General features: G+C 46.6%; 55 protein-coding genes and 3 tRNA genes (2 of these 58 cut by a window edge). 37 read left to right on the plus strand and 21 right to left on the minus strand.

Features of this window, described 5'->3' with window-relative positions; translation table 11 throughout:
• Positions 1–119, plus strand: the 3' portion of a protein-coding gene (locus KO501_RS10525) for a MacB family efflux pump subunit (RefSeq protein WP_354667823.1). Its footprint begins 1,837 nt before the window's first position; only the last 119 of its 1,956 coding nucleotides appear in the window; its start codon lies beyond the left edge, outside the window; its stop codon occupies positions 117–119.
• Positions 120–122: 3 nt separating this feature from the next.
• Positions 123–1,499 carry a TolC family protein gene (locus tag KO501_RS10530; RefSeq protein WP_216029631.1) on the plus strand — a complete coding sequence of 459 codons (1,377 nt, stop codon included), beginning with the start codon at positions 123–125 and terminating at the stop codon, positions 1,497–1,499.
• Between the two features lie 9 nt (positions 1,500–1,508).
• On the opposite strand, the gene gpsA is transcribed toward KO501_RS10530, so the two are convergent.
• Genes gpsA through KO501_RS10550 form a run of 4 tightly spaced genes read right to left on the minus strand, consistent with a single transcriptional unit; the run spans position 1,509 to position 3,764 of the window.
• Positions 1,509–2,510, minus strand: coding sequence for an NAD(P)H-dependent glycerol-3-phosphate dehydrogenase (gpsA, locus tag KO501_RS10535; RefSeq protein ID WP_216029632.1), 1,002 nt, complete (start codon positions 2,508–2,510; stop codon positions 1,509–1,511).
• A gap of 8 nt (positions 2,511–2,518) precedes the next feature.
• A complete protein-coding gene (secB, locus tag KO501_RS10540; protein WP_216029633.1) occupies positions 2,519–3,019 on the minus strand; it encodes a protein-export chaperone SecB in 501 nt (166 codons plus the stop codon).
• A gap of 51 nt (positions 3,020–3,070) precedes the next feature.
• Positions 3,071–3,328: a glutaredoxin 3 gene (grxC, locus tag KO501_RS10545; RefSeq protein ID WP_216029634.1), complete on the minus strand. Its 258-nt coding sequence runs from the start codon at positions 3,326–3,328 to the stop codon at positions 3,071–3,073.
• A gap of 10 nt (positions 3,329–3,338) precedes the next feature.
• Positions 3,339–3,764, minus strand: a complete 426-nt coding sequence (locus KO501_RS10550) for a rhodanese-like domain-containing protein (protein WP_216029635.1) — start codon at positions 3,762–3,764, stop codon at positions 3,339–3,341.
• Positions 3,765–4,000: 236 nt separating this feature from the next.
• Between KO501_RS10550 and KO501_RS10555 the strand changes: the two genes are divergently transcribed.
• The 4 genes from KO501_RS10555 to KO501_RS10570 all read left to right on the plus strand — a co-directional run bounded on the left by KO501_RS10555 (position 4,001) and on the right by KO501_RS10570 (position 7,635).
• Positions 4,001–5,116 carry a peptidoglycan DD-metalloendopeptidase family protein gene (locus tag KO501_RS10555; RefSeq protein WP_252728362.1) on the plus strand — a complete coding sequence of 372 codons (1,116 nt, stop codon included), beginning with the start codon at positions 4,001–4,003 and terminating at the stop codon, positions 5,114–5,116.
• A gap of 4 nt (positions 5,117–5,120) precedes the next feature.
• Positions 5,121–6,125, plus strand: a complete 1,005-nt coding sequence (locus KO501_RS10560; RefSeq protein WP_216029636.1) for a D-cysteine desulfhydrase family protein — start codon at positions 5,121–5,123, stop codon at positions 6,123–6,125.
• Between the two features lie 173 nt (positions 6,126–6,298).
• Complete coding sequence (locus KO501_RS10565; RefSeq protein WP_216029637.1) at positions 6,299–7,126, plus strand: divergent polysaccharide deacetylase family protein; 828 nt, start codon at positions 6,299–6,301, stop codon at positions 7,124–7,126.
• Positions 7,127–7,206: 80 nt separating this feature from the next.
• Positions 7,207–7,635, plus strand: coding sequence for a MerC domain-containing protein (locus KO501_RS10570; protein WP_216029638.1), 429 nt, complete (start codon positions 7,207–7,209; stop codon positions 7,633–7,635).
• A 9-nt stretch (positions 7,636–7,644) separates the two neighbouring features.
• Here KO501_RS10570 and KO501_RS10575 read toward each other — a convergent pair whose 3' ends face one another.
• The 4 genes from KO501_RS10575 to rsgA all read right to left on the minus strand — a co-directional run bounded on the left by KO501_RS10575 (position 7,645) and on the right by rsgA (position 11,235).
• Entirely contained in the window at positions 7,645–8,334 is a 690-nt protein-coding gene (locus tag KO501_RS10575; RefSeq protein ID WP_216029639.1) for a glycerophosphodiester phosphodiesterase family protein, read from the minus strand.
• Positions 8,335–9,207 (minus strand): DMT family transporter, encoded by an 873-nt coding sequence (locus KO501_RS10580; protein ID WP_216029640.1) that lies wholly within the window; start codon positions 9,205–9,207, stop codon positions 8,335–8,337. It abuts the gene before it with no gap.
• 3 nt (positions 9,208–9,210) lie between these two features.
• Positions 9,211–10,083 carry an archaetidylserine decarboxylase gene (gene asd, locus KO501_RS10585; RefSeq protein WP_216029641.1) on the minus strand — a complete coding sequence of 291 codons (873 nt, stop codon included), beginning with the start codon at positions 10,081–10,083 and terminating at the stop codon, positions 9,211–9,213.
• A gap of 123 nt (positions 10,084–10,206) precedes the next feature.
• The gene (gene rsgA, locus KO501_RS10590) at positions 10,207–11,235 is read right to left on the minus strand and encodes a small ribosomal subunit biogenesis GTPase RsgA (RefSeq protein ID WP_216029642.1); all 1,029 of its coding nucleotides are present in this window, start codon (positions 11,233–11,235) and stop codon (positions 10,207–10,209) included.
• A gap of 84 nt (positions 11,236–11,319) precedes the next feature.
• Between rsgA and orn the strand changes: the two genes are divergently transcribed.
• The 6 genes from orn (at position 11,320) to ilvN (ending at position 15,736) form a co-directional block, all read left to right on the plus strand.
• On the plus strand, positions 11,320–11,865 hold the full coding sequence (gene orn, locus KO501_RS10595; RefSeq protein WP_216029643.1) for an oligoribonuclease: 546 nt from the start codon (positions 11,320–11,322) through the stop codon (positions 11,863–11,865).
• 161 nt (positions 11,866–12,026) lie between these two features.
• Positions 12,027–12,102, plus strand: a tRNA-Gly gene (locus KO501_RS10600).
• Positions 12,103–12,178: 76 nt separating this feature from the next.
• Positions 12,179–12,254, plus strand: a tRNA-Gly gene (locus KO501_RS10605).
• 221 nt (positions 12,255–12,475) lie between these two features.
• Positions 12,476–12,943, plus strand: coding sequence for a hotdog fold domain-containing protein (locus KO501_RS10610; protein WP_216029644.1), 468 nt, complete (start codon positions 12,476–12,478; stop codon positions 12,941–12,943).
• 577 nt (positions 12,944–13,520) lie between these two features.
• The gene (locus tag KO501_RS10615; protein ID WP_216029645.1) at positions 13,521–15,239 is read left to right on the plus strand and encodes an acetolactate synthase 3 large subunit; all 1,719 of its coding nucleotides are present in this window, start codon (positions 13,521–13,523) and stop codon (positions 15,237–15,239) included.
• Positions 15,239–15,736, plus strand: coding sequence for an acetolactate synthase small subunit (ilvN, locus tag KO501_RS10620; RefSeq protein ID WP_216029646.1), 498 nt, complete (start codon positions 15,239–15,241; stop codon positions 15,734–15,736). Before KO501_RS10615 ends, ilvN begins: the two co-directional genes overlap by 1 nt.
• Before the next feature lie 71 nt (positions 15,737–15,807).
• On the opposite strand, the gene KO501_RS10625 is transcribed toward ilvN, so the two are convergent.
• Positions 15,808–16,764: a hypothetical protein gene (locus KO501_RS10625; protein ID WP_216029647.1), complete on the minus strand. Its 957-nt coding sequence runs from the start codon at positions 16,762–16,764 to the stop codon at positions 15,808–15,810.
• 187 nt (positions 16,765–16,951) lie between these two features.
• On the opposite strand from KO501_RS10625, the gene tatA reads away from it, so the two are divergent.
• Genes tatA through hemB form a run of 7 tightly spaced genes read left to right on the plus strand, consistent with a single transcriptional unit; the run spans position 16,952 to position 22,546 of the window.
• Complete coding sequence (tatA, locus tag KO501_RS10630; RefSeq protein ID WP_216029648.1) at positions 16,952–17,191, plus strand: Sec-independent protein translocase subunit TatA; 240 nt, start codon at positions 16,952–16,954, stop codon at positions 17,189–17,191.
• Positions 17,191–17,490: a Sec-independent protein translocase protein TatB gene (gene tatB / locus KO501_RS10635; protein WP_216029649.1), complete on the plus strand. Its 300-nt coding sequence runs from the start codon at positions 17,191–17,193 to the stop codon at positions 17,488–17,490. The genes tatA and tatB overlap by 1 nt, the downstream gene beginning before the upstream one ends.
• A complete protein-coding gene (gene tatC, locus KO501_RS10640; protein WP_216029650.1) occupies positions 17,491–18,291 on the plus strand; it encodes a twin-arginine translocase subunit TatC in 801 nt (266 codons plus the stop codon).
• 9 nt (positions 18,292–18,300) lie between these two features.
• Positions 18,301–18,864 carry a hypothetical protein gene (locus KO501_RS10645; RefSeq protein ID WP_216029651.1) on the plus strand — a complete coding sequence of 188 codons (564 nt, stop codon included), beginning with the start codon at positions 18,301–18,303 and terminating at the stop codon, positions 18,862–18,864.
• Complete coding sequence (locus KO501_RS10650) at positions 18,865–19,644, plus strand: TatD family hydrolase (protein ID WP_216029652.1); 780 nt, start codon at positions 18,865–18,867, stop codon at positions 19,642–19,644.
• A gap of 8 nt (positions 19,645–19,652) precedes the next feature.
• Positions 19,653–21,551 (plus strand): diguanylate cyclase, encoded by a 1,899-nt coding sequence (locus KO501_RS10655; RefSeq protein WP_216029653.1) that lies wholly within the window; start codon positions 19,653–19,655, stop codon positions 21,549–21,551.
• Complete coding sequence (gene hemB, locus KO501_RS10660) at positions 21,548–22,546, plus strand: porphobilinogen synthase (RefSeq protein ID WP_216029654.1); 999 nt, start codon at positions 21,548–21,550, stop codon at positions 22,544–22,546. Before KO501_RS10655 ends, hemB begins: the two co-directional genes overlap by 4 nt.
• Here hemB and KO501_RS10665 read toward each other — a convergent pair.
• Both KO501_RS10665 and rhlB read right to left on the minus strand, forming a co-directional pair.
• Positions 22,532–24,043, minus strand: a complete 1,512-nt coding sequence (locus tag KO501_RS10665; RefSeq protein WP_216029655.1) for a guanosine-5'-triphosphate,3'-diphosphate pyrophosphatase — start codon at positions 24,041–24,043, stop codon at positions 22,532–22,534. The genes hemB and KO501_RS10665 overlap by 15 nt on opposite strands.
• 8 nt (positions 24,044–24,051) lie before the next feature.
• The gene (gene rhlB, locus KO501_RS10670; protein WP_216029656.1) at positions 24,052–25,335 is read right to left on the minus strand and encodes an ATP-dependent RNA helicase RhlB; all 1,284 of its coding nucleotides are present in this window, start codon (positions 25,333–25,335) and stop codon (positions 24,052–24,054) included.
• 100 nt (positions 25,336–25,435) lie between these two features.
• Between rhlB and trxA (KO501_RS10675) the strand changes: the two genes are divergently transcribed.
• The 5 genes from trxA (KO501_RS10675) (at position 25,436) to KO501_RS10695 (ending at position 32,994) form a co-directional block, all read left to right on the plus strand.
• Positions 25,436–25,762, plus strand: coding sequence for a thioredoxin TrxA (trxA, locus tag KO501_RS10675; protein WP_216029657.1), 327 nt, complete (start codon positions 25,436–25,438; stop codon positions 25,760–25,762).
• Positions 25,763–25,891: 129 nt separating this feature from the next.
• Entirely contained in the window at positions 25,892–27,193 is a 1,302-nt protein-coding gene (gene yegQ, locus KO501_RS10680) for a tRNA 5-hydroxyuridine modification protein YegQ (RefSeq protein WP_216029658.1), read from the plus strand.
• A gap of 222 nt (positions 27,194–27,415) precedes the next feature.
• Complete coding sequence (rho, locus tag KO501_RS10685; RefSeq protein ID WP_216029659.1) at positions 27,416–28,681, plus strand: transcription termination factor Rho; 1,266 nt, start codon at positions 27,416–27,418, stop codon at positions 28,679–28,681.
• Positions 28,682–28,859: 178 nt separating this feature from the next.
• A complete protein-coding gene (locus tag KO501_RS10690) occupies positions 28,860–30,155 on the plus strand; it encodes an amidohydrolase (RefSeq protein WP_216029660.1) in 1,296 nt (431 codons plus the stop codon).
• 34 nt (positions 30,156–30,189) lie between these two features.
• A complete protein-coding gene (locus KO501_RS10695; protein WP_216029661.1) occupies positions 30,190–32,994 on the plus strand; it encodes a hybrid sensor histidine kinase/response regulator in 2,805 nt (934 codons plus the stop codon).
• On the opposite strand, the gene nhaA is transcribed toward KO501_RS10695, so the two are convergent.
• Both nhaA and KO501_RS10705 read right to left on the minus strand, forming a co-directional pair.
• On the minus strand, positions 32,973–34,220 hold the full coding sequence (gene nhaA, locus KO501_RS10700; RefSeq protein WP_216029662.1) for a Na+/H+ antiporter NhaA: 1,248 nt from the start codon (positions 34,218–34,220) through the stop codon (positions 32,973–32,975). The two genes, KO501_RS10695 and nhaA, sit on opposite strands and share 22 nt — an antisense overlap.
• 4 nt (positions 34,221–34,224) lie before the next feature.
• On the minus strand, positions 34,225–35,103 hold the full coding sequence (locus tag KO501_RS10705) for a LysR family transcriptional regulator (protein ID WP_216029663.1): 879 nt from the start codon (positions 35,101–35,103) through the stop codon (positions 34,225–34,227).
• A 211-nt stretch (positions 35,104–35,314) separates the two neighbouring features.
• On the opposite strand from KO501_RS10705, the gene purE reads away from it, so the two are divergent.
• The 7 genes from purE (at position 35,315) to trxA (KO501_RS10740) (ending at position 40,296) form a co-directional block, all read left to right on the plus strand.
• Positions 35,315–35,806 (plus strand): 5-(carboxyamino)imidazole ribonucleotide mutase, encoded by a 492-nt coding sequence (purE, locus tag KO501_RS10710; RefSeq protein ID WP_216029664.1) that lies wholly within the window; start codon positions 35,315–35,317, stop codon positions 35,804–35,806.
• Positions 35,803–36,948 carry a 5-(carboxyamino)imidazole ribonucleotide synthase gene (locus KO501_RS10715; RefSeq protein WP_216029665.1) on the plus strand — a complete coding sequence of 382 codons (1,146 nt, stop codon included), beginning with the start codon at positions 35,803–35,805 and terminating at the stop codon, positions 36,946–36,948. Before purE ends, KO501_RS10715 begins: the two co-directional genes overlap by 4 nt.
• Before the next feature lie 61 nt (positions 36,949–37,009).
• Positions 37,010–37,085, plus strand: a tRNA-Thr gene (locus KO501_RS10720).
• 125 nt (positions 37,086–37,210) lie between these two features.
• Positions 37,211–37,678 carry a copper chaperone PCu(A)C gene (locus KO501_RS10725; RefSeq protein ID WP_354667824.1) on the plus strand — a complete coding sequence of 156 codons (468 nt, stop codon included), beginning with the start codon at positions 37,211–37,213 and terminating at the stop codon, positions 37,676–37,678.
• A gap of 98 nt (positions 37,679–37,776) precedes the next feature.
• Positions 37,777–38,250, plus strand: coding sequence for a Dps family protein (locus tag KO501_RS10730; protein WP_216029666.1), 474 nt, complete (start codon positions 37,777–37,779; stop codon positions 38,248–38,250).
• Between the two features lie 10 nt (positions 38,251–38,260).
• Positions 38,261–39,364 carry a PQQ-dependent sugar dehydrogenase gene (locus KO501_RS10735; RefSeq protein ID WP_252728331.1) on the plus strand — a complete coding sequence of 368 codons (1,104 nt, stop codon included), beginning with the start codon at positions 38,261–38,263 and terminating at the stop codon, positions 39,362–39,364.
• A 71-nt stretch (positions 39,365–39,435) separates the two neighbouring features.
• A complete protein-coding gene (trxA, locus tag KO501_RS10740; RefSeq protein ID WP_216029668.1) occupies positions 39,436–40,296 on the plus strand; it encodes a thioredoxin in 861 nt (286 codons plus the stop codon).
• 3 nt (positions 40,297–40,299) lie between these two features.
• Here the strand turns inward: trxA (KO501_RS10740) and KO501_RS10745 are convergent, their stop codons facing one another.
• The gene (locus tag KO501_RS10745; protein ID WP_216029669.1) at positions 40,300–40,725 is read right to left on the minus strand and encodes a hypothetical protein; all 426 of its coding nucleotides are present in this window, start codon (positions 40,723–40,725) and stop codon (positions 40,300–40,302) included.
• Positions 40,726–40,918: 193 nt separating this feature from the next.
• Between KO501_RS10745 and KO501_RS10750 the strand changes: the two genes are divergently transcribed.
• Positions 40,919–41,101, plus strand: a complete 183-nt coding sequence (locus KO501_RS10750) for a DUF2065 domain-containing protein (RefSeq protein ID WP_216029670.1) — start codon at positions 40,919–40,921, stop codon at positions 41,099–41,101.
• 123 nt (positions 41,102–41,224) lie between these two features.
• The gene (locus KO501_RS10755; RefSeq protein ID WP_216029671.1) at positions 41,225–42,523 is read left to right on the plus strand and encodes an adenylosuccinate synthase; all 1,299 of its coding nucleotides are present in this window, start codon (positions 41,225–41,227) and stop codon (positions 42,521–42,523) included.
• Positions 42,524–42,605: 82 nt separating this feature from the next.
• Here the strand turns inward: KO501_RS10755 and ggt are convergent, their stop codons facing one another.
• The 3 genes from ggt to pbp4b all read right to left on the minus strand — a co-directional run bounded on the left by ggt (position 42,606) and on the right by pbp4b (position 48,276).
• The gene (ggt, locus tag KO501_RS10760; protein ID WP_216029672.1) at positions 42,606–44,303 is read right to left on the minus strand and encodes a gamma-glutamyltransferase; all 1,698 of its coding nucleotides are present in this window, start codon (positions 44,301–44,303) and stop codon (positions 42,606–42,608) included.
• 4 nt (positions 44,304–44,307) lie between these two features.
• On the minus strand, positions 44,308–45,684 hold the full coding sequence (locus KO501_RS10765) for a Na+/H+ antiporter NhaC family protein (RefSeq protein WP_216029673.1): 1,377 nt from the start codon (positions 45,682–45,684) through the stop codon (positions 44,308–44,310).
• A gap of 135 nt (positions 45,685–45,819) precedes the next feature.
• Entirely contained in the window at positions 45,820–48,276 is a 2,457-nt protein-coding gene (gene pbp4b, locus KO501_RS10770; RefSeq protein WP_216029674.1) for a penicillin binding protein PBP4B, read from the minus strand.
• Positions 48,277–48,429: 153 nt separating this feature from the next.
• On the opposite strand from pbp4b, the gene KO501_RS10775 reads away from it, so the two are divergent.
• Positions 48,430–49,575, plus strand: coding sequence for a DUF5009 domain-containing protein (locus KO501_RS10775; RefSeq protein WP_216029675.1), 1,146 nt, complete (start codon positions 48,430–48,432; stop codon positions 49,573–49,575).
• On the opposite strand, the gene KO501_RS10780 is transcribed toward KO501_RS10775, so the two are convergent.
• A complete protein-coding gene (locus tag KO501_RS10780) occupies positions 49,564–50,907 on the minus strand; it encodes a M14 family zinc carboxypeptidase (protein WP_216029676.1) in 1,344 nt (447 codons plus the stop codon). The genes KO501_RS10775 and KO501_RS10780 overlap by 12 nt on opposite strands.
• Positions 50,908–51,121: 214 nt before the next feature.
• Between KO501_RS10780 and KO501_RS10785 the strand changes: the two genes are divergently transcribed.
• Positions 51,122–51,973 carry an SIS domain-containing protein gene (locus tag KO501_RS10785; protein ID WP_216029677.1) on the plus strand — a complete coding sequence of 284 codons (852 nt, stop codon included), beginning with the start codon at positions 51,122–51,124 and terminating at the stop codon, positions 51,971–51,973.
• Between the two features lie 32 nt (positions 51,974–52,005).
• On the opposite strand, the gene KO501_RS10790 is transcribed toward KO501_RS10785, so the two are convergent.
• From KO501_RS10790 to KO501_RS10800, 3 genes are all read right to left on the minus strand, one after another.
• Positions 52,006–53,163: a DUF1343 domain-containing protein gene (locus KO501_RS10790; RefSeq protein WP_216029678.1), complete on the minus strand. Its 1,158-nt coding sequence runs from the start codon at positions 53,161–53,163 to the stop codon at positions 52,006–52,008.
• Positions 53,160–54,095 (minus strand): N-acetylmuramic acid 6-phosphate etherase, encoded by a 936-nt coding sequence (gene murQ / locus KO501_RS10795; RefSeq protein ID WP_216029679.1) that lies wholly within the window; start codon positions 54,093–54,095, stop codon positions 53,160–53,162. Before murQ ends, KO501_RS10790 begins: the two co-directional genes overlap by 4 nt.
• A gap of 77 nt (positions 54,096–54,172) precedes the next feature.
• Positions 54,173–55,738, minus strand: coding sequence for a sodium:solute symporter (locus KO501_RS10800; RefSeq protein WP_216029680.1), 1,566 nt, complete (start codon positions 55,736–55,738; stop codon positions 54,173–54,175).
• A 135-nt stretch (positions 55,739–55,873) separates the two neighbouring features.
• On the opposite strand from KO501_RS10800, the gene alr reads away from it, so the two are divergent.
• Both alr and KO501_RS10810 read left to right on the plus strand, forming a co-directional pair.
• Complete coding sequence (alr, locus tag KO501_RS10805) at positions 55,874–56,947, plus strand: alanine racemase (protein ID WP_216029681.1); 1,074 nt, start codon at positions 55,874–55,876, stop codon at positions 56,945–56,947.
• A 93-nt stretch (positions 56,948–57,040) separates the two neighbouring features.
• Positions 57,041–57,671, plus strand: partial view of a ZIP family metal transporter gene (locus KO501_RS10810; RefSeq protein WP_216029682.1) — the 5' portion only. The gene runs 152 nt beyond the window's last position; 631 of the gene's 783 nt are visible here — the first part of the coding sequence; it begins with the start codon at positions 57,041–57,043; its stop codon lies beyond the right edge, outside the window.

The following is a 57,671-nucleotide window of genomic DNA, read 5'->3' on the forward strand; positions in this document are numbered from 1 at the left end:
CGCTGACACCGCCGGTACTGGCCTTTGTTACATCGTTATGTGTGGGCGTTATTTTTGGCTATGCCCCAGCATTGAAAGCATCTCGTCTAAGCCCTATTGACGCACTGAGTGAGGACTAGTCTGTGAAATCTTGTATTGGTTTATTCGCAACGGTTTTATTAACCAGTTGTGCCTATTCGCCCACGGATTTTTCCGCGCAAAAGTCTCGCCAGCTTCCTGCCGATTTGGAAGGCTATACCCAACCGAACGATAACGTTATTGTTTCTGAGAAATGGTGGACAGTATTTGCATCAAATCAACTAAGCCAATTAATGGATTCCATGGCAGAAGGCAACCTGTCGTTGCAGGAAGCCCGCCTGAGGGTAGAGCGGGCCCGCTTGTTGCTGGAACAAAGCCGCGCGGATAATTATATTGGTGTTACCGGCGGGTTGAGCGGGGCCAGTAACGAAGATCTGGACAACGGAGGTACATCGAACAGTTCCTCTGCGCGCCTGGGCGTCAGTTACACCTTTGATGTCTGGGGAAGTCGGGCTGCTACTCAGTTAGCCGCTTCACTTGATATCGATAGTCAAAACTTCGCACAACGTAATGCGGCATTACAGGTGCAGGTGTTGTTGGCCACCGAGTATTTTAATTGGTTGTCCCTGACTCAGCGTTTTGGTATCGCAGAACAAAACTTAGATGCCGCCCAACGGCTGTTAGATCTCGTCAATATTCGATTTGAAGCCGGTGATGCCTCGGGGATCGAGGTGAGCCAGCAACAAAATACCTTACTTGGGGCGCAAGCAGAACGCTTGCGGTTGGCCAATCAAATCACCATTAGTCAGCGCGCTATTTCAGCTTTATTAGGGCGAGAGGCTTTAGATGTGTCGCTTACACCCGTACCGTTAGCGCAGTTAGCCCTGCCGGATATTCCTTTATATCAACCGGCTAAGGTTATTGGGGCTAGACCCGATGTGCAATTAGCTGATGTGGCACTTCGCCAAGCCGATATTAGTGTGTATCAGGCCGGTATTCAGGGGTTACCAGGGTTGGCGCTAAGTGGTGATTTAACGGTCACCGATATTCTAGATTTAGCAAGCGGATGGCGCTTAGGCGCGGCTATCAGCAGTGCGATTACTTTGTTCGATGGGGGCAGAATTGATGCCGGTGAAAAAATAGCCGATGTGGATCTGCAACTGGCTTGGAATAATTACCGTGCAACAACCTTAAGCGCAGCGCAAAACTTGTTAGATGCATTGGCCAACTATGCCTATTATAAACGTGTATATCAGTTAGATGAGGCTTCGGTGGTCAACAACGAACAACTCTACCGTTTAGCGGAGATACGCTACAAAGCCGGGGATACGGATTTTCTGAACTTGTTAGGGGCGCAGCGCAGTTGGTTTCAGTCTCAGTTGACGCTAATTAGCAGTTATCAACTAAGTTTAGCCGCCGCCGCTGCGGTATATCAGCAAGCTGGCGGCCGTCCTCTTGTGGTAGAAGACACTAGTAATTAGCGTCCGACACTATTCGCTCTTAAGGTCGCGGGCGAGAAGGGCTAAGGCCGCTTCTTTTGGTGGTTTGCCATGGTAAAGTACAGCGTAAATTTGCTCGCATATGGGCATTTCTACCCCATTTTTTTGCGCTAACACATGCACTTCTTCTGTATTTCGGTACCCTTCTACCACCTGACCGATGTCTTTGATGGCGGTTTCAACGTCTTTTCCTTGCCCAAGAGCAAGGCCAAATCGTCGATTTCGGGACTGATTATCAGTACAAGTTAACACCAGATCGCCTAACCCAGCCATGCCCATAAAGGTTTCAGGTTGGGCGCCTATTTTCACACCAAGGCGGGTGAGTTCGGCAAGGCCACGGGTGATAAGCGCGGTTCTAGCATTAGCGCCAAAACCTAGCCCATCGGCAAGACCTGCACCAATTGCAATCACATTTTTAACGGCCCCACCAAGTTGCACACCTATGAAATCAGGGTTTTTGTATACCCTAAACGACCGACTGCAATGCAGTTTAGTGGCAAATTCGTTAATGAATGTTTCATCGGTGGAAGAGAGGGAAATTGCAGTGGGAAGCCCTGCGGCCATTTCTTTGGCGAAGGTAGGGCCCGACAAAACCGCTAGGGGATGGCTATCTCCTAACACTTCTAGCGCCACATCTCGTAATAAACGGCCGGTACCTGGCTCGAGGCCTTTCGTGGCCCAAATAATACGGTGCTGAGGGTTCAACAACGGCTTAAGCGTTTCCAACAGGGTTCTGAATCCGTGGCTAGGCACCACAATAAGAATGTCCTGACTGGCCTCAACGGCTTTTATTAGGTCGGGTTCGATGCATAACTTTTCTGGAAAGCGAGCACCAGGTAAATACCGTTTGTTTTCCCTATCTTGAGCCAGCGAGGCCATATGTTGGCTGTCTCTGCCCCATAACAGGGTTGAATGCTGGTTTCGGGCCAAACAAAAAGCAAGGGCGGTGCCGTAAGACCCCGCCCCTAGTACAGTAATAGACTCTGTATTCATAATCGCCTTTAAGCGTCTAGCTTCTGACTACCATCCTGCGCTTGTTGAGCACGTTTTTGCATGTAAGCTGCGAAGATAGCGTCAAAGTTTACTGGCGCAAGGTTAAGGGGCGGGAAGGTACCGCGGTTAACCAGGTTCGAAATCGTTTCACGGGCGTAAGGGAAAAGCAGGTTAGGACAGTAAGAACCTAATAGATGGGCTTTTCCTTGATCAGGCATTTCTGGCGATACCACAAAGATACCCGCTTGTTCTACTTCACAAAGAAAGGCGGTTTCGTCTGCAACCGTGGCCGTTACCGTTACTGACAGTACTACTTCAAAGGCATCTTCAGCGAGTTTGTCGGTAGAGGTGTCGATATCGAGCTTAATTTCTGGTTTCCATTCTTTTTGGAAAACCGCTGGTGCATTAGGAGACTCAAAAGAGATATCTTTTGTATAAATGCGTTGAATATTAAATTGAGGTGCTTGACCAGCTTCTGCGCCGTTTGTGTTCTGATTTTCTTCAGCCATGATGATTCCTGATTTTACTAATTTATGTCACTTGCATTCCGGGCAAGTGTCTTATTGCGCTAACAGCGCATCGAGTTTTTGTTGTGATTCGAGTGAGAACAAATCGTCGCATCCGCCCACAAGGGTATCGTTGATGAAAATTTGGGGAACAGTGTAGCCACCCTTCGCCCTGTCTATCATCACTTGGCGCAGTTCAGGATCTCCATCTATGGATATTTCCTCAAACGCAACGCCTTTATGTGCCAACAGTGCTTTTGCACGGTGGCAGTAAGGGCAGTGCCCTTTGGTGTAAATTTCTACTTTGCTCACAACGTGCTCCTTATTTTGAGACCGGAAGGCTCGCCGCTGACCAGGCGTTCATACCCCCTTTGAGAACCTTTACATTCTCAAAGCCGTCTTTAAGTAATGATGCGGCTACACCGCGGGATGTACTTCCCATTGCGCATACAACAATAATGGGTTTATCTTTCACCTTTTCAAGCTTTTTAAAATCTTTTGCCCGCAGTTCTTCTGGCTTTATTTGGCGTGCGCCTAGAATATGGCCAGCTTTAAACTCTTTTTGTGAGCGTGTGTCGAAAATGACCGCATCTTCTTTATTTATTAATAACGTGGTTTCGTGGGTGTTAACCTCTTTGACACCAGACGTGAATCCGGCAACATAGCTGTATATCAGCATAAAAAATAACGCGACCCAGGCGCCGGCTAACAACATATTATTACCGGCAAATTCTATGAGCTGTTCCATTCCAGAAATACCCTTATGTATATGGAAGACGATAAAACGACTGCAAAGTATATAGAAAATATTGTCAGAAACCAGCCTACGAGGGGGATGTTATCAAGGTGAATGCAGGTGAATCCTGTATTTTGTTGATATAGTATGGACTTATGAAAGCAACGAAATGGCGATAGGCCTCTAATTAGACCTAATTTATGAGTAGTCCCGAACAATATAGCGCCACCCGTATGCCCCACATCTTTATGAAACTATGTGCCTTTGTGTTGTGTGTATTGGTGTCGTCGTGGGCCGGTGCGCAAACACAAGAACAACAGAAGTTAGCCCAACTTCAAGCCGAACTGAAAGCCAGGCAAGCGACGTTAGCGGCGAATAAAGCCAATGCTGAGGAATTGCAAGACGCCCTTAAAACGTCAGAGGTGGAAATTGGTAAGGTAGCCAAATTACTGAATAACACCACGTCGTCATTGGCTGACAACCGCACCGAACAGGCGGCGCTTAAAAAAGAGCAAGGGTCGCTTAAAGAAGCTATTTTACAGCAACAATCCTTGTTAGCCGGACAGCTGCGCAGTGCGTTTATGGCGGGAAACTACGACTATGCAAAGATGCTGTTTTATCAAGATGAGGCAAGTTCATTTGAGCGGGTTATCACCTATTACCAATATTTAAGCAAGGCACGGGTAAAGGCGATTAATGAGTTTAAAGATAACGTAGCGCGATTAGAAGAGGTGACAGCCCAGTTAGCCGAAAAAGCCCAGGCCCTGTCTGAGCTGGTGGCAGAACAAAAGCAACAACGCAATATCTTGCTTACACGGCAAAAAGATAGAGAACAGACGCTGAAAAAGCTCAATCAGAAAATTGCCTCTGATGCAGCAAAGGTGTCAACACTTAAACAAAATGAAGAAGCCCTAGTTCGAGCTATTGAAGAAGCGAAAAAGCGGGCGGCCGCGGCGAAAACGGTATTGGCTGGGTTGGCGGGATACAAAGGGAAATTGCTTAAACCAGCTAACGGGCGGGTGAGAAAGTTATTTGGTTCCCGCCGCCAAGGACAGGTAAAATGGAAAGGGATCATCATTGAAGGTGCCGAAGGCAGCGCGGTGCGGGCAGTATCCCACGGTAGAGTGTTGTATTCTGATTGGTTACGGGGCTTTGGTTTAGTCACCATTATTGATCATGGTAAAGGTTACATGAGCGTGTATGGGCATAATCAAGCTTTGCTCAAGCAGGCTGGCGATACCGTTGCCGATGGTGAAACTATTGCCTTAGTGGGGCAAAGTGGTGGCCAGAGCAATCCTAACCTTTATTTTGAGATTCGACACAAAGGCAAAGCCTTGAACCCCTCACAATGGCTGGATATATAAGTTGATGGATTTAATTCGTTTTCCCCGTATTCCGTTGGCATTTTTGCCGACGCCTTTAATGCCTATGCCTCGTTTGCAAGCCCATCTTGGGCCTAAATGTCCGGCACTTTTTATTAAACGGGACGATTGTACCGGGCTCGCCCAAGGGGGCAACAAAACCCGCAAGCTTGAATTCTTGCTTGGGGATGCGCTTGCCAAAAACGCTGATGTCATCATTACCAGCGGTGCTTTGCAATCAAATCATGTGCGACAAACTGCTGCTGCATGTGCCGCCAAAGGGCTTAAATGTGTGGTGGTATTAAGTCAATCGGTGCCCCGTACATTGCCGGTTTACATCGAAAACGGCAATCTCCTGCTGGATGACATACTTGGAGCACAGGTTCATCGTGTTGATAGTGCCGACGACGTGGCGCCAACTATAAATGTGTTAGTTAACCAGTTAACCGCAGCAGGGCAGTACCCTTATGTTATTCCCACCGGAGGCTCAAATTGTGTCGGTGCGTTAGGGTATGTGAATGCAGTGCAAGAATGTATTGCCCAATGTTCGCCGCAAACAAATGGGCAGACGTATGTTGTACATGCCAGTGCCAGTGGCGGAACCCAAGCCGGTTTAGTGGCGGGCAATGCCATGTTAGGTAATCCGTTACGGGTGGTTGGGGTCAATGTGTATAAGCAAGATAATCAAGCCGTATTGGCGAATATCCAATCCTTGGTGACGCAGATTCAACAAGATTGCCAACTTTCTTTTAGCGCCAAGCCTGAATTTACCCTTTGGCATGGCTATCAAGGGGAAGCGTACGGTATCCCTACTGAGGCTGGCAACCATGCGGTACTTACCTTGGCGCAACAAGAAGGAATTCTTGCTGATCCGGTTTATTCTGGGAAAGCCCTTGCTGGGTTAATGGATAAGTGTGCATCCGGGCATTTTAGTGCTGAAGATCGTGTCATATTTTTGCATACCGGCGGTGCCACTGCACTGCACGCCTATCCTGATATCCTTCATAGTTAACAACCGTTGTGCTTCAAAGGTAACGAGCCCTAAGTGGCAGAAAAGTTAAATAAAAATGCGGTTGTAAATTTAAATGTCAATGAAGGGCTGTTATGCTCGCTATGAATGCAGTTAACCACTGAAACAGCCTAAATAGCATTAAGGCAATAACCACAATTATAATAGGCGTGCGCTTGCTAAAAATTTGTTTGCTCAAAAAAACTCAACGTCAGTGGACTGACCGGTTAGCGTTGTTTTTGAGTGTGTTGCTTACACTCTTCTGTCTTCCTGTTGTGGCCGCTGCTACGGAGCCCAAAATTGTCTTGATTATTGATGATATCGGGCATCGCGACTCAGACCATAGGGCGCTGGAACTCCCTAAAGAAGTGACCTTCTCAATCCTTCCCGATGCTCCATTAACCAAGGAATTATCTGAATTGGCCCATGCCCAAGGCCGAGACATCATGTTGCACATGCCCATGGAGTCTTTTGATGGTCAGGCCATGGGGCCTGACGGATTGAAAGTGGGGATGTACGAAGCGCAAATGGAAGCTTTATTCGAACGGGCATTAAACAGCGTACCTTATGCCATCGGTGTGAATAATCATATGGGCAGTCGATTAACTAGCTTAGCCGCCCCCATGCACATCTTGATGGCAATGATAAAAACCCATAACTTGTTTTTTATCGACAGCCGTACCTCACCCCAAACAGTGGCTGAAGAAGCCGCTTTAAGTGCGGGGATCCCGGCGGCAAGACGGCATGTTTTCTTAGATCATGAGCGTACCCAAGCTGCAATGGAACGGGAATATAAGCGCTTGTTAGTGATGGCTAGGCAGCAAGGGGTTGCGGTGGCCATTGCCCATCCTCATCCTGCTACGTTGCGGTTTTTACAAAGTAAATTACCGAATTTACAAGCTCAAGGTATACGTCTGGCCACTGTCAGCGACCTATTCAGCCCCCGGCCGAGTATGATGGCTGAACGCAAAAAGCGAGATTTACCGCTGGCGGCGCCTAAATAATATGTAAAATTTGCCATTGATGTTTTAACTTTGGCTCGTATTGATATATTATAACGTCCCTTTCACTGGCGAGTGGTAGAATGTCGCAAATTCAGGACAATACTAATCCGAATAAACTAGACCGTGCAGGTATCTGGATATCTGGGCTGTGTGCTGTGCATTGTTTGGCTTTGCCTGTTTTATTGCCGCTTTTGCCGCTACTTGGCGCAACCTTTTTTGCACAAGTTTGGTTTGAGCGTACCATTTTAAGCATTTCAATGCTTATTGGTGGGGTAGCACTTACCAGCGGCGCAATGCGTTACCATGGTCAATACTATCCGCTAGTCCTGCTATTTACCGGTGGGACCATCTATTGGTTCAAGGATATCTTTGGCCACCATTACGAACCCTTCACCATTGCCATCGGGGCTCTATTGATTGTCACCGGGCATTGGATCAACATGCGTCTTTGCCGGCAATGTCGGTGCTGTAATAGCAGCGTGTTCTCTGCCCAAGCGGCTAATAAATAGCGCCATCAATTAACCTAATGTTGCTAGGGCTAGCGCCGGTCGATTGGTAAAAATACCATCTGCGCCCCACTTTTTTAGTAATTGCATATCTAGCGGGTGATCCACCGTGTAAACATAGGCCTTATATCCCTTTGCTTTAATCTCTTCTATGTAGGTCTGTTCGGCTACGTCTAGGGCAATATTAATCGACCATGGAGTAAATGGCTCGGCGAAGCTTAAGGCATTGACATCAAAACTTGCGGTTAACAAAGCAATATTGAGTGTGGGACGCAGCTGTTTAATGGCCCAAAGCCAGTGATGATTGAATGACGAAATAATGATTTCGTCAACGGCTTTGCCACTTTCAATACAGGCGGTGTCGAAAGCCGCTAGCCAACGCTCAACGCTATCGAGGTGTTTGATTTCAATGTTACACAGCATACCGGGTGGGGCAACGCTTAGTACTTCTTGTAGCAGAGGAATGGGTTGCTGATTACCCGCATCAAGGGTGCGTATGTAGGCAAGTGTCTTATCCTGAACCAAACCTACCCCGTTTGTGGTTCTATCCAGTCGACGGTCATGAATGATAACAATGTCATTGTCGACTTGGCGGGCATCAAACTCAATACCATGAACACCCGCTTTAACCGCCAGCTCAAATGCCTGTAAGGTATTTTCCGGCGCCTCTTTACTGGCACCTCTATGGGCAAAGACGCGCATTTATGCTTTCCGATTATGCAATTTTTGCGCGTTCATGGTTTCGTACAATGACGCTGACGTTACTAAAATACCACCGATAAGGGCTTTAATGCCGGGTGATTCATTTAATAAAATAATTGCAAGAATTACCCCATACATGGGCTGCATACAGGCAATAAGCGAAAAGGTTTTCGCGCGCAGATAAATCAATGCGCTAGCGACCATGGCATGGGGAAGGGCAGTAAAGGCAGTGCCTAATAGCACCAGCAACAACCAAGTGTGTTGGTCCGCAACGTAAAAGTCATGGCTAGCAAATGGCAACAAACATAACGCCGCCACCAAAATTTGCCAGGTCATGGCCTTAGCGCCGGAATAATGCGAAAAGTACTGTCGATGAAGTAAATTTCTAAATGCATACAAAAATGCTGAAACCACGCCGGTTAAAACACCTAAGGTCACTTCGTTTTCAAGGGAAATTTCCGGCACCAGTAACCCGACGCCAATAAACACCGCCATTGCGCTGAAAATATCCTGCCATACCAGTTTTATTTTTTCGAACATAGGTTCGATAAGTACGGTGATCACCGGAAAGGTAAAGAGGGCGATCATGCCTACGGCAACGCCTGCAAATTGCATTGCCGCGAAATATGTGACCCAGTGGACGGCCATGAGAACACCTAACAGCGTGGCCAAAGCGTAATCTTTTGGTTTGTTTAGAAACAGAGATTCGCCGGTAAATCGTAGAAAAATGGCCAAGGCAATACAGGCAAATACCGAGCGGCCCAAGGTAATGTCAGTGGCATTCAATGGAATGATACTGGCAAAAAGTCCGGTGCCGCCGAGCAGGATAACGGTGATATGAAGCGTTATCAGACTTCGTTTAACAGGATCCATCCGCTATACGTGTTCAGAAGTAGCAACACGGGCGAAAGGCTCTCCTAATCGGGTCACCATGCCCGCAGTCATCGCTTCAAACTCAATACTGTCTTTTTCAAAACAGACAACAATGGTGGAACCTAACTTGAAACGCCCCATTTCGTCGCCTTTTTCAAGCATAACGCTGGCTTCACTGTCATTATCATATTGCCAATGTTGTACGTTCTTACCGGCAGGGGGCGTTACGGTGCCAGACCAAACTGTCTCGATACTCGCCACAATAGTTGCACCGACTAATACCATGGCCATTTTACCCACCGGGGTATCGAAAAACGCAATAACGCGTTCGTTGCGGGCAAAGAGCCCGGGAATATTTTGTGCGGTAAGGGGGTTTACCGAAAACAAATCCCCAGGTACATACACCATATCGGTAAGTGTGCCCGCCACAGGCATATGTATACGATGATAATCTTTCGGAGAAAGATAAACCGTAGCAAACTTACCGTCTTTAAAGCTTTTGGCCAGGTCCGGCTTGCCACCCAGTAATGTGGTTAGGCTGTAATCATGACCTTTAGCTTGGAAAATACTATCGTGCTGAATATCACCAAACTGACTCACCGCGCCATCGACAGCATGAACTAACACATCATCGCCCTCAGTGATATGACGTGCTTCTGGCGCTAGGGCCCGAGTGAAAAAGGCATTGAAGGTTTTATAGTGCGAGGGATCTTGGTGTAAGGCTTCACTCATATCCACATTGAAACGCTTGATAAACAGTTTAATCGCCGCTGTGGTAATACCGCCAGCTTCAGCAGCCGCGAACTTACCCACTAAGCGGGATAAAAAATGTTTTGGTAAAATGTATTGTAAGTTAACTTTCAACCAGTCGAGCACACAAACTCCAAATCAGTATAAATCGATGTTAGGGCGGATTGTACCTTAGTCAGACCCAAAGGTGTTCCAATTTCCGGTTATTGACCATCAGCTATCGGTATAAGCATGGATGTAAATCGCGGTTTAGTACGACTTGGTGTAGCTGGGCCTTTGCTCATCCATATTGGATAAAATTTTGTGATAACTGGCATAGCGGGCTTCATTGATTTCACCCTCTTCTACGGCTTGTCTAAGCAAACAGCCTGGATCATTTAAATGTTTGCAGTCGCGAAATTTACAACCACCGAGGTACTCTCTAAATTCGATAAATCCCCAAGTGATGCGCTCTACAGGCATGTGCCACAAACTAAACTCCCTTACGCCGGGGGAGTCGATGAGATCGCCGCCAGCAGGAAAATGCAGCAGTTTGGCAGCGGTGGTGGTGTGTTGACCTAGCCCTGATGAATCAGAGATATCACCGACAATTTCTTCTGCATCCGGTAGGATTTGATTAATGAGACTGGATTTACCTACGCCTGACTGGCCCACAAAAACACTGACCTTGTCATCTAGGCAGGCGTTTAAGTTCTCGATTCCTTCTCGGGTTTTGCAACTGGTATAAAGCACTGGGTAACCGAGGGACTCGTAGGTCTTCAACGCAGCCTTCACCGTTTCGAGGGCCTCTGATGACAGTAATTCGGTTTTATTGAGCACGATAATGGGAGAAATCCCAATGTCTTCACAGGCCACCAAGTAGCGATCGATAATATTCAACGATAAGTCAGGTTTGACGGCACTGACGACAATAATTTGGTCAATGTTAGCGGCAATGGGTTTTACGCCGTCGTAAAAGTCTGGGCGGGTAAGTACCGAGCGCCTGTCTTTGACGATTTCAATGACCCCATTGCTGCCTTTTTCGTCGCCCTTGTCAAATAATACATCGTCGCCACACACCACCGACTCAATGGTACGGCGAATATGACAACGATAAACACCACCGGATTCATCTTCCACATCGGCATGTTTGCCAAATCGGCCAACCACCCGGCCTGGTAGCAGTTGTGTTTTGTCTATCTGTTGTTTATTGTCACCGTCTTTATTACCTAAACGACGGACGCGATTTGCTGCCACCTGACGTTTTTGTTTATGGGTGAGTTTTGGTTTTTTGGCCACGATTTCCTGCGCAGTTAACGTATACTTGGTCAATAATACCGTTTGTCAGGCCGTGGTGCTACGGTAAACACGAGGAATAATAGAATGTGTAAGAACGACGCGAATTTAGTGTGGATCGATATGGAAATGACCGGGCTCGATCCTGAAACCTGTAAAGTATTAGAAATTGCCACCATTGTGACTGACGCCCAGTTAAATGTGTTGGCCGAAGGGCCAGTGATTGCCGTTCATCAAAGCGACGCGATTTTAGATGGAATGGACGAATGGTGTACCCGGGTGCATGGTGAAAGTGGATTAACCGCTCGGTGCCGCCAAAGCACCATTAATGAAGCGCAAGCCTCGGCCCAAACGATTGAATTTTTATCTAACTATGTGGATGCGGGTAAATCCCCTCTGTGCGGTAATACCATCGGCCAAGACAGACGTTTCATGGTGAAATACATGCCGGAACTGGAAGCTTACTTCCACTACCGTAGTGTGGATGTCAGCACCATTAAGGAACTCGTAAAACGTTGGCAACCTGCCATTCTTGACGGTTTCGAAAAAAAGGGCGTTCATCTAGCGTTAGACGATATTCGTGAATCTATCGCGGAAATGAAATATTACCGTGAAAAAGTGTTTACAATTTAAACGAAATGCCGTCAGTTAAGAAAAAAAACAAATAAAGTGTTGCGCATCCCGCTAATTTTTGTAAAATGCGCACCACTTTTGCGAAGACCTCATTATGTTGCCAAGCAGATAGGTCAAAAAGTAGCGCTACCTTGCAACTATGCACTGATAGCTCAAATTATGCGGGAATAGCTCAGTTGGTAGAGCACAACCTTGCCAAGGTTGGGGTCGCGAGTTCGAATCTCGTTTCCCGCTCCAATTTGCTACTTAAATTCGTACTAGGCTAACATTTCTTACCATCTTCACGGTTTAGATAGCCAGCGCAAAAGATAATGCGGGAATAGCTCAGTTGGTAGAGCACAACCTTGCCAAGGTTGGGGTCGCGAGTTCGAATCTCGTTTCCCGCTCCAATTTTTCATACCTCTTTACCGTTTAATTCCATTTCTACGCTTTCATTGTCTTTGCTGACTTGTGTTGATTGCTTACGCCTTTTTTTCGGGTTTGGGTGTCATTGCTTTTCTGTATTTGTAAGGGTAATCTAACTGGTCAAACCAGAGGGTCGTGTTAGCCGCCCTTGAAACCCTACCCCATGATGTGACGCACATTGATGGGAACAATAATAAGACACCATATGACTGATAATTACCTACTGAAGATATACCAGAAATTTTTAAAATTGCCTTTTGGGAGGAAACTATTTAGCTGGTACTCAGCACGCAGAGCCCCCTATTTTTCAACAATTTCGCCATTAATTACAACACTGAAACCCAATCAGTGTGAAGTCACCTTAAGAAAACGCAAAATTGTGCAAAATCACATTGGTACGGTACATGTGATCGCCATTTGTAACGGCCTGGAAATGGCGATGGGCTTTATGTGTGAAGCATCTATACCCAAACACTTACGCTGGATCCCCAAAGGCATGACGGTGAAATATCCGGCAAAAGCAGCGACTGATATTCGCTGTGTGGCTACGGTGCCCAGTGACGCTTGGAAACCGGGAGATCTGAACGTTGACGTTAAGGCCTACGATTTGAAAGGCAACGTAGTTGTCGAAGGGGCGATTACCATCTGGGTAAGTCAAAAGCCTAGCAAATAGGTTTTTTTGTTCCTTTATGTGATGAACAACCAAGTATCGCCGCAATTATCTTGATGCTATGGGTGTTCATGGCTTTTTTGCTAAAAAATAGCGAAAAAAACAGCAAAAAGTGGTACTGTTCAAAGGTAGTGGAAGTAGCATAGACGGCCCCAATAATCAGTCTTAAATGGACGTTATATGGCCGCAGTACTCATACCAGTAAGGTAATATCGAAAGTAAAGATAGCAGGGGCGTCAAGCAGTATAGATATTAAGGCTAGGCTGTCATCGACGTTGATTGGGCATACACTGCTTTACAACATCTCATAACGAAATCGTAGTCGTGACGGCGATCATGGGTATGTTATCATGCAGGATGTAAAAATACTGTAAACGGCTGTCCTAATCATATCGTGAAATCCTCTCAGGTCGAAACATTCATCCTAATTATTCCGTATATAGGGATATATATCTCACTTTTGTGCTTTTTGTTGTTTAAAATTTCTAATGCCTTCGTTATAGTCCGCGCTACGGTAAGTTCCGCAAATTATCTAAACTAAGGTTACAAGACACAAGTCCAACTTACAGGAGATTTGACTGTGAAAATGATGTCAGGCGCTGCCATGGTGGTTGAAGCGCTAAAAGATGTGGGAGTCACACATGTATTCGGTTACCCAGGCGGGGCCGTTTTAGACATTTACGATGCGTTATTTGCGCAGGACGATGTCAAGCATGTGCTCGTGCGTCATGAACAGGCAGCCGCTCATATGGCGGATGGGTATGCACGTTCAACTGGCAAAACAGGCACAGTCCTTGTCACCTCTGGCCCAGGCGCAACCAATACCATTACCGGTATTGCTACCGCGTATATGGATTCCATTCCCATGGTCGTGTTATCCGGTCAGGTGGCGTCTTCTTTAATTGGTGAAGATGCATTCCAAGAAACCGATATGGTGGGGTGTTCTCGCCCAATCGTTAAACACAGCTTTTTAGTTAAGCGGGCTGTGGATATTCCTGAAGCCATTGCGAAAGCCTTTTATATTGCTAATTCAGGCCGTCCCGGACCTGTGGTAGTGGATTTACCTAAAGATATTGTGAATGTTCAGGAATCCCATCCATACGTTTTTCCTGAATCTGTGGTCATGCGTTCATATAACCCCACCGAAAAAGGGCATATGAAGCAAATCAAAAAAGCGGTGGCTTCTATTATGAAGGCCGAGCGTCCAGTGATGTATGTGGGCGGCGGCGCAGTAGCCTGTGAAGCATCGGCTAAAGTGATCGAATTGGCTGAGAAGCTCAATACGCCGGTTACCTGTACGCTGATGGGCTTAGGCGCTTTTCCTGGTACCCATGATCAGTTTGTAGGTATGTTGGGTATGCACGGTACCCTCGAAGCGAATAAAACCATGCATAATGCCGACTGCATTATTGCCCTTGGTGCCCGTTTTGATGATCGTGTGACCAATAACGTGGAAAAGTTTTGTCCCCATGCCGAAATCATTCATGTTGATATCGATCCGGCTTCCATTTCCAAAACCATTAATGCCCATATTCCCATTGTAGGTAGTGTGGATAAAGTGCTAGACCAACTGTTTGGCCAACTTGAAGGGCAGGATTTCTCGGGCCAGAAAGAAAAGCTAGGCGACTGGTGGCAGCAGATTTCCCAGTGGCGTAAGCGGGAATGCTTAAAGTATGAACAAGGCGACACGGTTATTAAGCCGCAAAAAGTAATTGAGGCTTTGTATAAGCACACCAATGGTGATGCGTATATTAGCTCTGACGTAGGCCAACATCAGATGTTCGCAGCGTTATATTACCCATATAAAAAGCCGCGCCAGTGGATCAATTCGGGCGGCTTAGGCACCATGGGATTTGGTTTGCCGGCAGCAATGGGCGTGCAGGTAGCGCACCCGGAAGCGACCTCTGTTGTGGTAACCGGTGACGGTAGTATTCAAATGAATATTCAAGAATTGTCCACCTGTTTACAGTACAACTTGCCGGTAAAAATCATTTCTCTTAATAACCGGGCATTAGGCATGGTTCGCCAATGGCAGGATATGATTTACAAAGGCCGTCACTCTCATTCCTATATGGATTCTATGCCTGATTTTGTGAAGTTGGCAGAAGCCTATGGTCACGTCGGTATTAAAGTCGAACGCCTTGATGAACTCGACGCCGCGATGGAAAAATGCTTCAGCTATACCGATCGCCTAGTATTTATGGACATTGCCATAGACCAGAACGAGCACGTTTACCCTATGCAGGTGAAGTTTGGTGCAATGGATGATATGCGTTTGAGTAAAACGGAGCGTACATAATGAAGAGAATTATTTCAGTTTTAATGGAAAACGCCCCGGGTGCCTTGTCACGTATTGTTGGCGTATTTTCGCAACGAGGTTACAACGTAGACTCTTTATGCGTTGCGCCTACCGATGATCCTAGCCTTTCTCGTTTGACCATTACCACCCATGGCGATGATAAGGTCATTGAGCAAATCACGAAACAGGTTAATAAACTTATTGATGTGTTAAAAGTGGTGGATCTTACGGAAGGGGCCCATGTCGAGCGTGAACTAATGCTGATCAAAGTGGCTACTCGCACCGATGATATCCGCGCTGAAGTTAAGCGTAACAGTGATATCTTCCGTGGGCGCATTCTTGATGTTAATGGCAGTAATTATACTATTGAGATCACCGGCACTTCTGACAAACTAGATGCCTTTGCTTCTTCAATGGCGCAGTGTGCTGAAATTATTGAATCGTCGCGCACTGGTGTATGCGGTTTGGCTAGAGGCGAACGGGCGTTAAGACCGTAACGTCAAACATAGCATCAGCCCCTTATATTGATAAACCTCCATTTGCAGTTAGTCTGCAATTGGAGGTTTTTTTATGAGCCATTTCCGTAGTAGGCCTCTATCCGTAGCGCTACGCCCCAAGACGGTTTGAAGTCTTCTTCTCGTAACCATAGAACAAAAGGTTCAACTTCATAAAATAGCCAATTTCTCGTGGGGTTGGTACGAAAGCGAAAACTGGTGTAAACCTCGGTCAAGGCACGGCTCGGTTGCTGGGTACCTTCGGTAAATAACGTATAAATGGCCGCTGAAGTAGGGGTTAAAGGCTGCAAGTATTGTAGTTCGTGACGCCATAACCATTCATTTTTATCATCCCGATAGTAGTACCGGTTGTTAAAACGAAAAACATGTTCGGATTGACTTAGGTATTGCACCGTTGCGCCGATCTCAGCCCCTAATTTGTCCCGATTGTAATAATACAGTTCGGTATCGTAAAACAGGGATAAAGTGTCAGACAGGGGCGCCGTATCCTGAAAGCGCGCTTTCCCATAAATTTGTCCTCGGCGTCCGGTGCCTAAACGATAAGACAACCGGGCATTTTCACTTGCTTGGTAACGCAGCGCGATGGTGGTATTGTCTCTATTGCCTTGGATGGGCGCTCGCGCTGCTTTTATGGTGTTTTGATTGTCATTGTCTTCGTTATCGCTTAATACTAAATCTACCCGATTTTCCAGTGCTGGTAATTTAACACGTACGCGAAAACGTAAATCAACTTCGCTCAAATCTCGACTTCGTGGTTCCCATCCTAAGCTTACGCGACCTTCCGCCCGTGCATCACGATAAGCGTCGCTACCTTCAATAGCAAAAAAGCTGTCTAACTGACGGGCGGTGTAATCCATAGATTGGGTTAAATTTTGTTGCCAGCTATCAAACCAGAGCTTACGTTCTGGTTCGCTGTGAATTGGCGCTGTGACCGGGCGCGCTTCCCGCTGGATCTGATATTGCTCGTTTGTCGGCATGGCAATGCACAACAAAAATAAAATACATGACATAAGCAATAAGTCTGTAACCTCATCATGGAATACTCTTAGGATGTATCCATACGCAGCACAGGTCAAAGGAAAATAGAAAATTTGAATGTACTGCAATTTTGACATTCATAAGCACAATAGAAAATAATGTGGTGAAAGCTCGGGCAGGCAGTGGCATACTGTATGTCTTGATGTAAAGGAGATTTATATGGGCGGTATCAGCATCTGGCAATTACTTATTGTTTTAGTAATTGTTGTTCTTTTATTCGGTACGAAAAGACTGAAAAGCATTGGCTCTGATTTAGGCGGTGCTGTTAAAGGGTTCAAAAAAGCTATCACAGAAGAAGAGGCAGATGCCGAATTTTCTGACGATAAGCGGGTTGAAACCAAACAGAATAAGCAATCTGTAGAAGCCGAATCTAAGGCAGACGTTAAAGAAAAATCCTGATGTTTGACATTGGTTTTTGGGAAATTCTGGTCATTGGAGTGCTTGCCCTGCTGATTTTGGGTCCTGAGCGGTTACCCGGGGCATTGCGTTCGACCATCAATACTGTTCGAAGTGTGCGGAATATGGCCACAGGATTCAAACAGGAAGTTGAGCATCAACTGCGGGTTCATGAACTTCACGAAAACTTAAAAAAAGCCGAGGATCAAGGTTTAAAAGATATCTCTCCAGAACTTAAAGAGAGTGTCGATGAACTTAAAGACGCGGCAAAATCGGTACAAGAACCTTATAAAAAGAAGTAAATGTCAGACGCAAATTCATTAATATCACATTTAATCGAGCTGCGAGGCCGGGTTTTAAAAGCGCTGGCCAGTGTGCTCCTCGTTTTCTTATGTCTGGCGTATTTCGCTCAGGATCTTTACCAGATATTGGCAAAGCCTCTGTTGCAATCCATGCCGGAAAACACGTCTATGATTGCAACGGATGTGGCCTCGCCTTTCTTTGCTCCCTTTAAACTCACATTGGTACTGTCGTTTTTCATTGCCATTCCCTATGTGTTGTATCAGGTGTGGGCATTTGTGGCTCCGGGTTTATATAAAAACGAAAAGCGACTCGTGGCGCCGTTATTGTTCTCCAGCACCATGCTTTTTTATGCGGGTATGGCGTTCGCTTACTTTGTTGTGTTTCCCATCGCGTTTGCCTTTTTCAACAGTGTTGCTCCTGAAGGGGTAACTGTAAGCACGGATATTTCCAGTTACCTAAATTTCGTGTTGAAGCTATTTTTTGCTTTTGGTGTTTCCTTTGAAATACCCATTGCAATTATTTTGCTGTGTTGGACCGGCGTTACCGATGCCAAATCGCTACGAGCAAAGCGTCCTTATGTGGTGGTAGGTGCCTTCATAATGGGTATGCTATTAACCCCCCCAGACGTGATTTCGCAAACTCTACTGGCCATTCCTATGTGGTTTTTATTTGAAGTAGGGGTGATTGTCGGTGGCTTTTATGCCGGCAAGAAAGAGGACGATAGCGAAGAAAATGACATTTCCGGTTCGGTGCCATCACAAATTAGTGATTTGGCCACCAATAATAAAGATGATGAATAAGGAACAATAATGAAGTATGCAATCTCTGTTGCCGGGCTAACCTTGTTTTTAGCGCTGTCGGCAAGTGCTCAGGCTGAAACCGTTTCTGATGCATTACAAGAATGTAGCAACGAACCAAACGATCTCAAACGTTTGATGTGTTTTGATGCCCTTACCGAGTCGATGAATATTTATGCCAATGCCGATCAGTCGGTAGCAGAAGCTGCGAGTGAACGGCCAAAACCAATGCCGGTTCAAGCACCTCAAGCCCCCGAAGTGGCAGCGACAGTGTCTACCCCCGCGCCAGCGCCCCAGACTGCAGTGGCAGACGATTTTGGCTTAGAAGCTAAGCGTCAAGCAGAAGAAAACCTACCTAAAGTATTGTCTGCGATGGTAACGGAAGTGACTTCCTCACCCCGGGGCGATGCTATTATCACCCTCGATAACGGCATGGTTTGGCGCGAGAATGACAAAAGTTCCCGTTTAAAGGTAAGTAAAGGCGACAGTATTACCATTGAACGTGGTGTACTTGGGTCGTTTTACCTTGGCCGCAGCGGTAAGAACAGCCGCATGGCTGTATATCGAATAAAATAGGTGAAGTGGTTTGACGCTGGAGTCAATCTGCTTGATAAGCGATTGGACGCAGCAGCGATAATTGCACGGGCCGAAGATGCCGGCGTTAAACGTGTTTGCGTCATTACGACCCATCCCGATGAGTGGGATGATGCGGCTGAGTTATTTGCACGCTACCCCCATGCTCTTTGCTATACGGTTGGCTGTCATCCTCATAATGCTAAAGTAATGACCGACTCTGCTTTTACTGTTTTAGAGCAACATTTGTCATCACCTGGAGTGGTGGCAGTGGGTGAATGCGGTCTCGATTTTAACCGTGACTTCTCTGCTCGTGATGTGCAAGAAGCCGTGTTTAAACGTCAGTTAGACTTAGCCGTAAAGCATAAAAAACCCGTGTACCTTCATGAGCGTGATGCATTGACGCTACAGTTAGCATGTCTCGATGCAGTGGCCAATGACTTAGTGGGTGGTATTAGCCACTGTTTTACCGGCGATGCAGAGGCAATGAAAGCATATATTTCCCGTGGCTTATATATCGGTATCACAGGTTGGTTGTGTGATCCTAAGCGGGGGGAGGCGCTTCGTCATGCTGTCCAGTCCTTACCGTTAGAGCGGCTCATTATGGAAACCGACGCCCCCTATCTTTTTCCTAAGCATCATAAGCCTAAATCAAAAAACAACGAGCCTGCGTTCTTACCCTCTATAGGCGGTTACCTTGCTGAAATATTGCAATTAACACCACAACAGATTGCACAGATCAGCTATGCTAATACTTGCAGGTTATTTGGACTGATCGAGTAGGGGAACCGATGATACTCAATGCGGATATAGTACGCCGTTTTGATAAATGGCTGGTGGTTATCTGCCTGCTTATGCTCGTTTTTTTTGCCTACGTCATGCATATAAATATGGCTACAGGGCATTCCCAGCCCTATTTAAGTGAAGTGAAGTATGCCAACAGCCAACTCGAATCGTTCTCTATCTCCCGATTAGATGACAGCCTGGATGTGCCGTGGATCACCGTGGCTAACCCTATTAATCTTGGCATACAACAGGGGCAGCACTGGATTTACTTTCACTTACCCGAGGGCAGCGATACCGATGATCCCAGTTTACTTGAAGTTGCCTATCCACTCCTCGACCAAGTCACGGCGTATTTTTTTACTGACCATCAGGCCTTACCCATACATATCGCCGTTTCTGGTGATAGCACCGTATTTCATAATCGAGAAATTCAACTTCCTTCTATCGTTTTTCCCATACCATCGGTTCAAAGCGATATATATGTGATTCTAAAGGTTGTCACGAGTGGGCCGGTGAAAATTCCATTAAAGGTGTGGAAAACCTCGGAGTTTGTTGCTTACAGCGCAGAGTTAAATCTTACCATCGGCTGTTTTTACGGTTTCTTATTAGCCATTTGCTTGAGTACATTTTTCTTATTTTTGACCACCCGTAGAAGCGTGTTTGTGTTTTATTCCGCCTATGTCTTTTGCTTGTTAGTCACGCTAGTCACCTTGGCAGGATTACTACACGCTTATATTGGCATTGAGAAGCTGGGGTTCGAGCAACACGTAATTGCAGTTTGGGCTAATGCCGCCGTGTTTTTTGTCATTCTTTTTACTCGGTTACTGTTTAACCTAAAACACGAATACAAAAAACTTGATGGTTACCTTAAAGCCGCGGCCTTGGTGTGTATTGGTAGCATGATTATCAGCATGTTTTTGCCCCACCACATATTAATGGGCGCCTTCTTGTTTTTGTTGTCCAGTGTTGTGCTGACCACTTTTACCGTTATTTGTTGGTTAGCCTTAAAAGGGATTACCATTGCCCGCTACTATTGTTTGGCGTGGTCATTTTTGCTGGTTAGTGCGATTATTGCCATCCTTGACTACTTTGGCGTGATTACCACATCCATTCCAATACACTACCTGCTTATGGTCGGGGCCACCATGGAAACCTTGCTATTGACCTATGTGGTCGCCATTGGCTACAGCCAGCATCGAGAGCAATTGTATGCGTCTAACCAAAAAGCATTAGTACAAGAACGGGCGGTGCTGTCGGCCCAAGAAGACCTGATGACCATGCAGCAGCAATATCAGGACGAATTAGAGTACAAGGTGCAAGAACGCACGCTGGAATTAGAAATTGCCTTACGGGAGCTGTCTGAGGCGAATCAAGAACTCGAACGATTAAACAGTATCGACTCGCTTACCGGGATCCGTAACCGTCGTTATTTCGATAAACGTTTGCTTGCGGAAGGGCGTCGTAGTCGCAGAGAGAAGAGCGCGTTAAGTTTAGCCATGTTAGATATCGACCACTTTAAACAAATCAATGATAGATATGGGCACAGTGCCGGTGACGCATGTATCTGCCACGTAGCCACACTATTGCAACAGGTGCTGAAGCGTTCTTGTGATGACGTTTGTCGTTACGGTGGTGAGGAATTCGGGGTAATACTTCCTAATACAGATTTAGAAGGTGCGCGCACAGTCATAGAGACCATGCGCCAGAAAGTAGAAAATACGCCTGTCATTGTTGACGGGGAAGGCATTCAAATGACATTGAGTGCGGGGGTTTCTTCTGTTGTCGTGACCGCGCAAGATCAAGAAACTATATTATTTAAACATGCAGACAGCTTGTTGTACCGAGCCAAGCAATCTGGTCGCAATAAGGTTGTTGCAGAACATTACACGGGAATAGCATCATGACTTTTTCTTCTTATCCCACCAAACGCATGCGTAGGTTACGTCGTAATCATGCCTTAAGAGATATGGTTGCAGAAAACCAGTTGACGGCAAAAGATCTTATTTATCCGGTTTTCGTTTTACCGGGTGAAAATCAGCGCGAAGCCGTGCCTTCCATGCCAGGGATTGAACGGGTATCCATTGACTTACTGCTAAAGCAGGCAGAATCACTATTGAAGCTGGGGGTACCGGCTATCGCGTTATTTCCTGTGACGCCAGCCAATCTTAAAACCGAGTGTGCAAAAGAAGCTTACAGTGCAAATGGCGTGGCCCAGCAAGCAACCCGCGCACTCAAAGCGGCATTTCCTGAACTGATGGTGATCACCGACGTGGCGCTCGATCCCTTTACCTCTCACGGTCAAGATGGCCTAATCGACAGCCACGGGTATGTGATGAATGATCCCACCGTGGACGTCTTGGTTAAACAAGCCTTATCGCACGTGGAGGCGGGGGCTGATATCGTGGCGCCTTCGGACATGATGGACGGTCGCATTGGCGCAATACGCCGTACGCTGGAGCAGCAAGGCCACCCAAATGCCTGTATTATGGCCTATTCTGCGAAATACGCGTCCAGCTACTATGGGCCATTCAGAGATGCCCTTGGCACCGCGGCCAATATTAAAGGTGGCGATAAAAAGACCTATCAAATGGACCCGGCGAACAGTGATGAAGCCATTCATGAAATCGAACAGGATCTTGAAGAGGGCGCTGATATGGTGATGGTAAAACCGGGTATGCCTTATTTAGATATTGTCAGACGCTGTAAATCAGAACTCAAGGTGCCTACTTTTGCCTATCAGGTCAGTGGAGAGTATGCCATGCACAAGGCCGCTTTTAACAACGGCTGGTTGAATGAGGACGCAGTGATATTAGAGTCTCTTTTAGCCTTTAAGCGGGCAGGGGCTGATGGCATATTAACGTATTTTGCCCCTCAGGCGGCGGCATTACTGGCAGACTAGCTTCCAACTCACGCGGTGCTGTAGCCATGTCTCGTTAGCCAGTTCCGCGTTAATCAAAGGGTGAGCATTGAGCCACCCTTTAGGAAAAGTGAGGGTCCAGACATCATCGCTTACGGTAAGCTCCACATCAGGAATATGCTTGTTTTGCCGACGCAAACATAACACCACCGCAATGCGAAGTACCCGTAATAGGTTTTCCAACATGGGGCGAACTTCTTCATGATAGTGGGCAAACAATTCGGGCTTAATACTCATGCGATGACACTGTACCAGATCTCGGATGGCGCCCCGTTGCAGTTTGGTGTAGCCGGGTAAATCAATATAGGTAAGAATATACGCCCCATGTTCATGGTGCTTTTTATATTCGATATGCAAACCAATTTCATGCAGTATCGCAGCTGCCCCTAACACCGCTTCGGTATCAAGGTGACACAAGGTAGTTTGAGCACAGAGTTGATGACACAAACGAAGTGCTAGCCCTCTCACCGATTCAGCATGATGCTGATCAATGTGATAGCGTTTCATGGTTTGATTGAGCGTTTGCGTACGCCGGTCATTTTCTTGTAGGTTATCGAGCATGCCGTAAATCAGGCCTTCCCGTAATGCGCCACCTGAGATATTCATATCACGAATATGCAGGCGTTCGAACAGGGAAATAAGAATGGCTAGACCGCTAGGGAAAATGGCCTTTCGAGACGCTTCCAGTCCTTTTATATCAAGGTTGTCGATATGTGCGCTGGCCACACACTGATCCCGAAGTGAATACAGATAATCTAAACGGATGGCATCGCTGATCCCTTGTGCCACTAAAATTTCAGTGATGGCCTGTGGGGTACCTGATGCACCTAAACAGTTATGCCAATCGAAACACAAGAAGGTATCTGCCACATTATCAAGTAACGTATTTGCTTGAGCTTGGGCGGTGGCAAAGTTTTGCGCGCTAATTTGGCCATTAGGAAAAAAGCGTTCCATAAAGGTCACGCAGCCCATATCGGTACTCACTAAGTGAATGGGATGCATATCATTACCAATGATAATTTCAGTACTGGCACCACCGATATCAATGACCAAGGTATTACCCTGGTTGGCCGAAGTATAAGCCACGCCTAAATAAATTTGTCGGGCTTCTTCTTTACCACTAATGACTTCAAGTTTATGGCCAAGAATGGTTTCGGCTTTTTGAATAAAGGTATGGGCATTGGTGGCAAGCCGCAGCGTGGCCGTGGCCACTACCTTGATGTTAGAACGGGGAATGTCTTGTAAGCGCTCGGAAAAGGTTTGCAGGCACTGCCAACCTCTTTGCATACTTTCATCATCCAGTTCCATCTGCTCAGTTAAGCCAGCAGCCAGGCGGACTTTTTGTTTTACTTTACCGATGATTTGTACGCTGCCGTTAACGACATGCACCACCACCATATGAAAGCTGTTGGAACCTAAGTCCACGGCTGCATAATATTCGCCCTGAATGACTGTATTATGTTGACGTACTGGCTGCATAGAACTCTTTATTTCGATGGTTTTCTATTATGGTGGCTATTACCGCGACCTTTTCCTCGCCGTGACGCATTGCGATTACTCGGGGCTCTTCTGCGTCGAGGCTTAGGCGGGGTAACGTCGTCTAACAGTGCACTGCGATCAAAATCTGTTACCGGAATGGTATGCTGAATATATTCCTCAATGGCAGGCAGATTCTGGGCATACTTTTCACAGGCAAAACTAATGGCTTGGCCACTTTGTCCAGCTCGTCCGGTTCGACCGATACGGTGTACGTAATCTTCCGCATCATCGGGTAGGTCGTAATTAAACACGTGAGTGACTTTATCAATATGTAGGCCTCTAGCCGCCACATCTGTAGCCACCAGAATATCCAGATTTTTCTTAGTAAAGTCTTCCAGTATGGACAGGCGTTTTTTCTGCGGTACATCACCACTGAGCAAACCAACCCGATGACCGTCTGCCATTAGCCAGTCGGCAACACGTTCGCAGCCACTTTTGGTATTGGCAAATACAATGGCTCTATCGGGCCATTCTTCTTCCAATAGCGTCAACAGCAGAAGCATCTTGTCTTCATCCGATGGATAAAACAGTTCTTCGGATACCCGGGTGGCTGTCATGCGTTCAGGTTCTACCTGAACATGGGTTGGGTTGTTCATATGCTCGTACGCTAACTCTTGCACTCGGTAACTTAACGTGGCCGAGAAGAGCATGCTTAAACGCTCAGTCGCCGCAGGCATGCGGCGGAATAAAAAGCGAATATCTTTAATAAACCCAAGATCAAACATGCGATCGGCTTCATCAAGTACTGCCACCTGAATATTAGCCAAGGAAAATACGCCTTGCTTGTAGTAATCTAGAATACGGCCGGTGGTACCAATCATAATGTCGACACCTTCTTCTAAGGTGTCACGTTGACTTTGGTATCCTTCACCCCCATATATCAGACCAAGTGACAGTCCGGTATGCTCGCTGAGTAGCTTGGCATCATTGTAGATTTGAACTGCAAGTTCACGGGTAGGCGCCATGATAATGGCACGGGGTCCGGCTTTTTGACCATTTTCATTTTGCGATTTTTCCAACAGGTAGTGGAAAGTTGCCGCAAGAAATGCGATGGTCTTGCCGGTACCGGTTTGTGCCTGACCTGCAATATCCAGCCCTTCTAGAAGGGGTGGCAATGCAAGCGCCTGAATGGGCGTACAGTGCGTGAAGTTTGCTGATTTTAATGCTTCAATAACCTTAGGGTTAATCGGCAAATCTGAAAAATGTGTTTCTGTTAAATGTGTTGTTTGCATAGCTTATAGCTTATCTGTGCTTGCATTAAAAAACGGTTTCTTATAACACTAATGGTAAAGCTGAGACAAATCAGCAGCAGACCAAATATTGGAGAAAAGAATGAGCGACAAAATTATCAAGTTAACTGACGACAAATTTGAAGCAGATGTTATCAATGCTGCTGGTCCTGTGCTGGTTGACTTTTGGGCCGAATGGTGTGGCCCCTGTAAAATGATCGCACCGATTCTTGAAGAAGTTGCGACCGAGTTTGAAGGCAAATTAACAGTTGGCAAGTTGAATGTCGATGAAAATAATGAAACGCCACCCAAATATGGTATTCGTGGCATCCCCACATTGCTGTTATTTAAAAACGGTAATGTTGCTGCAACGAAAGTTGGTGCCCTGTCAAAAACACAGTTAAGTGAGTTCTTAAACGAAAACCTTTAACCGGTTACCTTCCGAACAACAAAAACTGTCACCTAAGGTGGCAGTTTTTTTATTTTTGTTGATCAAGATTAAGCATACCTTACTGCGCTGCTGCTAGCATCCTGCTTTTTTCGTTGTAAAGGTTTCAGAATGAAAAAGCCGGAGTGTTTGTCGCCTGCAGGGTCGATCAAAAATATGCAATATGCGCTAGCGTACGGGGCTGACGCCGTCTATGCAGGGCAACCTCGCTATTCTTTGCGGGTTAGAAACAATGAATTTACGTTAGCAAAACTGGCCGAAGCCAGAACAATCACGCAGGCATTAAAGCGAAAACTTTACATTGTGAATAACATTGCGCCTCACAATAGTAAGCTTAACACCTTCTTAACCGATCTAGCGCCAGTGGCTGCGTTGAAGCCGGATGCCATGATCATGTCCGACCCTGGAGTGATTATGCTAACCCGTGAACATTTTCCTGATCTGCCTATTCATCTGTCGGTTCAAGCCAATACGGTGAACTGGGCAAGTGTCCAGTTTTGGCAACAACAGGGGATCAAGCGCGTTATTTTATCCCGTGAGCTTGGTCTTAATGAAATCGCTGAGATCAGACAGCGCTGCCCAGATATCGAATTAGAGGTGTTTGTGCACGGCGCGTTGTGTATGGCCTATTCTGGGCGCTGTTTGTTATCAGGCTATATTAATAAACGGGATGCTAACCAAGGTGCTTGTACCAACGCTTGTCGTTGGCAATACAAGGTGGCGCCGGCGAAAGAAAACGAAGTAGGACAGTTTGTACCTGAACCAACACTCGGGCAGGGGGAAGCTACCGCTCAAGCTTACTTGCTGCAAGAGCCACAAAAACCCGATGAATTAATGCCTGCATTTGAAGATGAACATGGCACCTACATCATGAACTCTAGGGATCTTCGCGCTGTAGAGCATGTGCACAAACTGGTTGAAATCGGTGTGGATTCACTTAAAATCGAGGGCAGAACTAAGTCATTTTACTATTGTGCTCGTACTGCTCAAGTGTACCGTCAAGCCATTGATGATGCAGTTAGCGGCAAGTCCTTCGATCCTACCCTGAGTGATCAATTAGCGCATCTTGCAAACCGAGGCTACACTGAAGGCTTTTTAAACCGACATCGGCACGATGCCTACCAGCAATATGACCGAGGGGAGTCTAAAAGTACATCCCGTCAACTTGTCGGCGAGGTAATAGGGCAAACGACAAAAGGGCTTAAGGTGGCGGTAAAAAACCGTTTTCAAGTGGGTGATACCCTTGAAATCATGACACCGGCACATAACTATATGGAACGGGTAACCGCGCTATACAGCGATAAAGAAAGCGCAATTTCTGTGGCGCCTGGAAGCGGTTATGAGGTCATTCTTCCTATCGCGGCGAAAATCGATGGGACTTATGGAATTGTGACCCGTGTCTTGCCCTCTTAAACTGACTTTTTACAGTGCCGAAGGCATAATTTAAATATTTTTTAACATTTAGTGGGAAAAAAGTAGACGTTGATAGATTATGGTGCTAACGTTTCTGTATTAGCTCTATACGCGATCCGCGTTCTGCTTCCGCCTCACCTAGGCGAAACTCAATTCCAACTATTTTTTTTAATTAGGGACTAACGTCCCGTAAGCGAATTTCAAGCACAAAGACCCACCAGTATGAATTTAACCGAACTGAAGAATAAACCGATTAGCGAGTTGGTCGCTCTGGCCGAACAAATGGGCCTGGAAAATATGGCTCGCGCCAGAAAACAAGACATTATCTTTTCTATCTTGAAGAACCACGCCAAAGGCGGTGAGGATATCTTCGGCGATGGTGTTTTGGAAATACTGCAGGATGGCTTTGGCTTTCTGCGTTCAGCTGATTCCTCTTACCTAGCTGGTCCAGATGACATTTATGTCTCTCCCAGTCAAATTCGACGATTCAATCTTCGCACAGGCGATACTATCGCAGGCAAGATTAGGCCACCTAAAGACAGCGAACGTTACTTCGCACTTTTAAAAATCCGTGAAGTCAATTTCGACAAGCCAGAAAACTCCCGTAATAAAATCCTCTTTGAAAACCTTACTCCTCTACACGCTGCCGATCGCATGCGCATGGAGCGTGGTAATGGTTCAACAGAGGACATTACGGCACGTGTCCTGGATTTGGCATCACCCATTGGTAAAGGTCAGCGTGGCTTAATCGTTGCGCCGCCTAAAGCCGGTAAAACCCTATTGCTGCAAAACATCGCTCAGTCCATTGCCGCCAATCATCCTGATTGTGAATTAATGGTATTGCTGATTGACGAGCGGCCAGAAGAAGTGACCGAAATGCATCGTTTGGTGCAGGGCGAAGTGGTGGCATCAACCTTTGATGAACCCGCTAGCCGTCACGTACAAGTTGCCGAGATGGTTATCGAGAAAGCCAAACGCTTGGTTGAGCACAAAAAAGATGTGGTTATCTTACTTGACTCCATTACCCGTCTTGCCCGTGCCTACAACACCGTTATTCCTTCGTCAGGTAAAGTCCTGACCGGTGGTGTGGACGCGAACGCATTGCATAAACCGAAGCGATTCTTTGGTGCAGCCCGAAATGTTGAGGAAGGCGGAAGTCTTACCATCATTGCTACTGCGCTTATCGATACTGGCTCTAAAATGGATGAAGTTATCTATGAAGAGTTTAAAGGTACCGGTAACATGGAGCTTCACCTGAACCGTAAAATCGCTGAAAAGCGGGTTTTCCCTGCCATCGACTTTAATCGTTCGGGTACCCGTCGTGAAGAATTACTGACATCCCAAGAAGAACTACAGAAAATGTGGATCTTGCGTAAAATTGTGCACGAAATGTCAGAAATTGACGCCATGGAGTTTTTAATTAATAAACTATCCATGACGAAAACCAATAATGAGTTTTTTGATGCGATGAAGCGACAGCGTAATTAATACGGGTGTCGTAATGAGAAATGAAAAGCGGGTTGCTCATCAACCCGCTTTTTTGTGCCAACGGCATTAGACTAAAGTCTAGATTTGCCGGTCTCAGGCCCAATATTAGTAAGCATTTCTTTCAAATAAATGTGGTTTGGGATAGGGTTAACGCCATATATTTCAGGGAATAAGAATAATGCGTAAAAGCCTCCTTCCAATTGTTACCTTACTGTTATTTTCCTCTGCTTCAAAGGCAAATTCATCGGTAGATGCATTGGCCGATAGTATTGAACCAGAAGTCATAAAATGGCGTCATCATTTCCATCAGCACCCTGAGTTGTCTAATCGTGAATACGAAACGGCAAAATACATCGAAAAATATGTACGTTCCTTAGGCTTGGAAGTGGAAACCGGCGTTGCGTCTACCGGTGTTGTGGCAATATTGGATACGGGAAAGCCAGGGCCCGTGGTAGCGCTTCGCGCAGATATGGATGCTTTACCTGTACCGGAAGAAAATGATTTGCCTTGGCGCTCGCAAGTCCAAGGTGAATATGACGGTAAAACAGTGCCGGTTATGCACGCCTGTGGCCACGATACCCATATGGCTATGCTAATGGGCGCGGCAAAAATTCTCACCGAAATGAAAGGCGAATTAACCGGTAAAGTGAAGTTTATCTTTCAGCCTGCAGAAGAAGGCGCGCCTCCTGGCGAAGTTGGCGGGGCGGAAGTCATGGTGAAAGAAGGGGTGCTTAAAAACCCAGATGTAGACGTGATATTTGGTTTACATATTAGCTCTAATTTAGATATCAACAAGGTGAGTTATAAGCCGGGCGGTGCGATGGCAGCGGTTGATCCGTTTAAAATTGTTATCCATGGCGAGCAAGCACATGGCGCTTACCCTTGGAAAAGTGTCGATCCTATTGTTACTGCGGCGCAAATGGTCATGGCGTTACAAACCATTGTTAGTCGAGAAATTAAACTGATTGACGATGCCGCGGTGGTTACCGTTGGTGCTATTCATGGCGGAAATCGTTCTAATATCATTCCCCGGGAAGTGGAACTGGTAGGAACCATACGAACGCTGGATAAAGATGCCCGAGCGCATATGTATGAAGCTATGGAGCGTAAAGTCAAAGGCATCGCACAAAGTATGGGAGCGACAGCTGATTTGACCTTACCGTTGGATTACAGTTATCCCATCACCTTTAATGATCCTGATCTCACCGCACAGATGTTGCCTACTTTGCAACGTACTGCGGGGCAGGAAAATGCGGTGTTGGCTAAAGCCGTAACCGGCGCTGAAGATTTTTCTTTTTTCCAAGAAAAAGTCCCTGGCTTGTTTCTTTGGGTAGGTGGAAAACCCTTAGATGTGGCTGAAGAGGACTCACCGGCTCATCATACTCCCGATTTCTATGTCGACGATGCCGGTATGAAGCTGGGTGTGAAATTGCTCACCAATTTAACCCTCGATTACATGAATCAAGGGAACTAAATGGTTGCTTTATTAATGGAAAACGTTTGAGATAATGCGTCAAAATTCAATTGGTTGGATCCTACTACTTACGGTAGTGGGATGTAGCCTTAACTTTATTCCCAAACCGTTTCTTAGCGAAGGCCTAACCTTGTTCGGCCTACCTGTGGCTATGCTGGTGGCGCTGCTTTTTTCGCCGGCGTGGGCCATTCCCGCAATATGCCTGATCCTTGCCCCTTCTCTGTATCAATATGGTGTATCTGTACCAGTGCTGCTTCTGACAGCATTGCCTTTGGCTTTCTCACTATATGGGTATAAACGTCACCTGCGCCAACCATTAAAGATTGGGCTGGGCTATTTCACCCTCGTCGCCGTGCCGGTGTTACTTATTGACTATGGTGTGCGCTTTTCTGGCATGTCTTTAGCCGTTATTTCAGCCGCTTCCATTACTTGGCTGGGCGCGGTGATGAGTGTGCTGATTGCACATCTTATTTATCTTTTTATTATCCTGCGTTTTCAGCCCCAGCAAGTCGCGGGCAAAATTAATTTTAAACACCTATTAGCATATTGTTTTTGTGGCCTGTTCTTTGTGTCAGTGTTCACGGTGAGCTATGCGTTTATCCATCAGCACCAAAGTAAACAAAAAGCGCAAATCGACAGCTATATGCGTCAACGAACGTTTGTTTTAAGTGAGCAAATTGGTGATTTTTTAACTGAAAACCAAGATGCCATCAGCTTAGCAGCTAAAAACTTGTCTCTATTGGATGCATCGTTAAGCGAAGATACCCCTGCCATCGGTGAAGTGATGGCTTCGCTGGCGCAATACAGCCCAGAATTTCTTACGTTTTTGACGACCAATGAACAAGGCATCATTACCCACGCTTGGCCGTTAGCATTAATGGAGCAAGTTAAACGTTCAGGTATGTTAGATTTGTCTGAGCGAGCCTATTTTAAAAATGTGATGGATTCTCATCAACGCTACTTGTCTGATGCTTTTAGAGGCCGAGGTTTTGGGCAAGAGCCGATTGTTGCTGTGTCGTCGCCGGTGGTGGACCAGTATGGCAAAGTGCGGGGGGTCCTAGAAGGCTCTCTATCACTGAAAACCTTCAGTCAGTTCGATGGGCAAAACATTGGCGGTTTTCGGATGCTCATTGAAGATAGTGAAGGGCGGGTGGTTTACGCGTCATCTTCACTAGGTATTCATTCATTAACCACACTTGAACTACCGGATTGTGCAGCAAAAACCTGCGAAGATCTGGTTCAATACAAAGGTAAAAGTTGGTTCTTACAAAGTGCGCTCATTCAGCCATATGATTGGAAAGTGCGCTTTTTCTTTGACTATAAATCCTTTCTTGCACTAACGAACGCTTCGGTGATCACCGTTTTGCAGCTTATTTTGCTGTTTGCTTGTTTTGGCGTCGGTGTGGGCTATATGTTGTCTCGTTTCTTAAGCGAACCCTTAAAGCGGCTTATTAGACAATTTGAGGTCTTTAACCCGCAGACTACACGTCGGGTTGAAGGGGCTTCTAATTATTTTGCTATTGGGGAATTAGCGGCCCTTGAAAAGTCCTTTGAATCACTTCAACAGCGCCTGATTGCGGCCTTTGCAGAATTAGACGCATCACGTGTTGAAGAAAAGCGATTAAACCAGGAGCTAAATACCCTCAATACCTCGTTAGAATCTCGCATTGAAAACAAAACGCGGTCGCTGGCCGAAGCGTTAAAAGAATCCGAAGCAGCAGGGGTAGCAAAATCCCAGTTTTTAGCCAATATGTCCCATGAAATTCGCACTCCCATGAATGGCATCATCGGGTCTTGTGAAAACCTCATGGACGAAGCCTTACCTTATCCGGTAGCCCGTCGTATTAGCATGATTTCTCAATCTGCGGCTAACCTATTGATGATTTTGGACAGTATTTTAGATTGGTCAAAAATTGAAGCCGGTCGAATGCAACTGGATCACTCTGCATTCTCGTTACAGGAGTTAGTGGAGTCCGCTTTTTACTTGCATCAAGATGTAGCAATTAACAAAGGGGTGACTTGCTCCATGACCAACCTCACCGCATTGCCATTGGCGGTAAATGGCGATATGGGCAAGCTGTCGCAGATTGTGAATAATCTATTAAGTAATGCGGTGAAATTTACCCAAGAAGGTGAGATCACCGTTCATGTCAGTTATAGCGACGAAACCTTCACCCTGATGGTGGGAGATACCGGTGTGGGCATAGCAAACGACAAGTTAGAGACTATTTTTGAACAGTTTGCACAGGCTGACACCTCCACAACCCGTTTATATGGTGGAACAGGCTTAGGCCTGGCCATTACCCAAAAGCTGGTGGCGTTGATGGGTGGAACCCTTGAGGTGCAATCTACCTTAGGTGAAGGGACGCGGTTTATTGTAAAGTTACCGTTTACCGTCGCTAAAGTTGATACCCACCTTGACGGCACATCGTTACCGGAATTGCCGGACAATTTGAGAGTGCTGGTTGTTGAAGATAATGACATCAACGCACAAATTGTTTTGGATATGCTTAAAGCGCAAAAGATCCGATGTGTGCGTGTTGCTAACGGTGCAGAAGCGCTAAAAGCCCTTAATCAGATTGCTGTAGATTGTGTACTGATGGATTGTCAGATGCCTGTTATGGATGGGTTTGAAGCGACTAAACGGATAAGAGCTTTACCCGGTAAGTTAAGCTCTTTACCCATTATTGCGCTAACCGCCAATGCCTTTTCAGAAGATCAAGAAGCCTGTCTGAATGCCGGCATGGACGGTTATTTGAGTAAACCGGTAAGGCGCTACCAGCTATTGAATAAGCTGGCAGAGGTGTATTATCGGTCTCAAGGCTCTAACGGTATTTGAGGGTCTTCCACCTTGTCCGGCTTGCTTTTACTGCCCACTAAGAACAGCACCAAGTAACCGAGTAGGGCAGAAACTAATGAGCCCGTTAATATACCGATACGTTCATCAAAAACACGGTTTACCCCAGTGTCTTCAAATGACAGTGAGCCAATAAAGAGGCTCATGGTAAAACCGACTCCACATAACAAGGCACAGCCGTAAATGTGCTTAAACGACAAGTCGTTTGGCAAGCTGGCAAGTTTCAGCTTGACCGCAAGCCAGCTAAAGGCAAATACGCCAGCTTGTTTTCCTACCACTAACCCCATGAAAATACCGAAAGTAACGGGATGGAAGATGCCGTCAGCATTTATTTGACTGAAATCGATACCCGCGTTAGCAAAGGCGAAGATAGGTAAAATAGCAAAGCTGACCGTGCTGTTTAAGCTGTGCTCTAGGTGGGTGACAGGTGAGTAGCCACGGTTTTTGTTATCGCGCATGGGAATGAATGCAGCCAATACAACACCGGCTAACGTAGCATGCACGCCAGATTTCAACATTGCCACCCAAAGTACAATTCCCACAAGAATATAAGCGGGCAGGTCAACCATATTACGCTTATTCATAAGATAGAGCACTGGTAAGCACACTGCGGCCACAACCAGTGCCGTTAGGGTGATATTACTGGTGTAGAAAAGAGCGATAATAACGATGGCACCAATATCATCAATAATGGCGAGGGTGACCAGAAATATTTTTAAACTTGCAGGTACTCGACTTCCTAACAGCGCCATGATGCCAAGGGCAAAGGCGATATCGGTGGCGGCGGGTATGGCCCATCCAGACATGGCGTCTTCGAAACCCCAGGTACAAAACAGGTAAATGGCTACCGGAATGATCATACCTCCAACGGCGCCCGCTGCAGGTAATACAATGTCTTTAGGGTTAGAGAGCTCCCCTTCACACACTTCCCGTTTTAATTCTAGCCCAACGTGGAAGAAAAAGATCGCCATTAAGCCATCGTTTATCCATAGCAGTAAGGCTTTATCGATTGAAAAAGTGCCAGCGGCGATGGTAACTTTCATATCAATGAGCTGATTGTAATACACATTCAGCGGTGTATTGGCAATAATCAGTGCCAGTGCGGTGGCTGCCATTAGGATAATGCCCGCCGCAGAATCACGCTTTAGAAAAAAGTTAACCTCTGAGACGAGGCCATCTAGTACTTTCTCAACTTTTTTTGTTGCCATCTATTTACTCCACATTCAATAGAGCTCGACGAAACGCTTGCGCCGCCAAACTTATCTGTCGATGTTTTACGGTAACAGCTTGCCAGTGGTTCACAAGGGGAAAGTCTGTCACATTTAATATTTTAACGCCATCTTTGGGCGTTTGCGCCAAAGTGTGCTCAGACAGTATGGCTAATCCTAGCCCAGAAGTAACCGCCAGACGAATGGCCTCATTGCTTTCGATGATCATAGGATTATTAAAGGTGATCCCTTTGTCGTCACAATACTCCTGCACGGCACGTCGAGTGCCACTGCCAAATTCCCGCAGTAAAAATTTATATTTGCACAAGGTTTGTAAGTTGCAATTATCCGGACCGTCGTAATCTTGTGGCGCAATCACCACCAGTCGATTTTGCATAAATGGAGTGCACTGCAAGGTTTCATCTTTCGGCGGTTGGCTAAAGATATAAATATCATCGCAATTGTGTTGAAGCCGGTCGATGATGGTGGCTCGATTCCCTACGGTAAAGCGAACATCAATATTAGGGTGATGTTTGCAGAACGGACTCAGTATTGGTGGGATGACATATTTTGCCGTGGTGACCACGGCTAATTTTAGAATCCCAACTTCCACCCCCTGTAAGGCTTGAATTTGACTTTCTAATCGGGACTGAGAGCCCAGCACTTCTTGGGCACACTGATAAACGGCTTCTCCTGCTTCGGTGAGGGTTAACTGACCGTAAGTTTGGACGAATAAGGGCATACCGACGACTGAGCTAAGCTTCTTCAGTTGCAATGACACGGTCGGTTGAGACAGCGAAAGGGCTGTCGACGCTGCGGTGATTGAGCCGTTGTCGACTATACTCTGGAATACCTCCAGAAGGCGGAACGTTAAAGACTGCATGGGGACTCCATGGTATTTGCGCCGTGAATACGCGCCATATAGATGATTGTAAAATATAAGTTTATGCTTTATTTAATTTAATCTAAATAATGCGGCTTGTGTAGGTATTATTGTTTTTTATGCTAAAATCGCGTGCTTTCCGACTTACCGAAAGACAATGTTCAGCCCAAGGGTAAGTTAAATCAGTTTCTCATACTACGGGAGTCATACGATGGCTAAAGTTGCTATTGTCATGGGATCTACGTCTGATTGGCCGACGATGCAAAATGCGGCACAGATGCTTAAATCATTTGGCGTTGAGTTTGAGGCGAAGGTAGTTTCGGCTCATCGCACACCAAACTTATTGGTGGAATTTGCAGAATCAGCACATGAACAAGGGTTCAGTTGCGTGATTGCAGGGGCTGGTGGCGCTGCCCATTTGCCTGGCATGATTGCCGCGCACACCCATCTTCCCGTATTTGGTTGCCCAGTAAAATCTAAAGCGCTTAACGGTATCGATTCGTTGTTGTCCATTGTGCAAATGCCTAAAGGGGTAGCAGTAGGCACCCTCGCCATTGGGGATGCGGGTGCTGCCAATGCCGGTTTACTTGCCGCTCAGGTCGTTGCTTTACAGGATGAATCGGTGCGAGAAGCGGTGATCGCATTTAGGCAAAAACAAACCGAAACGGTACTAAGTAACGGCAATTTGGAGTTAGATGAATGAGAGTTCTGGTTTACGGAGCCGGTCAGCTAGCGCAAATGATGTATCTGGCGGGATGTCCTCTAGGTATTGATGTGCAGGCTGTGGATGTGAACACCGATACCGTTGTGCATCCTGTGAGTAAACGTCCGCTGGATGTTAGCTTGGCCCAAGCGTTGGAAGCCTCTGATGCCTTGACGGTGGAATTTGAGCATGTGCCAGAGCACTTACTCGAAGACGCCAGTAAAACAGATAAATTATTCCCGTCAATGAATGCCATTCTTGTGGGGGCAGACAGAGTTCGGGAAAAGCGTTTACTTGATGCGTTGAATGTTCCCAACGCTGCCCATCAGGTTGTGACCTATACAGATCAACTCGAAGATTGTGTGTCTGCCCTTGGTCATCAACTCATCATTAAGGCCAGCAGAGATGGTTACGATGGTTACGGGCAATGGCGGCTAACCAGTGAAGAACAGTTACCCGAACTAAAGCAAGCCCTGAGCAACCTCGATTTACAAGCCGTGCCGTTGGTCGTGGAGCAAATGGTTGATTTTGAACGTGAGCTGTCATTAATCGGCGTGCGTGATAAAGACGGCGAGATCCAAATGTACCCCTTAGCCGAAAACCTACACCATCAGGGGCAGTTACATGTGTCTGTGGCACCCGCGCCAAATGTGTCGGCTCAGCTGCAACAAAAAGCAGAAGAGATTTTTCGGGTATTGGCCGATGGCATGAACTACGTGGGTGTATTGGCGGTGGAAATGTTCCAGTGCGGCGATAAGCTAATGGTGAATGAATTGGCACCTCGGGTGCATAATTCTGGCCACTGGACCATGACAGGCAGCGACACCAGTCAGTTTGAAAATCACCTCAGAGCGGTGGTGGGCTTGCCTCTTGGTGATACCTCGGCCATAGGGCCAAGTGCCATGGTCAACATTATAGGCTGTAGTAGTTTTTCCCGTGATCTTCTTAAAATTTCCGGTTGCCATCTTCATTGGTACGGAAAAACTGTGCGGGAGAAACGAAAAATGGGCCACATTAATGTGACCGCATCCTCTTACGCTGGGTTAGGTGAAAAGCTCGAAGAGCTTGGTAAGTACGTGCCCGCAGAGTATTTTCCCAAATTAGGGCGAGAAGCAAGGCGGCTCAAGCAAATACAGCCTTGACATCAATGATTTCGCCGTTACAATACGCATCCGCTGTTCGCAGTGTGTTTTAAGAAAGTGTGCCGACTTAGCTCAGTTGGTAGAGCAACTGACTTGTAATCAGTAGGTCGCCAGTTCGACTCCGGCAGTCGGCACCATTTCTTCTCTCCTAGTGTTACCTTTCTGTTTTGGCGTTTAGTTGAAGTAAATCAATCATTCGGCCTTTCATCCCAGCGCGTTTGCTCCTACTATGTGAATATTGTGTAAGTAATGGAGTATACTCGTGCGTTTATCTTTCCCTGTATGCCTGTGTTTAGGGCTGCTATTTGGCGTCTGCACGTCTGCACTGGCACAAGTTAGTGTCAGCGATGGTTGGGCAAGAGCCACATTTCCCATGGCCAAAACGGGGGCCATTTATTTAACTTTATCCAATCAATCAGACAGTAAGTTACACTTGCTTTCTGTTAAAACGCCATCAGATATAGCAAAGGAAGTGCAAATTCACACCACCGAAATGACCGACGGTATGATGCGTATGCGTCAGCTCAAAAATGGCATTGTTATCGCGCCTCATAGTGAACATGAATTTGTTCCTGGTGGTGACCATATTATGCTTATCGGTTTGTCTAAGGGATTAGAAAAAGGTACCCGCATTCCTTTAACGCTGCTGTTTGCCGATGGTGTTGAACACGAAATTAACGTTGAAGTGAAGCATCAAGACAGTGGCATGGGTACCAAGAGTCACCATTAAAAAGGTACTTGCAGAGTAATCCGCAAGTGGCCGCTGATAGTATTATTAGTATAGATTTTAATTTTCCCTATTCGCTATACCTATTAAGGAGTTTCACCATGAGTAACATAGACATTGGTATTTCTGAGAATGATCGTACCGAAATCGCAGAAGGGCTAAAACGTTTGTTAGCCGATTCGTACACGTTGTACCTTCAAACTCACAATTTTCACTGGAATGTGTCAGGTCCACAGTTTCGCGAATTACATTTGATGTTTGAAGAGCATTACACTGAGCTAGCAGAAGCCGTGGATGAAATCGCCGAGCGTATTCGTACCTTGGGTGTTGCCGCACCGGGCACGTACAAAACCTTCTTTGAGTTAAGTTCTATTAAAGAAGTGGAAGGGGTACCCGAAGCGACTGAGATGGTACGCTTGCTTACTGTTGGCCATGAAGCCGTTGTAAAAACCTCCCGTGAAGTACTTAAACTGGCCCAAGAAGCTGACGACGAGTCGTCTGCTGCATTAGTGGGTGATCGCATGCGAGTACATGAAAAAACGGCGTGGATGTTACGCGCAATGTTGCCACAATAAAGGGGCTCTTATGCTGGGATCATGGAAATTACACACGTTATTGTTCGCTTCGATGAGCATGTCTGCGGTGGCTCAGGTCCAGGACGAGGAGATCGCGGTAGAAGTACTTACCGATGAATTGAGTCATCCTTGGAGCATGGCATTTTTACCAGATAACAGCATGGTAATTACAGAACGGTCGGGAAACATTCGTTTTTTCGACCGTCATAACGGCCTTTCTGCGCCATTGAAAAATGTGCCAGAGGTGGCCGCCGTTAATCAAGGCGGCATGCTTGGCGTTGCTGTGGATCCTAACTACGCTGCTAATCAGACCCTCTATTTTTGTTATAGCAAACCTGGAGAAGGCGGAAGCAGTAGCAGTGTGGATAAAGCAACGGTAAAAAATGGCGCATTGATTGACGTACACACCATTTTTACCTCTCGACCTCAAGCTGACAATGGGTTTCACTTTGGTTGTCGCCTAGCGTTTGACAACACAGGTGATCTTTTTATTAGTTTGGGAGATCGCTATAAATTCATGGATGAAGCACAAAATACCAATAACCATCTGGGTACCATTGTGCGTATTCATGCCGACGGTTCGGTTCCCGATGATAACCCGTTTGTACAAGGGGAAGCGCCTGAGGTATACAGTTACGGCCACCGTAACGTACAGGGGCTAACCGTGCATCCTGATACGGGCCAGTTATGGGCAATGGAACACGGGCCTAAAGGGGGCGATGAAGTCAATCTCATTAAAAAAGGTGCCAACTATGGCTGGCCTGAGATTACTTATGGCATTGATTACAGTGGCGATATCATTTCTGATAAAACAGAAATGGCAGGCATGGAGCAACCTATACTTTATTGGGATCCCTCCATTGCGCCAAGTGGTATGGTCTTTTATTCAAAAGACAAATTTCCCCAATGGAAAGGCGATTTATTTGTGGGGTCGCTAAAATTCACCCATTTGCGCCGTATTCATATGCAAGACGGTGTGCCCGGGGAACAGGTTGAATACCTCAAAGATAGAAACGAACGGATCCGCGATGTGATTGAGGGGCCTGAAGGGTATATTTATCTGCTTACCGACATGCCCAAAGGGAAACTCTTGAAATTATCTCCGGCGCAGTAGTTTACCGAGTTGCTTGTATTTCAACGTGAAGTACCCATATTAGTGGGCAAATCGTTTTAAAGGCCTATGTCATGGATAATTTAGTTGCAAATAATACCGTAGATATTACCCCGGAGAACTTTCAACAAGTCATCTTAACCGACTCTCAGGAAAAGGTGGTGTTAATTGATTTCTGGGCAGAGTGGAGTGAGGAATGTAAGTCGGTTTCTCCGTTGCTGGAGAAAATCGCCGCGGAATATGGCGATAGCCTGCTCCTTGCTCGGGTGGATTGTGATGCACAACAAGAGGTGGCGGCGCAATTTGGCATTCGTAGTCTTCCTACAGTGATGGTGATCAAAGATGGCCAGCCAGTAGACGGGTTCGCCGGTGTGCAGCCTGAAGCGCAAATTCGTGAATTACTCGAAAAGCATCTACCAAAGCCTGAAGACGCCCTGTTAGCAAAAGCCGGAGAAGCGATTTACGAAGGTGATTATGCAGCAGCGTTCCCCCATGCAAAGCAAGCTTACGAGCTTAATCAAGATAATATCAACGCCAAGTATATGTACATCGACTGTCTCATAGAAAACGGGTCGGTGGATGCAGCAAAACAGTTACTTGAAACCGTTAAGCTGGTGGATCAAGACTCTCGCTATCAAACATTGGCAGGAAAAATTGAGCTGGCAGAAAAAGCCGCTGATACACCGCAAATACAAGAGCTCACCGCTCAGGTTGAAGCAAACCCGGATAATTTAGAGTTAAAAGTCGAACTTGCAGTGCAATTGCAACAAGCTCATAAGTCTGCTGAAGCGTTAAGTTTGCTGTTTTCTGTGTTGTCGAAGGATCTTAACTTCGGGGATGCGAAAAAATTAATGCTGGATATGATTAATGCGATGCCCGATGGCGATAGCTTGAAATCTGAATACCGTCGAAAGGTATATAGTCTGCTTTATTAGTCGCTATCTTTTGGGGTAGGGAGTAAAGCCGTCTTCTTCCAGCCAGCACAATGCATTTAGGTAGCTACTGAAGTATGCGCGTTCATACTGCGCATTAATGGCTTCTTCCCGCAAATGAGGGTGAGTGCGTTCAAGTTGAGCGCGCTTTACCATTCCCCGTTCCAATACATAAGCAGAACGAACAAGGCCCATTGATATGTTATCTGCAACGGCATTGGTCAATACGTTTTGGCAGTCGGGGGTGGATAACACCCATCTTCTGCCATCCATTATGGCCGCCCAGGGCTTACCGCGAAGAGATTGAGCGACACGATGTATGTCTTCGGCAAAGGCTTCGGCAGTTGCCTTATTCCATGCACCAGTGGCGAATACCTCCAGTAGGTTACCGGATACGTCAAGAGCATAGTGCCCTTGTAGCGGAAATCTCATTAAATATCCTTATCGCCTATTTACCTATACTGGTATAGCAGATTTTTAAGTACTTTGTGACATTTAGTCACTGGTCAAATGTGTTGGGCGGCATTTTGCGGGAAACCGAAGTCTCCGATCAACGATGGCGAAACATTTTCTAAGTGACGAGTGTACTGATAATAATACACTATCAAAAAAGAGAGGAGATTAAATGGACACATTATGGTCGGCGTTAGCAATCGTTTGCATTATTGAGGGCTTAGGGCCGTTGTTTATGCCAAATCGATGGCGATTGTATTTGTTGGCCATTAGTCAGCAGCCAAGCAACCAATTGCGCCAAGTTGGCGGTGTGTTGGTGATTGTCGGTGCAATGAGTTTGTTTTACCTTTTTTAAGCCTCATTGCAGGTGGAAAACCCTATTTTCTGCTGAACCGACGCATTTTTGCACATAAAACAGATGATCACAGGGCCAGATTTTTGGTAGAATCCATGCCTAATTTTTTTACGCATTAGTTTCATGGCAAAGAATGTTGTGGTACTCGGCACTCAATGGGGTGACGAGGGTAAAGGTAAGGTCGTTGACCTGTTAACAGATCGCGCAAAATACGTGGTTCGCTATCAGGGCGGTCACAACGCTGGTCACACACTCGTAATCGACGGTGAAAAAACCGTTCTTCATCTTATTCCTTCCGGTATTCTGCGGGACAACGTTACCTGTATTATTGGTAATGGTGTAGTACTCAGCCCAGAAGCCCTTATGACGGAAATTGGCATGCTCGAAGAGCGTGGCGTACCTGTTCGCGAACGGCTTAAGATAAGCGAAGCGTGCCCGCTAATTCTTCCGTATCATATTGCATTGGATGTTGCCCGGGAAAAAGCCCGTGGCACAAAAGCAATTGGTACAACAGGGCGGGGCATCGGGCCAGCCTACGAAGATAAAGTTGCGCGTCGTGGACTGCGTGTTGGCGATTTATTTAACGCTGAAGATTTTGCCGCTAAGCTTAAGGAAGTGTTAGATGTGCATAACTTCACGTTGACTCAATATTATAACGAGCCAGCGTTGGACTTCGATGAAACCCTTAAGCAGGCACTGTCCGTTGCAGATATACTTAAAGCGATGGTTGTGGATGTGACCGACGAGTTAGATAAAGCAGACAAGGCGGGCTTACCCATCATGTTTGAAGGGGCACAAGGCACGTTGCTAGACATCGACCACGGTACGTATCCTTATGTAACCTCGTCTAACACTACTGTTGGTGGTGTGGCTACCGGTGCAGGTTTTGGCCCGTTAAAATTGGATTACGTGTTGGGTATTGTTAAAGCCTACACTACCCGTGTGGGTTCTGGACCTTTCCCTACTGAGCTTGATTGTGATGTTGGTCAGCACTTAGGCATTAAAGGGCATGAATTTGGTGCCACCACTGGACGTAAACGTCGTACGGGTTGGTTTGATGCGGTAGCCATGAAGCGCGCCGTGCAAATAAACTCCATCACTGGATTTTGCCTAACCAAGCTTGATGTATTAGATGGTTTGGATACATTACACATTTGTACCGGCTATAAAGATGCAGACGGAAATGTAAAAGACGTTCCGCCTATGGCCGCGGATGGCTACGATTTGGTTACGCCTGTGTATGAAGAAATGCCTGGCTGGAGTGGTTCAACCTTTGGTATTACCGATGTTGAAAAGCTCCCGCAAGAAGCGAAAGATTATATTGCCCGTATAGAAGCAATTACCGGGGTTCCGATTGATATTATCTCTACAGGTCCGGATCGAAATGAAACCATGGTTTTACGTCATCCCTTTGATGCCTAAGACCAGCGTAAAAAAAAGCCTGCAATAAGCAGGCTTTTTTTATGTCTGTTCGCCGGGCAGGGAGCCTGCCCGACCAGCGTCATTACAATGTTGTCTCTTCAACGATGGCTTTACCGCGTCCACGGGCCTCTGAGCCTGCTTCCAAACCCTTATCGGTGCGCTTGATAAGATGCACGTCACCAAAGTTACTTTGTTTCATTGTGTAACCCATGGCTTTGAGTTTTTCTACGACCTCAGGCGCCAAGCCACTGTGATAGGCGATGGTGTCTTTGGGCCACAATTGGTGATGAAAACGAGGGCTGTTGGCTGACTGCTCTGCATTCATGTCAAAAAACAATGCGTTTAAGATAGATTGAGCTACCGAGGAGATAATGGTGGTACCACCTGGAGAGCCGGTTACCAATTTAACCTGGTTACCTTGCAACACAATGGTGGGGGTCATCGAAGAAAGCATACGTTTCCCCGGCTGTATTTCGTTGGCTTTACCGCCAATGGCACCGAAGAAGTTGGGTACACCGGCTTTAGCGCTAAAGTCGTCCATTTCGTCATTCAGCAAGAAACCGGCACCTTCGGCAACAACACCGCTACCAAAAGAGAGGTTAATCGTGGTGGTATTAGCAACGGCATTACCCCATTTATCCATGACAGAAAAATGCGTGGTATCTGGGCTTTCGTACAAGCCGGGTTTAACATCTTCTGTTACCGAAATACTATCTGGGTTAACTTCAGCAGCGCGACGGGCGATATAATTGCTATCGAGCAACTTAGCCACTGGCACTTCTACATAATCCGGATCGCCTAAGTATTCAGCGCGATCGGCAAATACTCGCTTACCGATTTCTGACATAAGATGAATGTATTCAGCGCTATCATGAGCCGGCAGTTTATGTGTTTCAAGCACCACGTTAAGCATGTTGATCCATTGTGCCACGGCGACACCACCTGAACTTGGAGGCGGAGCGGTGATCAGCTTATAGTCTTGCCAAGGATAAACAATAGGGTCGCGCCATTTTGCTTCATAGCTTAGTAGGTCATCTTCGGTAACCAAACCGCCGTTCTCAGCCATGTATTGGGCAATAACCTTGGCCGTTTTTCCTTCGTAAAATCCTTTGGCCCCTTCATCACGGATGCGCATCATAGAATCAGCAAGCTCGGGTTGCTTAAAGAGCACGCCAGCTTCTCTAGCGGCACTAAAATAACGGGGGAAGTTACTGGTTATGCCTTCTTTTTCCATTCGGGCAAGATAGCGGTCGATTTTATCGGCTAATTTAGGGGGGACGTGAAACCCATCTTTTGCTAAATCTACCGCGGGCTGCACCAAACGTGCCCAAGGCAATTTGCCGAAACGTTGATGAGCTTGCCACATGCCCGCCACCGAGCCAGGAATACCTGATGCTTTGGCGCCAAACAGAGATTCATACTTGTTGACATCGCCATTCTCGTCTAAGTACATATCTCGATGAGCGGCAGCGGGTGCCATTTCTCGATAATCGAGAAATGCCGCGGCTTTATCATAATAGATGGTCATAAAGCCGCCGCCACCAATGTTGCCGGCTTCGGGGAAGGTAACAGCCAATACAAATTGGGCTGTAATGGCCGCATCCACCGCATTGCCGCCTTCATTAAGTACAGCCATAGCTGCATCGGCCGCGAAGGAATCGGGCATCGATACCGCTTGCTGAGCAACGGTTTGTTCAGTGGTGGTTTTAGGTGCTGGAACCTTGTCCTCAGAGCACCCTGCGGTAACGCAAAGTAAAAGCGATAAAAATAAAAGTCGCATAGAGTTATCCAATCATGATGATGCTGGCGATGACATACGCAATAAGGGTAAGTCCGCCGGCAGTTAATGCGTAAGGAAGCTGGGTTCGAATATGGGTAAGCAAGTCGCACCCAGCCGCGATAGAGGAAACGGCGGACGTGTCTGATATAGGAGAGCAGTGATCGCCGAAAACACCACCTCCGAGAATTGCGGCTATCACCAATGACGGCGGTAGCCCTAAAGTTTGAATAAGTGGAACGCCAATAGGAATAAGAATGGCGAAAGTGCCCCAACTGGTACCCGTGGTGAATGACATAACTGCACCGGCTAAAAATAACATGGGCACTATCAATGTAATTGGTAAGTACTCACCAACGATGCCCGCCACGAAAACACCAGTGCCTAATTCTTTAAGGCTGGCACCTAAGGTAAGTGATAACAACACAATGGTGACTAAGGGCAATAGCTCTCCCATGCCTTTGAAGCCAATGGAAACGGCTTCATGATGGGTAAAGCGTTTGTGTGCAAGCAGTAAAAAGTAGGCAATGGCTGTGGCCAATATAGTGGCGTACAACACGGATTTACTGCCGTTACCTTGTGCTAGCACACCGTTTCCTGTCCACAGCATAAAACCCACCATACTCACCACCATGGTGATAAGCGGGACGAGCATATAACGGGCTTTCGTTGCCGGTTCACTGTCCAACACCGTTTGCGAGGTGGACATGGCGGTTTCTTCGTCGCGCATGGGCCCGTGGACGGTATCTTTTGAGATGGTATAGACAACAATCGCCAAGGTAATGATGGCGTAAAAATTCAATGGCACCGTGCCCCAAAGAATACTGGCCGAGGTTTGTTCTAGTTCGTAGCCGTCTAATAAGCCCAGTACAAATGCGCCCCAACCATTAAGCAAAATAAGAATACACACCGGTGCGCTAGTGCTATCAATGATATAGGCGAGTCGAGCTCGACTCATTTTAAATTTATCGAACAGGCCCCGTGCAAAAATACCGGCAGTAAGTACGCTTAAGTTGGATTCAATAAATACGGCAATACCGGTGAACATTGTTAATGCGCCCACCTGACGTTTGCTTTTTGCTACGCCCTTGCCTATTAACCAGTTTACGGTGGCGGTGACACCGCCCGAATCGCGAATATAAGCGAGTAAGGCTCCTACCATTAATGAAAATATGAGTATGCGTGTATTGCCGGGGCTTGAGGCAACACTGATAGTGCGTTCGATGGCATTCACCGGGGCTAACCATGGCGTGCCTTGCGCGCCGTTAAAGAGAATGAGCCCTTCAGCACAAAGCACGGCCAGCAGTAGCGCCATGATCACTTCTTTTTTCCAAAACACCACGAAAATGGCGACTAACGGCGGGATAATTGAAATCCAGTCCATGCACGTTTACCTGTTATTGTTGTATTTTTATAAATCTAACGCTTGTTTTTAGTTAGCCTACCCATAATGACAAGTTCCTGCCAGCAGTTTTATCCTAATTATCGGGCATTGGAGCGTTGAAACGGGATGCATTAACTAATTATTTTGCAGCACCGCGGCGTAGATACGGGTAATAACACTGCCATAATTGCCGGTTTCAAACTGTTTTTTGCCTGTAAACTCCAAATTACCGGTTGAGGACTCTACTACCGGAGTATGGCGGGCGTTGGTCAATAGTACAATGGCTAAGTCTAGGGTGGGGTCGATAACCGTGGCCGTGCCTGTCCAACCGGTGTGACCAAAGGCTGTATGGCTGGCGTAAGGACCAAAATGCCAACTGTTACGTCCGTCGGCTGCCCGCCGCCAGCCTAGCCCAAAGCCGGGATCTAAAGACGATGGCCCAGTAAACAGCGCTAGGGTTTGGTCATCGAACAAGGACACATTGTTGTATCCACCGCCATTTAATAAAGTTTGTAATAACACGCCTATATCATCAATATTTGAGAATAACCCAGCATGCCCCGAAACCCCTTGCATACTATACCAAGCTTTTTCATCATGAACTTCTCCTTGCAGGGTATAAGTACGGATCCCCGGAAACGCGACATGGCCATTTCTTGTGTTGCCGTTAATCTCGGTAGCAGCAATCTGATCGGGTCGAAAACCTTTTTTAAGGGGGTTAAAAACCGTGTGGTTAAGTTGCAGCGGGGCATACAGTTCTTGTTCGCAATAGCGATCAAGAGACATACCACTTACCCGCTCAACCAAATACCCCAATAGCATAAAGTTGGTATCACTGTATTTGGCTTCCAGTTTATTCCCTTCTTTAAAAGGCACCTTGGTTGCCAGTAGACGGTTTGTTCTGTTTTTCTCTCGAGACATTAGTGCGGGGCCATATGGATTGTCTGGCTTAAAGAAGCGCACTTCAGAGCCGTAGCCGGATTGATGGCTCAGTAAGTCCCGTACGGTGCGAGCTTCACGTCCATTGTCGCGATATTCAGGCAAGTATTGATAAAGGGGGGCATCTACGTTGATTTTTCCTTCCGAAACCAATTTCATGATGGCCATGGTAGTGGCCATTACTTTGGTATTAGAAGCCAAATCAAACAAGGTAGAGGTAGTCATGGGTGATTGTGAGGGCAACGCCGTACCGTTGGCGTCGTAGCGCAACGCATAACCATACGCCTCACGTTTGATGATTTGTCCGTCTTTTATGACCAAGAGGGCGGCGCCAGGGAAGCCGTTATCGATTTCCTCGTTAATCAGCGCATCCACCTGACTGAAACGTTGTTGCCACGCTTGGGTATTGTCCACAAGTGCAGGCCAGGGCACGGTAATATTGACGGTGTTTTGTGCTGGCGAAACGTCTTTCACTGACAGGGTATTTACGCCATCTTTTGTGCGTTTTTTCAAACTGTAATGATAGGTTTTTCCCGCGAGTAAGGGCGTGGCAATATTTAAGGTTTGCCCATTTACCTGAATAGTAGCGCGGGTATCTTGTTCTGCTTTAAGTATGATTTCGCCTCTACCTTTATAACTTTTAAAGGCTGCTTTATCGTTTACGTCTTTTCGACTCGACCGGTTTTGACTGGGGAATACTTGGGCGATCTGTCCTATTGACGGTGTTTTTGTCGCTGTGGTGTGAGTAAGGGCGGTTTCCTTTTTGTACCGCGCCATCAACTTTTCGCCTTTGGCAGGAAAATACTTTTCAATCAAGGCAAAGAGTGCCGCTGCCGTTTCGCTGTTAAGTTGGCCGGACACATTGTCTTGAACAAAGTGCATCTGAAAGGCATAGAGGGCGTTTTTGGTCGGACTATCAAAAATACCGGTCTCGATGACACCGTAGCCATATTCTCGCAATGCTGCCTGCATCAGCCCAATATTGGGTAACTGCTGGTTAAACGTTTTCCAGTAGCGAATTCTAGTTTCATTGTCGTACCAGGCGCCAATCCCAGCCTGATACAGTTCAAACCAAGGAAAGCGAGGACCTGGATCGTTTTTTCTATCAAAGGCGATGTCTGAATGACCGATTACGCCGGTGGGATGGATATCGGGATTGCGGGCGAGAATGTCTTTTGCCAGCGCAATAAGAACATTAATTTGCGCTGTTGGATAATCGGGGAAAAAGCACAGTCGATTAGCTCCGTGTTCTGAGGCTGCTTGTCCCGTCGTTGTATCGTGCTCACATTTGGGCACATTTACGATTTCAATACCAATGGATGTATCGTTTAAATGAGAGCGTGTTTGCCAATAGCTGACACCCGCATGCCAAGCTCGCTTGTCTTCGGGAACCAATGAAATGGCTTTGGCCTCAGCGGATGGATTTGAAGGGTCAAAGGGATCGGTAACTAAATAATGGGCGCTTAACCCGCCCTCATCTACCAGTGCATGGACGCTTTTCTCGTAATCAATGGCGGTAAAGTGCATCACGAGGGTTTTGATGCGCTCGCTTCGGTTTTTCGACGTCATGGACGGATAGTCCGATGCGCAACTTGCAATTAGCAATGCAGTGAGTAAAAGCAGGGTATAGCGAGAGAATAAACGAGCAACCATAAATTATTAACCGAATCGAAGACGCAATAACCAAATTATCACAGATGAACAAGATGTAAATAATAAAATATTCCATGCTGCTGGTAATTGTTATAGCAGTGTGATGCTATAGGCTGTTGTTATTGCCCAGTTATCTACTATGAGACGGAATAAATGAAGCGAGTGATGGCGGTTGATGTAATGCGCGGGTTAGCCATTGTGCTGATGGTACTGGTGAACAACCCAGGAAGTTGGCAATGGGTCTATTGGCCCTTATTACATGCAAAATGGCATGGTCTTACCCCTACCGACTTGGTGTTTCCTTTTTTTGTTTTCATTATGGGCGTAGCCTTAGCCATTGGGTCTTCTTCTGCACGTCATCCCGCTAAGACTAACGGGGTTTATCTGTCGATAATAAAGCGCAGTGCTATCTTGTTTGCACTGGGTATTTTTCTCAGTCTGTTTTACGTAAATACCCTAGATCCTAATTTTAGCTGGTTAAATGATCGGCTGTTTTCTATGCGCATAATGGGGGTATTGCAACGGTTAGCACTGGTTTATTTAGTTACCGCGTTTATTGTCTATCGGTGGGGCAAAGTAGCTCATTATTTAATGTTGGTGGTGGCCATAGGCGGTTATTGGGCGGCGATGGCATGGTTGCCCTATACCGATAATCAAGGCAACCATTATATGGGCCTATGGGAGTTTGGTAATAGCTTATCGGCTTGGTTAGACAACTCTATTTTTGGTGCTAAGCATGTGTATTACCCGAACGCCCAGCCGTTTGCTTTTGATCCTGAAGGCATGCTCAGTACGTTACCTGCGGTGGGCACCTGTTTGTTTGGTGTTATAGCAGGGCAATGGTTGATGTTAAAGCAATCTGCATTAATGCGCTGTGGCTTACTAACGGGTGTTGGGGTAGCCGTTACGGTTGTGGGGTTGATACTCAGCTTATGGGTGCCCATCAATAAAGCATTGTGGTCACCAAGTTACACCGTGCTGAGCGCGGGCTTAGCCATGCTTCTGTTAGGAACGTTGGTGTTTGTTTTAGATATAAAACGCTACCAAGCATGGGCTAAACCTTTTGTGGTGGCAGGGGCGAACAGCATCGTATTTTTTATGTTGTCGGGTATTATCGCCAGACTATTACTGATGATCCCTGTGGCGGGAGTCACGTTAAAAACCTGGCTTTTTGAACAGGTATTTTTACCTCTCGCTTCACCTTCCTTGGCGTCGCTGTTGTTCGCGTGTAGCTTTCTGTTGCTATGTTATTGCCCCGTTTACCTTATGTATCGTAAACAGTGTTTTTTACGGATTTAACGTTATCCACTTGCCTTCGAGTACGGCCGCCTGCACACCGTTATCGTTCTTTAAAAGAAAGAAAGCCCGCTCTCCCGGTAGCATGAATACTTGCGGTAAGGGGGCCGTTTCAACTCTGATCGGTAATTGACAGGTATGGGTGAGCAGGCCATTGGCATCCACAAAGTAGCTCACGCCTTGTGCCAATAATTTACGATAAGCCAGATCATCAAGTTGTAACGGCGAGGTGACCACGTAGGGTTTAATGTCGGCCAGGGTAAGCCCTCGGCCATCGATGTCGCTAAAACCATGTACGGTACGTAAATCACCTATGGCAGTGATATTGCTTTTACCGGTTTTAGCACTGATATTAATGCTGATGTCCACGTGGTAAGACGGGTTTAGCCCTAAGGTTATGTGGCTGAGTTTCGTATCACATAAGCCATCTTCGCGGTTATCGGGAATGCGATAGTAATCGGCCAGTGAGTAGGCTCGATAGGTGTCTGTTAGCAAACTTAACAACCCATACTGTAACGCAATAACATTCATCTTTCTGGCCAGTTGACGATGAGGATCGTCAAAAGCCGCGCCGCTTTCTATCAGTATGGTACTGGCGCCGCTGGCAGCAATGTTGTCACCAAAAGAGCGAAAAGAATATGTATCGTCATAGCGCCCGATACTGTTAGGGATAAAGTAATTTAAGGTACCTGCCATACCGGCGATAAGCTGTTTGGCACGAAGTCTCGAGGCATTCACATGCTTATCTTCATGGTAGGCAGGAGCCAGAAAGGCAATGGTGGCCGGGTTAGTTGAAGTGCCGGCAGTGTAATAAGGGTTTTGGTCATGCAAGTTAAACGCAACATCGGGAGCGAGTTGCTTTACTTGTTGATCAAGAATGCGACCTTCTGGCGACTGCAGGGCCTTGGCGTCGCGGTTGATATCAATGCCCTGGGCATTAACGCGGGTCTTTCTTGCTGCACCATCGGGGTTAAGCATGGGGATCACATGAACGGTGACTAAATCTTGCCAGTTTTTGGGCAGGCCCACCGGTTCGCTGTTTAACAAAATATGCAGCCAGTCGAGTACCGCTGCGGTCGCGGTGGGTTCGTCTCCGTGCATTTGTGTCCACGCTAAAATAGTCAGCGGCCCTGAACCTAAAGAATAACGAATAATCGGAGTACCTTCATAGGAATGGCCTAACAAGGTGGTGGCAATTTCCTGATGGGCAGATAACGGACGAACCACGGTGGTTAAATCTTCAGCCGTAAGATGCGCCTTATCCAGCACTTGCCAATGCATAGCATCAAATTTATTCGCAATATCTGCTATCGCCAGATCTGGATGGGCGTTCATGGAGAAATCCTTAATTTAAGTTTGCGTTTTCTATTGCTAAGAATGCCGCAGAAATACGTATGCTTATTTAATGGTATTTTGATATTCTCATCAACTGGTTTATATTTGAATAATAAATTCTTTGAGATGAGTGGCATTATTATTACCTAGCGTCACAGGTGTACCGCTCACACAAGGACGAAACTCAGTTCCCGATAATTAAAGTGATGAATTCATGTCTGCATTTACAAAAATAAAAGCAATAAAACACGCATTGTCTGCCAGTGAATCGAAGTTAGCGACATTTACACTGGATTCACCCAACGCGGTGCGGGACTTATCGTCTCAGGAATTGGCTAATGTAGTGGGTGTCAGTCAGTCGAGTGTGGTGAAGTTTGCGCAAAAGCTTGGTTATAAAGGCTACCCAGCGTTTAAACTTGCAGTCATTGATTCGTTAAATAAAGAGGCTCCCAATACCCAGATCCACGGCAAAATTACCTTATCTGACGGTTTTGAGCAGATGGCTGATAAGCTAGTTGCGAGTAAGATCAGCGTGTTAAATGAAACCCGCAATTTAAATGAAATGGTGGCCTTTGAGCGAGCGGTAGAATTACTCAAAAATGCCAAACGGGTAATGATTTGCGGGATCGGCGGGTCGGCGTTGGTGTGTAAAGACTTTGCCTATAAATTGCAAAAGCTAGGCATAACCGCCATGGCAGAAGCCGACGGCCATATTCAATTGGCACTGGCGTCAACCTTTGGTGAACACGACGTGGTGGTTGCAATTAGTGAATCCGGTAGCACCCGGGAAATCGCAAACGTGGTTGATGAGGCGAGAAACAACCATGCTATGGTGATTTCGATTACAAAATACGGCCACAATCAAATTGCAGATAAAGCCCAGGTGCAACTGTATTCGGTGGCAGAAGAAGCGTCATTGCGGTTGTCGTCCATTTTAGCCCGCACAGCGCAAGAATTAATTATTGATATGTTGTTTATTGCGTTGACTCAGGCGTCACGACCGGGACGCAAGTTGCTGGAAAAAACCAATGAGGTGGTGTCCCAGTTCAAACAACAAAAGAATTAATCTGTTGGGGGCGGGACGCCCCTCGGATAGATTTAGTAAAGTAAATAAGGTTGTTGTTGCCGTTTAAAATGGATCAAAGCGGGCTGCCATTGCTGACGAATCTGCGCCTCACTGTCTCCGGCTTCTATGGCTTGTCGTAACTTATCTGTGCCAGCAAGTTTATCGAAGAAGGCGGGTCTATCAATGAATAAAACCCCTGCTTTTTTAAACTTGGCGTGAGCAGACAACAGCAGAGACAAGTCAAAGCCCGCTATTGATGAGCGCCGCAAATCCATACCAGCGAGCTGTTTTCCTTCTAATTTCGGGTGAGGGGCGCTGGTGGGCAGGCTTTGGGGGCGGAATGTAAAATCACCCAGCTTTACCTTGTCGTGACCGAGTACCTGAAAGGGGAAAGGGGTTCCTCGACCTACGCTAACCGTGGTGCCTTCAAATAAACACAGCGACGGATAAAGGGCGATTGCTTGATCATTGGGTAAATTGGGACTTGGCGCAACGGGTAAGGAATAAGCTTGTTGCTTGTCATAATCCATCATGGTCACCACGTGTAGTGACAATGCTTTGGCTTGGGATATCCAGCCTTCACCTTTTATCATAAGGGCAAGTTCTGCCATGGTCATGCCATGGAGCAGTGGAATGGGATCCATGCCCACAAAAGAGCGAAAGCCGTTTTCACGCACCGGACCATCAACAAAGCGCCCATTTGGATTCGGCCGATCTAAAACGATCAGCGGCTTACCTTGTTCGGCTGCCGCTTCCATGACTAAATGCAATGTACTGATATAGGTGTAAAAACGCGCGCCCACATCCTGTATATCGAAAATCAGGATATCCACATCTTTAAGCATATCCGCCGTGGGCTTTTTGGTTTTCCCGTAAAGTGACAATATGGGAAGACCGGTTTTCGGATCATGCCCGTCGGTAATGGTTTCCCCTGCACCAGCATCTCCACGAAAGCCATGTTCTGGGGCCATTACCTTGCGAATATCCACATTCCTGGCAAGAAGGTAATCCACTAAGTGGCTATCACCCACGGTAGAGGTTTGGTTGACGATGAGCCCAATGCGTTTACCCTTTGTGAGAGAAAGGTAAGCGTCGGTGCGTTCAGCGCCAAGGGTCACCGCCCTGCATGCAAAGGTGGTTGATAGTATCAACAGCCACAAAAGTAGTGCACTTGACCCTATTTGTCTCATTGTTGCTCTACAGCGCGGCGTAGAAAGCCGTGGTGGGTTACCAGCATCGTTTCTGCCTCGCTGGCATTGGTATCGGTCAAAATCATCATAATGGCAACTTTAGCGTTATGTTTAGCATCTTCTAACGCTTTGGAGGCTTCTTCTTTCGTGCAGTCAGTGGCTTGCATAACTATACGAATTGCCCTTGCTTTGAGCTTTTCGTTAGTTGCGTTCACGTCCACCATTAGATTCTGGTAGGTTTTACCTAATCGAATCATGCTGGCGGTGCTTAGCATGTTGAGTACCAGCTTTTGCGCCGTACCCGACTTCATGCGGGTAGAGCCGGTAAGGCATTCAGGACCTACCACAGGGCAAATTGGAATGCTTGCGGCGTCGAGGACAATGGAATCTGGGTTACAGGCAATGCTAATGGTGGCAGCGCCAAGGCTGGCTGCGTATTCTAATGCTCCAACAACATATGGAGTACGGCCACTGGCAGATAACCCTACCAAAACATCTTTTTCACAAAAATCAATGGCCTTAATATCTTTAGCGCCTTGGGTTTTATTGTCCTCAGCCCCTTCTACCGCATGCTGAATAGCGGTTTCTCCACCAGCAATAATACCGATAACCAAAGTATCGGGCACACTAAAGGTAGGACGGCATTCTACCGCATCTAAGATCCCCAGTCGTCCACTGGTACCCGCTCCGGTATAGACTAAACGTCCACCGGCTTGGAGTCGGCTTACAATGGTATCAACGGCGTTGGCAATTTGCGGGATCTCCTGAGCAACGGCGTTCGCTACTTTGGCATCTTCCTGATTGATTTTCCGTAAAATTGCATCTGTCGACAGTAAGTCAATGTCCATGGTTTCTGGGTTACGGCCTTCTGAAACGATCTTATTCAATTGGGCGAGTAAATCAGAAGTTCCGCTTACTTTTTTTGCCTGCATAGTTTGCCTTATGAGGTTGCACTGCTTTTTTCACCAAAGTACTGCAGCTTTCTTCTTAAAAATGGGGACACGAAAAACTAGTTTTTCGGCTCCGCTGTTGTGCGACCTAACGCACAAATTAAAGTCGATATGGCGGTTCCTATAACAAGCTGCCAAGTAAAGCCTAGTTCAAAGTGCCACTGTGAGGGTAACACAGTATGGATCACATATGGCTGCATGGACAAAGGAACCAAAAAACCCACAATCAGGGCGATAATCACTGAGCGCTGACTGCCCCGTTGGGAGAACAAGGTGACGAAATACACACCCAGTAATCCGCTGTAGGAAAAGACCATGACGCCCAGGGCAAATTGTAACAATGGCATATTGGTGTACTGTTGCCAGTAATAACATAGGCATGCCATAAATCCTAACGCTGAGGCCACTAGAACCATGGCCCAGCGACCAGCTTTTACATAATGGCTGTCTTGGGTTTGCTGATGTTTTGCTTCTCGCCAAGGGCGGTAAAGATCTTGCACCAGTACGCTGGCCATGGAATTGAGCCCCGAGTTTAATGTTGATAAGGCGGCGGCCAAAATTCCAATGGTAACCAAACCCCGCACACCGGCAGGAATTTCGGTGAGAACGTAATACATGAATATGGTAACGGGTTCACCGGCAAAAGAGGGAACCGGTCCGTCAGACAACCCCGAAGCCATAATATCTGGGCGTTGGTAATAAACATACAACAACAAACCGATGACCAAAAACAGCAACATAACTGGGATCACCATGACCACAGACATGAGCATGGCCCTGCTGCCTTCTTTTGCATTTTTGCAGGTTAAAACCCGTTGCGTCATATCTTGGTCAAGGCCAAAGGCGGCAATATTAAGTAAAACGAAGCCTGTTAATACGGAAAGCAAGCTAAACACACCGCTGTTGGAGAAATCCCAATCCGTATTAATGAGCCGTAGTTTAGAGGTCTCCCCAGGAGCTGGGTTTTGTAGCGCCGCGACAATGTCACCAAATGAGGCGGGTATGGCGTTATATAAAACTATGATCACAGCGATGGCTGCACCTACGTATATAACGGCTTGCAGCACATCAGAATAAATGACCGTACGAATTCCACCGTACACGGTATAAACCAAACCACACACGGTGATAATAAGGGTGGCGGTGATCACGCTAGAGGCGTCAATATTACCAAATAAAATCATGGCCACAGCGAGGGCTGCCATGTATAGACGGGCACCACTGGCAAAGACCCGGCCAAACAAATACATTAAACCGGCAAGCCGCTTTGCCCGTGCGCCGAATCGTTGCTCTAACAATTCATAGACGGTATACACTTTTTGTTGGTAAAACCGAGGAATGAGAAAGATTGCAACAAAATAGGCTGCGATAAAAGCGCCAATGTTGGTCGATAGGTAGGTGAGGTCGTTGCGATAGCCTTGATCAGGCCCGCCTAAGAAGGTGGCGGCAGATTGAGACGTGGCCAACACGGAAATGGCCACCATCCACATAGGAATACTGTTGCCACCAAGGAAGTAATCGTTGGCCGACCGGTTTTGTCTGTTAAATAGCCAGCCACTGCCTAATAGGACAAGCCCGTAGCCGATAAATACCAGTATATCTGCAAATGCGTAGTGACCTAACATTCTGCCCTATTACATTATTTTTATTAGTTTGAATATGTAGAATATATTATTCCATTTAATATGTATAGCCGGAATTTTATTGCCCATGTAAGATAGTAGGGTGTTCATCTATTCAGTAGCAAGGAAAAATTTTTTTTGAGCAGGCAAACCCGCGCGGTCATTCATGCCGACGCACTACTTCATAATTTCGATTTATTATCGGCCATGGTGACAGAAGGGCAGTCCATGGCAGTGATCAAGGCCGATGCTTATGGTCATGGCGCAATTAATGTAGCCCGAATTCTTAGTGGGCGTTCTCCCTCTTTTGCTGTGGCCATTGTTGAAGAAGCTATTTTACTTCGCGACGCGGGGATCACCGTGCCCATAGTGGTACTTGAAGGGCCTCATCAAGATTATGAATGTGCCGTGGCGGGCCAACAGAATTACATTCTGGTGGTACACCAACGTCAGCAGTTGCAGTGGTTGGCATCCTGCTCACCAGATCAGCGCCCGACGGTGTGGTTGAAAGTCGATTCGGGTATGCACCGTTTGGGTTTTCAGTGTCATGAGATCCCACCGTTACTTTCTGAATACAAAGATTTGTTTCGAGATCCGCCGGTATTAGTTACCCATCTAGCCTGTGCCGATGACCTCGATAACCCGTTTAATTTGCAACAATTAGACGATTTTCTTGCTTTGCGTGATCAAACTGGCTTGGCGGTAAGTATTGCTAATTCACCGGCGGTGGTTGGCTGGCCTCAGTCCCGAGCACAATGGAATCGATTGGGTATTGCCCTGTATGGTGCCCAGCCATTGCAAAACGACTGCGGCTTATCGTTACAGCCGGTGATGAGTTTACAGTCCAGCGTTATCTCGGTACGAACCGTTAAGGTCGGTGATACGGTGGGATATAGTCAAACTTGGCAAGCAAAACGTCCATCGGTGATTGCCACCGTGGCCATTGGCTATGCTGATGGTTATCCTCGCCATTGTCCTAGTGGTACCCCTGTGGTGGTCAACGGGCAAAAAGCGTCGTTAGCAGGGCGGGTATCCATGGATATGATTACCGTGGATGTGACTGATATTCCTATACCTAAACCTGGTGATCCCGTTGAGTTATGGGGGCAGCAACTTCCCGTAGATGAAGTGGCCCGCTGTGCTGGCACCATATCTTATGAACTTTTATCGCGGGTATCTTCTCGCGTACCGCGATTGGTGCGTTATGTGTAATCAATACCCTATAGGGTGGAACAGTACCGCCTAATGTAATGCTTACCTTGAGGCCGATTGTCTTTAAATTAAGAGCACGTTTACGGAGACATCATGGACTCATCAAATGTTGTGTTAATGGGCTTTGTGGCGAGTTTATGTGCCAGTATGGGCACAACCGTTGGAAGCCTTGGCGTATTAACCATTAAAAAGTTGTCCGTTAAAACCGAAGATGGGCTACTCAGTATGGCCGCAGGTATCATGTTGGCGGCCACCTTTTTTTCTTTGCTTTTACCAGCATTAGAATATGCCGGCAACGACTACCATCAACCAGTGCTTGGCGCCCTTGTTGTGGGTTTGGGTGTATTTATTGGTGCCGGTTGCCTATTTTTAATACACCAAAATGTGCCCCATGAACATTTTGGTACGGGTAAAGAAGGGCGTGAGTCCACTCAGTTAGGTCAGATCTGGCTATTTGTTATTGCCATTACATTACATAACTTTCCCGAAGGCTTGGCCGTGGGAGTAGGGTTTGCCGGGGGGGAACTAAAAAATGGTGTAACGCTGGCTATTGGCATTGGGTTACAGAATTTGCCGGAAGGTTTAGCCGTATCTGTGGCCTTGATGTCGGTAGGGTACACCCCCTTAAAATCAGCGGGTATTGGTATATTGTCTGGGCTAGTTGAACCGGTGGGAGGCTTACTGGGTGCCTTTGCTGTGGCCACCATGGAAACCTTTATGCCAT

The sequence above is a fragment of the Alteromonas sp. C1M14 genome (assembly GCF_018860965.1).
Taxonomy (GTDB): domain Bacteria; phylum Pseudomonadota; class Gammaproteobacteria; order Enterobacterales; family Alteromonadaceae; genus Alteromonas.

What these genes read in the sequence shown, in the direction of transcription:
- gpsA (WP_216029632.1), bottom strand. Translation starts at nt 2,510, where the DNA reads ATGAATACAGAGTCTATTACTGTACTAGGGGCGGGGTCTTACGGCACC.
- secB (WP_216029633.1), bottom strand. Translation starts at nt 3,019, where the DNA reads ATGGCTGAAGAAAATCAGAACACAAACGGCGCAGAAGCTGGTCAAGCA.
- KO501_RS10550 (WP_216029635.1), bottom strand. Translation starts at nt 3,764, where the DNA reads ATGGAACAGCTCATAGAATTTGCCGGTAATAATATGTTGTTAGCCGGC.
- KO501_RS10555 (WP_252728362.1), top strand. Translation starts at nt 4,001, where the DNA reads ATGAAACTATGTGCCTTTGTGTTGTGTGTATTGGTGTCGTCGTGGGCC.
- KO501_RS10560 (WP_216029636.1), top strand. Translation starts at nt 5,121, where the DNA reads ATGGATTTAATTCGTTTTCCCCGTATTCCGTTGGCATTTTTGCCGACG.
- KO501_RS10570 (WP_216029638.1), top strand. Translation starts at nt 7,207, where the DNA reads ATGTCGCAAATTCAGGACAATACTAATCCGAATAAACTAGACCGTGCA.
- KO501_RS10575 (WP_216029639.1), bottom strand. Translation starts at nt 8,334, where the DNA reads ATGCGCGTCTTTGCCCATAGAGGTGCCAGTAAAGAGGCGCCGGAAAAT.
- KO501_RS10580 (WP_216029640.1), bottom strand. Translation starts at nt 9,207, where the DNA reads ATGGATCCTGTTAAACGAAGTCTGATAACGCTTCATATCACCGTTATC.
- orn (WP_216029643.1), top strand. Translation starts at nt 11,320, where the DNA reads ATGTGTAAGAACGACGCGAATTTAGTGTGGATCGATATGGAAATGACC.
- KO501_RS10610 (WP_216029644.1), top strand. Translation starts at nt 12,476, where the DNA reads ATGACTGATAATTACCTACTGAAGATATACCAGAAATTTTTAAAATTG.
- ilvN (WP_216029646.1), top strand. Translation starts at nt 15,239, where the DNA reads ATGAAGAGAATTATTTCAGTTTTAATGGAAAACGCCCCGGGTGCCTTG.
- KO501_RS10625 (WP_216029647.1), bottom strand. Translation starts at nt 16,764, where the DNA reads ATGTCATGTATTTTATTTTTGTTGTGCATTGCCATGCCGACAAACGAG.
- tatA (WP_216029648.1), top strand. Translation starts at nt 16,952, where the DNA reads ATGGGCGGTATCAGCATCTGGCAATTACTTATTGTTTTAGTAATTGTT.
- tatB (WP_216029649.1), top strand. Translation starts at nt 17,191, where the DNA reads ATGTTTGACATTGGTTTTTGGGAAATTCTGGTCATTGGAGTGCTTGCC.
- tatC (WP_216029650.1), top strand. Translation starts at nt 17,491, where the DNA reads ATGTCAGACGCAAATTCATTAATATCACATTTAATCGAGCTGCGAGGC.
- KO501_RS10645 (WP_216029651.1), top strand. Translation starts at nt 18,301, where the DNA reads ATGAAGTATGCAATCTCTGTTGCCGGGCTAACCTTGTTTTTAGCGCTG.
- KO501_RS10655 (WP_216029653.1), top strand. Translation starts at nt 19,653, where the DNA reads ATGATACTCAATGCGGATATAGTACGCCGTTTTGATAAATGGCTGGTG.
- hemB (WP_216029654.1), top strand. Translation starts at nt 21,548, where the DNA reads ATGACTTTTTCTTCTTATCCCACCAAACGCATGCGTAGGTTACGTCGT.
- KO501_RS10665 (WP_216029655.1), bottom strand. Translation starts at nt 24,043, where the DNA reads ATGCAGCCAGTACGTCAACATAATACAGTCATTCAGGGCGAATATTAT.
- rhlB (WP_216029656.1), bottom strand. Translation starts at nt 25,335, where the DNA reads ATGCAAACAACACATTTAACAGAAACACATTTTTCAGATTTGCCGATT.
- trxA (WP_216029657.1), top strand. Translation starts at nt 25,436, where the DNA reads ATGAGCGACAAAATTATCAAGTTAACTGACGACAAATTTGAAGCAGAT.
- yegQ (WP_216029658.1), top strand. Translation starts at nt 25,892, where the DNA reads ATGAAAAAGCCGGAGTGTTTGTCGCCTGCAGGGTCGATCAAAAATATG.
- rho (WP_216029659.1), top strand. Translation starts at nt 27,416, where the DNA reads ATGAATTTAACCGAACTGAAGAATAAACCGATTAGCGAGTTGGTCGCT.
- KO501_RS10690 (WP_216029660.1), top strand. Translation starts at nt 28,860, where the DNA reads ATGCGTAAAAGCCTCCTTCCAATTGTTACCTTACTGTTATTTTCCTCT.
- KO501_RS10695 (WP_216029661.1), top strand. Translation starts at nt 30,190, where the DNA reads ATGCGTCAAAATTCAATTGGTTGGATCCTACTACTTACGGTAGTGGGA.
- nhaA (WP_216029662.1), bottom strand. Translation starts at nt 34,220, where the DNA reads ATGGCAACAAAAAAAGTTGAGAAAGTACTAGATGGCCTCGTCTCAGAG.
- KO501_RS10705 (WP_216029663.1), bottom strand. Translation starts at nt 35,103, where the DNA reads ATGCAGTCTTTAACGTTCCGCCTTCTGGAGGTATTCCAGAGTATAGTC.
- purE (WP_216029664.1), top strand. Translation starts at nt 35,315, where the DNA reads ATGGCTAAAGTTGCTATTGTCATGGGATCTACGTCTGATTGGCCGACG.
- KO501_RS10715 (WP_216029665.1), top strand. Translation starts at nt 35,803, where the DNA reads ATGAGAGTTCTGGTTTACGGAGCCGGTCAGCTAGCGCAAATGATGTAT.
- KO501_RS10730 (WP_216029666.1), top strand. Translation starts at nt 37,777, where the DNA reads ATGAGTAACATAGACATTGGTATTTCTGAGAATGATCGTACCGAAATC.
- KO501_RS10735 (WP_252728331.1), top strand. Translation starts at nt 38,261, where the DNA reads ATGCTGGGATCATGGAAATTACACACGTTATTGTTCGCTTCGATGAGC.
- trxA (WP_216029668.1), top strand. Translation starts at nt 39,436, where the DNA reads ATGGATAATTTAGTTGCAAATAATACCGTAGATATTACCCCGGAGAAC.
- KO501_RS10745 (WP_216029669.1), bottom strand. Translation starts at nt 40,725, where the DNA reads ATGAGATTTCCGCTACAAGGGCACTATGCTCTTGACGTATCCGGTAAC.
- KO501_RS10750 (WP_216029670.1), top strand. Translation starts at nt 40,919, where the DNA reads ATGGACACATTATGGTCGGCGTTAGCAATCGTTTGCATTATTGAGGGC.
- KO501_RS10755 (WP_216029671.1), top strand. Translation starts at nt 41,225, where the DNA reads ATGGCAAAGAATGTTGTGGTACTCGGCACTCAATGGGGTGACGAGGGT.
- ggt (WP_216029672.1), bottom strand. Translation starts at nt 44,303, where the DNA reads ATGCGACTTTTATTTTTATCGCTTTTACTTTGCGTTACCGCAGGGTGC.
- KO501_RS10765 (WP_216029673.1), bottom strand. Translation starts at nt 45,684, where the DNA reads ATGGACTGGATTTCAATTATCCCGCCGTTAGTCGCCATTTTCGTGGTG.
- pbp4b (WP_216029674.1), bottom strand. Translation starts at nt 48,276, where the DNA reads ATGGTTGCTCGTTTATTCTCTCGCTATACCCTGCTTTTACTCACTGCA.
- KO501_RS10775 (WP_216029675.1), top strand. Translation starts at nt 48,430, where the DNA reads ATGAAGCGAGTGATGGCGGTTGATGTAATGCGCGGGTTAGCCATTGTG.
- KO501_RS10780 (WP_216029676.1), bottom strand. Translation starts at nt 50,907, where the DNA reads ATGAACGCCCATCCAGATCTGGCGATAGCAGATATTGCGAATAAATTT.
- KO501_RS10785 (WP_216029677.1), top strand. Translation starts at nt 51,122, where the DNA reads ATGTCTGCATTTACAAAAATAAAAGCAATAAAACACGCATTGTCTGCC.
- KO501_RS10790 (WP_216029678.1), bottom strand. Translation starts at nt 53,163, where the DNA reads ATGAGACAAATAGGGTCAAGTGCACTACTTTTGTGGCTGTTGATACTA.
- murQ (WP_216029679.1), bottom strand. Translation starts at nt 54,095, where the DNA reads ATGCAGGCAAAAAAAGTAAGCGGAACTTCTGATTTACTCGCCCAATTG.
- KO501_RS10800 (WP_216029680.1), bottom strand. Translation starts at nt 55,738, where the DNA reads ATGTTAGGTCACTACGCATTTGCAGATATACTGGTATTTATCGGCTAC.